General features: G+C 56.4%; 53 protein-coding genes and 3 tRNA genes (1 of these 56 running past the window's edge). 30 read left to right on the top strand and 26 right to left on the bottom strand.

Going from position 1 to position 57,671, the window contains the following annotated elements; genetic code table 11:
- Positions 1–132 precede the first annotated feature (132 nt).
- The 7 genes from RUM8411_RS05155 to RUM8411_RS05125 all read right to left on the bottom strand — a co-directional run bounded on the left by RUM8411_RS05155 (position 133) and on the right by RUM8411_RS05125 (position 7,822).
- Positions 133–209: transfer RNA gene (locus tag RUM8411_RS05155), tRNA-Met, on the bottom strand.
- A 105-nt stretch (positions 210–314) separates the two neighbouring features.
- Positions 315–1,268 (bottom strand): alpha/beta fold hydrolase, encoded by a 954-nt coding sequence (locus tag RUM8411_RS05150; protein ID WP_085821566.1) that lies wholly within the window; start codon positions 1,266–1,268, stop codon positions 315–317.
- Between the two features lies 1 nt (position 1,269).
- A complete protein-coding gene (locus RUM8411_RS05145; RefSeq protein ID WP_085821564.1) occupies positions 1,270–2,742 on the bottom strand; it encodes a flavin-containing monooxygenase in 1,473 nt (490 codons plus the stop codon).
- Positions 2,743–2,845: 103 nt separating this feature from the next.
- Complete coding sequence (locus tag RUM8411_RS05140) at positions 2,846–5,266, bottom strand: GcvT family protein (RefSeq protein ID WP_085821562.1); 2,421 nt, start codon at positions 5,264–5,266, stop codon at positions 2,846–2,848.
- A 104-nt stretch (positions 5,267–5,370) separates the two neighbouring features.
- Positions 5,371–5,616, bottom strand: coding sequence for a hypothetical protein (locus RUM8411_RS05135; RefSeq protein ID WP_085821561.1), 246 nt, complete (start codon positions 5,614–5,616; stop codon positions 5,371–5,373).
- A 46-nt stretch (positions 5,617–5,662) separates the two neighbouring features.
- A complete protein-coding gene (locus RUM8411_RS05130; RefSeq protein ID WP_085821560.1) occupies positions 5,663–6,817 on the bottom strand; it encodes an aromatic ring-hydroxylating oxygenase subunit alpha in 1,155 nt (384 codons plus the stop codon).
- 99 nt (positions 6,818–6,916) lie between these two features.
- Positions 6,917–7,822 carry a LysR substrate-binding domain-containing protein gene (locus tag RUM8411_RS05125; RefSeq protein WP_085821558.1) on the bottom strand — a complete coding sequence of 302 codons (906 nt, stop codon included), beginning with the start codon at positions 7,820–7,822 and terminating at the stop codon, positions 6,917–6,919.
- 716 nt (positions 7,823–8,538) lie between these two features.
- Here RUM8411_RS05125 and RUM8411_RS05120 point away from each other — a divergent pair.
- The 4 genes from RUM8411_RS05120 (at position 8,539) to RUM8411_RS05105 (ending at position 13,600) form a co-directional block, all read left to right on the top strand.
- On the top strand, positions 8,539–10,362 hold the full coding sequence (locus RUM8411_RS05120) for a BCCT family transporter (protein WP_085821556.1): 1,824 nt from the start codon (positions 8,539–8,541) through the stop codon (positions 10,360–10,362).
- Between the two features lie 157 nt (positions 10,363–10,519).
- Positions 10,520–12,067: a trimethylamine methyltransferase family protein gene (locus tag RUM8411_RS05115; RefSeq protein ID WP_085821554.1), complete on the top strand. Its 1,548-nt coding sequence runs from the start codon at positions 10,520–10,522 to the stop codon at positions 12,065–12,067.
- A gap of 70 nt (positions 12,068–12,137) precedes the next feature.
- Complete coding sequence (locus RUM8411_RS05110; RefSeq protein ID WP_085821553.1) at positions 12,138–12,869, top strand: SDR family NAD(P)-dependent oxidoreductase; 732 nt, start codon at positions 12,138–12,140, stop codon at positions 12,867–12,869.
- Complete coding sequence (locus RUM8411_RS05105; RefSeq protein ID WP_085821552.1) at positions 12,866–13,600, top strand: SDR family NAD(P)-dependent oxidoreductase; 735 nt, start codon at positions 12,866–12,868, stop codon at positions 13,598–13,600. Before RUM8411_RS05110 ends, RUM8411_RS05105 begins: the two co-directional genes overlap by 4 nt.
- On the opposite strand, the gene RUM8411_RS05100 is transcribed toward RUM8411_RS05105, so the two are convergent.
- Genes RUM8411_RS05100 through RUM8411_RS05085 form a run of 4 tightly spaced genes read right to left on the bottom strand, consistent with a single transcriptional unit; the run spans position 13,601 to position 18,087 of the window.
- Complete coding sequence (locus tag RUM8411_RS05100; RefSeq protein WP_085821551.1) at positions 13,601–14,941, bottom strand: NAD(P)/FAD-dependent oxidoreductase; 1,341 nt, start codon at positions 14,939–14,941, stop codon at positions 13,601–13,603. It lies immediately after the preceding gene.
- Complete coding sequence (locus RUM8411_RS05095; protein ID WP_085821550.1) at positions 14,938–16,434, bottom strand: aldehyde dehydrogenase; 1,497 nt, start codon at positions 16,432–16,434, stop codon at positions 14,938–14,940. Before RUM8411_RS05095 ends, RUM8411_RS05100 begins: the two co-directional genes overlap by 4 nt.
- A 17-nt stretch (positions 16,435–16,451) precedes the next feature.
- A complete protein-coding gene (locus RUM8411_RS05090; RefSeq protein WP_085821549.1) occupies positions 16,452–17,369 on the bottom strand; it encodes a dihydrodipicolinate synthase family protein in 918 nt (305 codons plus the stop codon).
- 7 nt (positions 17,370–17,376) lie between these two features.
- Positions 17,377–18,087 (bottom strand): GntR family transcriptional regulator, encoded by a 711-nt coding sequence (locus RUM8411_RS05085; RefSeq protein WP_085821548.1) that lies wholly within the window; start codon positions 18,085–18,087, stop codon positions 17,377–17,379.
- 154 nt (positions 18,088–18,241) lie between these two features.
- Between RUM8411_RS05085 and RUM8411_RS05080 the strand changes: the two genes are divergently transcribed.
- From RUM8411_RS05080 to RUM8411_RS05065, 4 genes are all read left to right on the top strand, one after another.
- On the top strand, positions 18,242–19,192 hold the full coding sequence (locus tag RUM8411_RS05080) for a GlxA family transcriptional regulator (protein ID WP_085821547.1): 951 nt from the start codon (positions 18,242–18,244) through the stop codon (positions 19,190–19,192).
- A gap of 410 nt (positions 19,193–19,602) precedes the next feature.
- The gene (locus tag RUM8411_RS05075) at positions 19,603–20,109 is read left to right on the top strand and encodes a hypothetical protein (protein WP_085821546.1); all 507 of its coding nucleotides are present in this window, start codon (positions 19,603–19,605) and stop codon (positions 20,107–20,109) included.
- Between the two features lie 107 nt (positions 20,110–20,216).
- Positions 20,217–21,848 (top strand): bifunctional aspartate transaminase/aspartate 4-decarboxylase, encoded by a 1,632-nt coding sequence (locus RUM8411_RS05070; protein WP_085821545.1) that lies wholly within the window; start codon positions 20,217–20,219, stop codon positions 21,846–21,848.
- A 33-nt stretch (positions 21,849–21,881) separates the two neighbouring features.
- A complete protein-coding gene (locus tag RUM8411_RS05065; protein WP_085821544.1) occupies positions 21,882–23,555 on the top strand; it encodes an aspartate:alanine exchanger family transporter in 1,674 nt (557 codons plus the stop codon).
- 1 nt (position 23,556) lies between these two features.
- On the opposite strand, the gene aspT is transcribed toward RUM8411_RS05065, so the two are convergent.
- The gene (aspT, locus tag RUM8411_RS05060) at positions 23,557–25,260 is read right to left on the bottom strand and encodes an aspartate-alanine antiporter (protein ID WP_200818532.1); all 1,704 of its coding nucleotides are present in this window, start codon (positions 25,258–25,260) and stop codon (positions 23,557–23,559) included.
- 216 nt (positions 25,261–25,476) lie between these two features.
- Positions 25,477–25,551: transfer RNA gene (locus RUM8411_RS05055), tRNA-Thr, on the bottom strand.
- An 83-nt stretch (positions 25,552–25,634) separates the two neighbouring features.
- Here RUM8411_RS05055 and RUM8411_RS22810 point away from each other — a divergent pair.
- The 16 genes from RUM8411_RS22810 (at position 25,635) to RUM8411_RS04980 (ending at position 35,083) form a co-directional block, all read left to right on the top strand.
- A complete protein-coding gene (locus tag RUM8411_RS22810; protein ID WP_200818531.1) occupies positions 25,635–25,790 on the top strand; it encodes a hypothetical protein in 156 nt (51 codons plus the stop codon).
- A gap of 6 nt (positions 25,791–25,796) precedes the next feature.
- Positions 25,797–27,065, top strand: coding sequence for a UDP-N-acetylglucosamine 1-carboxyvinyltransferase (gene murA / locus RUM8411_RS05050; RefSeq protein ID WP_085821543.1), 1,269 nt, complete (start codon positions 25,797–25,799; stop codon positions 27,063–27,065).
- Complete coding sequence (locus tag RUM8411_RS05045; RefSeq protein ID WP_085821542.1) at positions 27,062–27,538, top strand: DUF2948 family protein; 477 nt, start codon at positions 27,062–27,064, stop codon at positions 27,536–27,538. The genes murA and RUM8411_RS05045 overlap by 4 nt, the downstream gene beginning before the upstream one ends.
- Positions 27,539–27,599: 61 nt before the next feature.
- Positions 27,600–28,049 (top strand): GNAT family N-acetyltransferase, encoded by a 450-nt coding sequence (locus RUM8411_RS05040; RefSeq protein ID WP_234995133.1) that lies wholly within the window; start codon positions 27,600–27,602, stop codon positions 28,047–28,049.
- A 60-nt stretch (positions 28,050–28,109) separates the two neighbouring features.
- Entirely contained in the window at positions 28,110–29,411 is a 1,302-nt protein-coding gene (gene hisD / locus RUM8411_RS05035; RefSeq protein WP_085821540.1) for a histidinol dehydrogenase, read from the top strand.
- 85 nt (positions 29,412–29,496) lie between these two features.
- Complete coding sequence (locus RUM8411_RS05030; RefSeq protein ID WP_085821539.1) at positions 29,497–29,976, top strand: UPF0262 family protein; 480 nt, start codon at positions 29,497–29,499, stop codon at positions 29,974–29,976.
- 3 nt (positions 29,977–29,979) lie between these two features.
- Positions 29,980–30,432 (top strand): arsenate-mycothiol transferase ArsC, encoded by a 453-nt coding sequence (locus RUM8411_RS05025; RefSeq protein WP_085821538.1) that lies wholly within the window; start codon positions 29,980–29,982, stop codon positions 30,430–30,432.
- A gap of 2 nt (positions 30,433–30,434) precedes the next feature.
- Entirely contained in the window at positions 30,435–30,833 is a 399-nt protein-coding gene (locus RUM8411_RS05020; RefSeq protein ID WP_085821537.1) for a ketosteroid isomerase-related protein, read from the top strand.
- Complete coding sequence (locus tag RUM8411_RS05015; protein WP_085821536.1) at positions 30,826–31,419, top strand: GNAT family N-acetyltransferase; 594 nt, start codon at positions 30,826–30,828, stop codon at positions 31,417–31,419. The genes RUM8411_RS05020 and RUM8411_RS05015 overlap by 8 nt, the downstream gene beginning before the upstream one ends.
- A gap of 169 nt (positions 31,420–31,588) precedes the next feature.
- A complete protein-coding gene (locus RUM8411_RS05010) occupies positions 31,589–31,852 on the top strand; it encodes a hypothetical protein (RefSeq protein ID WP_085821535.1) in 264 nt (87 codons plus the stop codon).
- A 104-nt stretch (positions 31,853–31,956) separates the two neighbouring features.
- A complete protein-coding gene (locus RUM8411_RS05005; protein WP_085821534.1) occupies positions 31,957–32,835 on the top strand; it encodes a carbon-nitrogen hydrolase family protein in 879 nt (292 codons plus the stop codon).
- 87 nt (positions 32,836–32,922) lie between these two features.
- On the top strand, positions 32,923–33,141 hold the full coding sequence (gene infA, locus RUM8411_RS05000) for a translation initiation factor IF-1 (protein ID WP_005978431.1): 219 nt from the start codon (positions 32,923–32,925) through the stop codon (positions 33,139–33,141).
- 11 nt (positions 33,142–33,152) lie between these two features.
- Positions 33,153–33,731 (top strand): Maf family protein, encoded by a 579-nt coding sequence (locus RUM8411_RS04995; RefSeq protein ID WP_085821533.1) that lies wholly within the window; start codon positions 33,153–33,155, stop codon positions 33,729–33,731.
- Positions 33,728–34,750 carry a ribonuclease E/G gene (locus tag RUM8411_RS04990; protein ID WP_085821532.1) on the top strand — a complete coding sequence of 341 codons (1,023 nt, stop codon included), beginning with the start codon at positions 33,728–33,730 and terminating at the stop codon, positions 34,748–34,750. Before RUM8411_RS04995 ends, RUM8411_RS04990 begins: the two co-directional genes overlap by 4 nt.
- Entirely contained in the window at positions 34,747–34,929 is a 183-nt protein-coding gene (locus tag RUM8411_RS04985; protein ID WP_085821531.1) for a DNA gyrase inhibitor YacG, read from the top strand. Before RUM8411_RS04990 ends, RUM8411_RS04985 begins: the two co-directional genes overlap by 4 nt.
- 79 nt (positions 34,930–35,008) lie before the next feature.
- Positions 35,009–35,083: transfer RNA gene (locus tag RUM8411_RS04980), tRNA-Phe, on the top strand.
- Between the two features lie 635 nt (positions 35,084–35,718).
- Here RUM8411_RS04980 and RUM8411_RS04975 read toward each other — a convergent pair.
- Entirely contained in the window at positions 35,719–36,426 is a 708-nt protein-coding gene (locus tag RUM8411_RS04975; protein ID WP_085821530.1) for a hypothetical protein, read from the bottom strand.
- 80 nt (positions 36,427–36,506) lie between these two features.
- Here RUM8411_RS04975 and RUM8411_RS04970 point away from each other — a divergent pair, with 80 nt between their 5' ends.
- The 6 genes from RUM8411_RS04970 (at position 36,507) to RUM8411_RS04945 (ending at position 45,386) form a co-directional block, all read left to right on the top strand.
- Complete coding sequence (locus tag RUM8411_RS04970; protein WP_085821529.1) at positions 36,507–38,906, top strand: ATP-binding protein; 2,400 nt, start codon at positions 36,507–36,509, stop codon at positions 38,904–38,906.
- A complete protein-coding gene (locus tag RUM8411_RS04965; RefSeq protein ID WP_085821528.1) occupies positions 38,903–40,576 on the top strand; it encodes a DEAD/DEAH box helicase family protein in 1,674 nt (557 codons plus the stop codon). The genes RUM8411_RS04970 and RUM8411_RS04965 overlap by 4 nt, the downstream gene beginning before the upstream one ends.
- The gene (locus RUM8411_RS04960) at positions 40,573–41,094 is read left to right on the top strand and encodes a hypothetical protein (RefSeq protein ID WP_085821527.1); all 522 of its coding nucleotides are present in this window, start codon (positions 40,573–40,575) and stop codon (positions 41,092–41,094) included. Before RUM8411_RS04965 ends, RUM8411_RS04960 begins: the two co-directional genes overlap by 4 nt.
- 77 nt (positions 41,095–41,171) lie before the next feature.
- A complete protein-coding gene (locus RUM8411_RS04955; protein ID WP_085821526.1) occupies positions 41,172–41,582 on the top strand; it encodes a very short patch repair endonuclease in 411 nt (136 codons plus the stop codon).
- Complete coding sequence (locus tag RUM8411_RS04950) at positions 41,582–42,745, top strand: DNA cytosine methyltransferase (RefSeq protein ID WP_085821525.1); 1,164 nt, start codon at positions 41,582–41,584, stop codon at positions 42,743–42,745. The genes RUM8411_RS04955 and RUM8411_RS04950 overlap by 1 nt, the downstream gene beginning before the upstream one ends.
- Positions 42,746–42,830: 85 nt before the next feature.
- Complete coding sequence (locus RUM8411_RS04945) at positions 42,831–45,386, top strand: RNA-binding domain-containing protein (RefSeq protein ID WP_085821524.1); 2,556 nt, start codon at positions 42,831–42,833, stop codon at positions 45,384–45,386.
- 193 nt (positions 45,387–45,579) lie between these two features.
- On the opposite strand, the gene RUM8411_RS23185 is transcribed toward RUM8411_RS04945, so the two are convergent.
- The 12 genes from RUM8411_RS23185 to RUM8411_RS04885 form a co-directional block, all read right to left on the bottom strand.
- The gene (locus tag RUM8411_RS23185) at positions 45,580–45,783 is read right to left on the bottom strand and encodes an HGGxSTG domain-containing protein (RefSeq protein WP_085821523.1); all 204 of its coding nucleotides are present in this window, start codon (positions 45,781–45,783) and stop codon (positions 45,580–45,582) included.
- A gap of 280 nt (positions 45,784–46,063) precedes the next feature.
- Positions 46,064–46,684 (bottom strand): hypothetical protein, encoded by a 621-nt coding sequence (locus tag RUM8411_RS04935; RefSeq protein WP_085821522.1) that lies wholly within the window; start codon positions 46,682–46,684, stop codon positions 46,064–46,066.
- Positions 46,681–47,433, bottom strand: a complete 753-nt coding sequence (locus RUM8411_RS04930) for a DUF1376 domain-containing protein (protein WP_085821521.1) — start codon at positions 47,431–47,433, stop codon at positions 46,681–46,683. Before RUM8411_RS04930 ends, RUM8411_RS04935 begins: the two co-directional genes overlap by 4 nt.
- A gap of 117 nt (positions 47,434–47,550) precedes the next feature.
- A complete protein-coding gene (locus tag RUM8411_RS04925) occupies positions 47,551–47,757 on the bottom strand; it encodes a helix-turn-helix transcriptional regulator (RefSeq protein WP_085821520.1) in 207 nt (68 codons plus the stop codon).
- Between the two features lie 213 nt (positions 47,758–47,970).
- The gene (locus RUM8411_RS04920) at positions 47,971–49,164 is read right to left on the bottom strand and encodes a tyrosine-type recombinase/integrase (protein ID WP_085821519.1); all 1,194 of its coding nucleotides are present in this window, start codon (positions 49,162–49,164) and stop codon (positions 47,971–47,973) included.
- A gap of 209 nt (positions 49,165–49,373) precedes the next feature.
- On the bottom strand, positions 49,374–50,375 hold the full coding sequence (locus RUM8411_RS04915; protein WP_085821518.1) for a HupE/UreJ family protein: 1,002 nt from the start codon (positions 50,373–50,375) through the stop codon (positions 49,374–49,376).
- Positions 50,372–51,202, bottom strand: a complete 831-nt coding sequence (locus RUM8411_RS04910) for a peptidylprolyl isomerase (RefSeq protein ID WP_085821517.1) — start codon at positions 51,200–51,202, stop codon at positions 50,372–50,374. Before RUM8411_RS04910 ends, RUM8411_RS04915 begins: the two co-directional genes overlap by 4 nt.
- 164 nt (positions 51,203–51,366) lie before the next feature.
- Entirely contained in the window at positions 51,367–53,289 is a 1,923-nt protein-coding gene (locus tag RUM8411_RS04905) for a DUF3604 domain-containing protein (RefSeq protein ID WP_085821516.1), read from the bottom strand.
- A gap of 234 nt (positions 53,290–53,523) precedes the next feature.
- Positions 53,524–54,534, bottom strand: coding sequence for an Ldh family oxidoreductase (locus RUM8411_RS04900; protein ID WP_085821515.1), 1,011 nt, complete (start codon positions 54,532–54,534; stop codon positions 53,524–53,526).
- Positions 54,535–54,544: 10 nt separating this feature from the next.
- Complete coding sequence (locus tag RUM8411_RS04895) at positions 54,545–55,174, bottom strand: DUF3726 domain-containing protein (RefSeq protein WP_085821514.1); 630 nt, start codon at positions 55,172–55,174, stop codon at positions 54,545–54,547.
- Entirely contained in the window at positions 55,171–56,856 is a 1,686-nt protein-coding gene (locus tag RUM8411_RS04890; RefSeq protein WP_085821513.1) for a hypothetical protein, read from the bottom strand. The genes RUM8411_RS04895 and RUM8411_RS04890 overlap by 4 nt, the downstream gene beginning before the upstream one ends.
- Positions 56,853–57,671, bottom strand: partial view of a membrane dipeptidase gene (locus RUM8411_RS04885; protein WP_085821512.1) — the 3' portion only. It continues 159 nt past the right edge of the window; 819 of the gene's 978 nt are visible here — the last part of the coding sequence; the start codon falls outside the window, past its right edge — the gene reads right to left on this strand; it ends in the stop codon at positions 56,853–56,855. The genes RUM8411_RS04890 and RUM8411_RS04885 overlap by 4 nt, the downstream gene beginning before the upstream one ends.

The raw sequence follows: 57,671 nt of genomic DNA, 5'->3' as shown, positions 1-57,671 counted from the left end.
GCTGACCATTTCTTAATGATGCAAAATGGAGCGCTGAGCGGCGAAATCAGTACTCATGTCCCCCATATGTCCCCCAGAATGAGCAGGACTAGGGCGGGTAGGGCGCGAAACTACGGTAAGTGATTGATTTAATGGTAGCGGAGGAGGGACTTGAACCCCCGACACGCGGATTATGATTCCGCTGCTCTAACCAACTGAGCTACTCCGCCATGAGTGAAAGGCGATTTAAGGGAGGGGCCGGTGAGGGTCAAGAGGGAAAAGGCGCTCTCAGCGGGATTCTTTTTGACCGTCGATCCACCCTTTTCCTTCTTCGCTCAGGCCTTGATGCGTGCGCGATCAGAGATCCCGCGGATGAACGCGGCGCAGGTGTCCGGCGCGGTGATCGGGATCATGTGACCCATCCCTTCAAGCTGTTCGTAGCTGAACCCGAATTGGATCATTGGTGCCCCATGTGCGGCAGGCGACAGGATTACGTCCCCGGCGCCGAACAAGACGCCACCGGGCAGGTTCAGCTCGCCATAGCGTTGCGATTGCGCCCCTATGCTGGCATCGACACCGATTACATCCTGCGACGCCGAGATAAACGCCGAAGGGCGCAGACCCAGTGCACCACCGGCCCGGTCAAGAAAATCCGCAGGCGCGGGTTCGGGATCAAACACAGCCCCAATGGTCTTGGGCGCTGTTTTGGCTGCTACGGGCACAGCAACTGTATTTCCGATCAGCGTCCGCAACCACTCGGCCCGGATTTCAAGCGGTTTGAATACCGGCGGAGTGCTTGGCATTTCGTGCGTCAAAGGGGCCAATAGAGCCAGACCTGCAACCTTGTCAGGATAATCCAGCGCCATGGCCAGAGACACCGCGCCCCCCATCGAATGGCCGACCAAAACGGGGTCAGAAACGCCTTTCTTGTCCAGAAACTCCATGATCATGCGGGCCTGTTCCGGCAAGCGGGCAAGATCGGCTGTGTCGCGTGTGGAATACCCGCTTCCGGGCCGATCCACCGCGATGACGTGGAAATCGTCGGTCAGCCTGTCCATCAACGCATAAGTGTAGTGCTGCAGTTGCCCGGCCAGCCCGTGGATCATGATCAGGGTCGGGTTCGCGGGATCCCCTTTTTCGACATAGTGAATGCTGCCGCCGCGCACGGAGACAACCTCACCTGGTTGCGGAACCTTCTCTGTGCCCTCTCGGGTCAACTTGCGGGTCCACAGATGCATGCTGGCAAGGAACACCGTGATTACGAGGAGGATTAATAGGATTGTGGTCATTTCAGTGGGCTCCGCCTTGGGGTGTGACAGGGGTGTATTGCTCTAGCCCGGATTGGGCCATGCGTTTTTCGAACTCTGCGACAATGCCCGGCCAAAGCGTTGTGTTTCGGCCATCTGCGTCCTGATACCAGGACGTGCAGCCGCCGGTCTGCCAAATGCTGTCAACGTGCCGGTCCTGCATCTCTTGTGTAAAAGCGGCCTGCTTCGCCGCGTCTGGCGCTATGACCCGCAGCTTGTCACGGCTCTTCTGTTCCAGCGCCCGGCCGATATGGCTCACCTGGGCTTCAATCATCAAAACGACCGAGTTGCGGCCCAGACCCGTATGTGGGTCCAACAGGATGAAGAAGTTCGGGAACCCGGCTATTGCGGTACCCAGATTGGCCTGCATCCCATCGGCCCAGGCATCCCGCAATGCCAGGCCGTCGGCCCCGGTGATGTCCAGCCGCTGAACTGCGTCGGTGACGTGAAATCCGGCGCCCCAGATCAAAACATCGACCTGCCTCTGGCTGCCGTCGCTGGCAGTAATCTGATCCCCGTCAATTGAGGCGACCCCATTTGGAACCACCGTCACATTGTCCCGTGCCAGCGTGGAGCACCAATCGTTCGAGCTTAGGATGCGTTTGCAGCCGATCCGGTAGTCCGGCGTCAGGGTTTGGCGATCCTGCGGGTCGGTGATTTCTTTCTCAAGCGCATCGCGCCACATTTTCATGGCAAATGCTACCATCCGCTTTTGTCCGCGAAACACGCGGTGGCGGTATTCGAAGAACATGTAGTTCAGCTTGCGCCGTAGCCGAGCCATTGGCGGGACCCTGCGGTAGAGCTTGCGCAGCCAAGGGGCAATGGGACCGTCCGGTCGCGGTAAAACATACGGGGCCGCGCGTTGGAAAATCGTGACCTGAGCGGCGGTTTTCGCGATCTCAGGGACAAACTGGACGACAGATGCCCCAGTTCCGACAGCTGCGATGCGTTTACCCGCAAGGTCTACGTCATGGTCCCATTGCGCTGAATGAAAGCAAGGGCCGGGAAAGCCGTTTGCGCCGGGAACGTCGGGAATACTTGGCAAGTGCAGAGCGCCGATTGCCGAAACAAGAAAACGTGCGGTCCAACGCTGTCCTTCGTCGGTTTCAATATGCCAACGGCCCCCGTCCCATCGCGCGGATTTCAGCTGTTGGTGGAAATGGCACAGGTCATACAAACCCTCTTCGCGGCAGATCTTTTGCAGATAGGCCTGAATTTCATCTCCGCCCGCATAGGCGCGGGGCCAGTCCGGGTTTGGGTGTGAGGCCATCGAGTACAGGTGCGAGGGAATATCGCAAGCGACGCCGGGATAGGTGTTTTCGCGCCATGTGCCACTGATGCCCCCTGTCTTTTCAAGGATGGTGATATCGCTGATGCCCCGCTTGCGCGCTTCAATCGACATGGTCAGCCCCGTGAACCCGGCGCCGACGATCAGCATGTCCGTGCTGTGTTCCATGCGTCCTGCCCTCCCGAAGCGACCGTGATGGTCGGTTCGGACTATAAACCGAGAGGAGCGCGTGAACAGCTTCCCGTTGAGTCAGGGGCTGATCACGGTTCGATCAGCCGCGCAGGATTTCGCCTTTGGGATCAAAGGGCGGTTCCCGCAGAATGACGGCCTTGTGAGGTCGTCCCAGCACCATCACTTCGACTTCGTCACCAGGCTGAGCGTTCTTTACGAAGCCCAGAGCCAGCGACATGTCGACCGAATAGCCATAGGCACCCGACGTCACGCGGCCGATGCCGATCCCGTCCTTGAAGATCGGCTCGCCTCCTGTCGCATCAGCGTCAGAGGCGGTCACGTCGCCCTCATCAAGATGCAACAGAACAAGATTTTCACGCGGCGGTGATTTCAAAACCTCCATCGCGGCGTCCTTGTTCAGGAAATCCTTGTTGAATTTGCACAACCGATCCAGCGCCACCTCATGCGGCCAGTATTCGGGGCTGTATTCGCGGCTCCAAGAGCCATAGCCTTTCTCAACCCGCAAGGACATCAGGGCGCGGCTGCCTACGGGGCCAGCTCCAAAGGCTTTGCCCGCCTCGATCAGCGCATCATACAGGCGGGGCTGATCCTTGGTGGCACAGTGAACCTCCCACCCCAGATCGCCGGTGAAGGACACGCGCAGGGCCAGAACCTCGATCCCTGCCAGTTCGATCCTGGCTGAGCGCATGAAGGGAAAGTCTTCGGTGGCAAGCGACACATTGGTCAGGCGCTGCAGAATTTCGCGCGATTTCGGACCGGCGATGTTGAAGCCGCACATTGCCTCTGTCCGGCTTTCAAATGTGGTGCCATCAGGCAGGGGCATCTGTTTGAAGAACCGTTTGTGATAGCGTTCCGCCATGCCGGAACCGATAATCCAGAATTCCTCGGCCCCCAAGCGCGTCACGGTGAAGTCCCCGGCGATCCCGCCACGTTTTGAGATCAACGGCGTCAGGCAGGACCGCCCAACCGTCTTGGGCATCCGGTTGGTAAAGACCGCGTTCAGCCAGTCTTCGGCCCCCGGGCCTGTGCAGACATATTTGGCAAAGTTCGAAATATCGATGATACCGGCGCGTTCACGCAGCATCTTGCATTCCTCGCCCACCGGACCCCACCAGTTCTGGCGGGTAAAGCCGTTGGTATCACTGGCACCGGGCGTGTCGGCAAACCACAGGGGATGCTCCCATCCGGCGTTCAGGCCAAACACCCCACCCATATGTGCTTGTTTGTCATAGATGGGCCGTGTGCGGGCCGGGCGACCTGCGCTGCGTTCTTCGTTGGGGAAATGGATGGCAAAGCGGTGGGCGTATTGATCCTGCACCCGCGCTTTGGTGAACGCTTTCGTGGCCCAGCTGTCAAAGCGGGCCATGTCCCAGGCGAACATGTCATACTGGGTCTCGCCTTCGACGATCCATTGCGCGGCCATCAGGCCCATGCCGCCGGATTGCGAAAATCCGGGGATGATGCCGTTACAGCAGAAATAGCCGTCCATCTCGGGCACTGGTCCCATCAGCACGTTCGCATCCGGTGACCAGATCATCGGCCCGTTGATGACCCGTTTGATCCCGGCCTCGCCCACGGCGGGCAGGCGTTCTATGGCGTTCATCATGTTCTCTTCGATCCGCTCCAGATCGTCAGGGAACAGATCATGGGCAAAGTCCAGCGGCGTGCCATCTTCGGCCCAGAACTTCATGTCTTTTTCGTAGGCCCCAACCAGAAGGCCCTGACCTTCCTGTCGCAGGTAGTACTCACCATCCCGGTCGCTGACCGAGGGCAGACGGGTGCCGTGCCCGGCCACATCAGTCATGGTCTCTGTAACGAAATACTGATGCTCGGTTGGTTGCAGAGGCAATTCAATCCCGGCCATTTTCGCCACCTCGCGGCCCCACAGGCCGGCAGCGTTGATCACCCACGGGGTTGCGGTATCCCCTTTAGGTGTCCGAACGATCCAGGTGCCGTCGTCCTGCTGGTCTGTCGCGGTGACAGGGGTAAAGCGATGAATTTCAGCCCCGCGCTGGCGTGCACCGACCGCATAGGCGTTGGTCACGCCTGAGGGGTCCACATTACCGCCATCAGGCTCAAACATCACGCAGCGGATGCCGTCATAATTGACCAGCGGGTTCAGGCGCTGGGCCTCTTCGATGCTGACCTCATAGAAGTTCATGCCATAAAGCTTGGCCTTGGCCGCCTGCAGCCTGAGTTGATGTTCGCGTTCTTCGGTCTGCGCCAGATACAGCGAACCGGGTTGAAACACGCCGCAGCTCTGGCCGGTTTCGGCCTCAAGCTCTTTGTAGAGGGTCATCGTATAATGCTGAATGCGGCTGATATTTGTGCTGTCATGCAGCCCATGGATGTTTGCCGCCGCGTGCCAGGTCGACCCGGAAGTCAACTCATCCCGTTCCAGCAGAACAACATCCGTCCATCCCAGTTTGGTTAGATGATAGAGGATCGAACACCCGATCACCCCGCCGCCAATCACCACCGCCTGTGCCTTCGTTTTCATGAGCCTGCCATATCCAAGTTGGGTTCGCTGCCATGTGTCACCATCGCAATCGCACGGGCAATGGGCATAAATTTCATGTTGGGGTGAATGAATTTAACCCAAGACTAATCCGAGAAATTCAACCGATGCCCGCGACCATGGGCAACAAGCCTTTGGTTCAATGCGTCCGCCTCTGCCGCGCCACATTCCAAAGCAAAAACAAAGGCATGGGTTAGGTAGAAACAGGCCGCGTCGATGTCCTGCGCCTGCTCGCAGGTGTCGGCGGCCAGAGTGTAATAGCGGATCAACGCGGCATGATCATTGCGATCATGCGCGTCCAACAACAGGCGATCCAGTTCGGTTTTGTCCATCGGGTCCCCGTCTGAGCCAGTCGAAAGAGACGACCAGCCGATCGCGTTACTCGGCGCGGCCGTTTTCGATTTGTGTCGCGACCCAATGGTGGAAATTGTGCGTCGGCCCGTCCATCGCAGGCGAGAACCGCCCACCATCGAACAGCATCCCGTGGCGCCCCTTTTGCATGCCTTCGACCACGAACACATCCTCTTCGAAAACCGTCTTCCACAGCTGCGCGTTCGAGGCGCGCAGCCCGTCATATTCGGGCGTGTCTTCGATGCTTTTCGCATAGTAGAGCTCAATATGTTCAACCGTGTTTCCTTGATCCACAGGTTCCAGCACGATGGCAAAGCTATGGTCGCGCTGCACGCCGAACAGGACATTTGGATAAAGCGCCACATATTCCGCGCCCTCATCCCATTTGTCGCTGAGCCCTTCGAAATCCGGGAAGGTCGCGCCGTCTTGATCGGTCAGTTGCCGGTAGACCAGCGTGCCTTGCCCAGAATACTGACCACGCACTTCGATATTGTAGTGATCTTCCAACCGGGAATAGCTGTTCAGGCCCGGATGGACCCACGGCAGGTGGTAGCTTTCGCAATAGTTCTCGACCGCGAGTTTCCAGTTGGTCTTGACTTCCAGCTTGAACGAGGACGTTTCGCCGCCGTGAAAGATCGGTTTGTCAAAATCGCCCCAGCGTTCCATCAACGCACCGTGGACTTGTTCAAATGCGGGCGCGTTGCCGTCGACATTCACAAAGATCACGTCACGCCAGACAAAGGATCGTACCCGTATCAGGCCCAGTTCATCGCGATTGACGTCTTCGTGTTTGTTCTGACCCGGACCGCCCACATGGGGGGTTGCGCGCAACTCGCCCTTCAGGCTGTAGCACCAGCTGTGATAGGGGCAGCGAATGGCGCCTCCAATTTTTCGCGGCGTGTCCACAAGGATCATACCCCGGTGCCGACAGGTGTTTTGGAATACTCCAACTTCGCCATCCCGGTCGCGAACGATCAGCAGCGGCATGCCCAGAAAATCGACCGGCTTGGCGTCACCTTCCTCGGGGACATCCTTGCCAAATCCGATCCCGGACCAGTTGGCAAAAAGCACAGATCTTTTCTCCTCGGCAAAAATGGCCGGGTCGACATAATGCTCGTTCGGCAGACCGTTGGCGACGGTTACATCGGCCAGAACGGAAGACAGCGCGCTATGCTTGTTCATCGGGCTCTCCTGAGGTTTCGCTGGATGCGTCCCCTCAGTATTGACGGATGGGGTGGCTGTTTCTCAATATCAGAAAAGCTCATCAGTGGGTGATTTCACCTAAACCGAAACGTTCTCAACCTCTTGCAGGATCCATGTTTTCAAAGCGCGGGCACTGTCCGAGAGTTCTTCATCCGGACGGCCAACAAGGTAGAATTGCTTGGGCGCTGTCAGGTGATGCGGGCTGACGGCCACCAGTTTGCCGGATTGCAGCATAGGTTGAATCAGGCGTTGCCAGCCCAATGCCAGACCGGCCCCTTTGCGCGCCAGTTGCAGGGCGACAGAGTAACTGTTGACGCGGGATTCGATCGGGATGGTGTCATTGCAGCCCAATTGCCGGAACCATTCCGGCCATGTGGTCCAGCTGCGATCTTCCGAGTCTAGATGGATCAGCCGCTCAGCCGCCAACGTCTCCAGACTTGCCCCAATCAGCCTTTCTGCCACCTCTGGGCTGGCGACGGGGACCAGGTGGTCTCGAAACAGTGGTGTGTGGGACAGATTCGGGTCGCTGTCCTGCCCGTAGCGGATAAAGAAATCCACATCAGGTCGATCACGGAACGGGCGATCTTGCGACAGCTGATCCACGTTGACCTCGGGCCTGTCACGCCAAAACCGGATCACCGCCGGGGATAACCACAGGGCTGCCACTGCGGTGGTTGAACCGACAGTGACCTTGCCGCCGGAGGTGCGGTCGCGGATTGTGGCTAGCACTTTTGAGATACGCCCGAAGGAAGAAGACAGTGCCTCGTACAGCGCTTTGCCATCCTCGGTCAGGTCAACACCGCGATGCTTGCGTTGAAACAAAACGGTATCAAGATCACCTTCCAGCGCCTTAATCTGGTGGCTGACAGCACCTGGAGTAACCGACAACTCTTCGGCGGCGTTTTTGAAGCTTAGATGACGGGCTGCTGCCTCAAAAGCCGACAATGTGGTAAGCGGCGGCAAATTATAATGGCGTCGGGACATGAATTAGGGCGTCTTGCTGGCATACAGGTTAGCTGATTTCAACTGAGTATTAGATTTTTTCGTGTTGTGCACCAGAGGAAACTTTTCAAAAGGTGATTTTGAATGACATGTTTCCAGTAAGGGTCGTCGGCTTGTGGAAATGTGTCGGTTTTGGTTGGATCGACGTGCGGTGAAGCCTGTAGGCAATTAGATCAAGAAACGTTGGGTATCGCAAGATTTTGCTGCCGCCGAGTAAATCCGTCGGTTTTCGACCTGAGATCGCCAATGACGGTTACGCGACCGAATATGCGGAAAGGAAAGGAGAAAGGGCAGTCGGGAAAGTAACAAGGTTGGTCCGTTTGCATCGCACTGACGCCAGCGTCGGTTGAATTCCAGCAGGTTGGTTCGCAACTTCATATTTTCTGAAGCAAACTAAAGTTAATTGAGTTTGACTGATATCGCCCTGTAGCTGCATTCTGCCTTAAATCGAAATTGGCGAATTTGGAGCCTGACGTAACCACTTCTGAACCTGATCGCGCCGTATCAGTTAGTGGGCAATGCGTGCCCGCCGGGCATGAGTCGCCAGAATTCCGCTAGAGCAGCCGTAGCGCTAACCGCCACGCTGCTAGAGAAGATCAGCGCGACGGTCTGAACCAATAACAAACCGGGAGCATCATGCAAATGCCAGCTTACCGGCGCAGACCCAAAAAGTGAATGTGACAACTGGGAGGAACCTTATGTCATTACCTGAGCCATTTACGGACCTAGAGATAGAAACGGCGGATGCCGGTTTCTATGAAAATTACAGCGTTCCCATTGCGCTGATCAGTAAGGCCATCATGGTTGGACTGGTGCTTTGGGCACTTGTTTTCCCGGCCAATGCCAATAGCACGCTGGGAAGCTGGAACAGCAACATTCTGGCAAGCTTCAACGGCTTCTACGTTGTCATAGTCGGGCTGTTTTTCTTCTTCCTCGCAGTTGTTGCGATCATCCCTGCCACCGGGCGGCGCGTTATGGGTACTCCAGGTGAAAAGCCCGAGTTCTCGAACTTCTCATGGTTTTCGATGATGTTCGGTGCTGGTCTGGGCGTGGGTCTGATGGTGTTTGCCACCGCAGAGCCGCTGGGCCTGTGGGGATCGAACCCTGTGACTGTGTCGGGCAGCGTGACCCCGAACGAGCCCGAGGCAATCCAGTCGGCTTATCGCTATACGTTCCTGCACTATGGCTTCCACGCTTGGGCGATTTATGTGGTGACCGGCCTGTCGCTGGCCTACTACGCCTATACGCGCGATATGCCACTGACAATTCGTTCGGCGCTGACACCCTTGTTCGGCCGCCTGATGAACGGATTCCTTGGCCATGTGGTTGACGTTCTGGGCGTTGTGGCAACGATCCTGGGTGTATCCGTGACCATCGGTTTCGGCGTCAGCCAGTTCATTGACGGTGTTTACGCGATAACCGGTATGGAATGGGTGATGGATCTGGGCGGCGACGTTCCCACGCCCAGCAAGGTTGGCCTGGTCGCAGGTCTGGTTGTCATCATGACACTGTCGATCATCTCGGCCGTGTCCGGTGTTGGCCGGGGTGTTAAGTATCTGTCGAACCTGAACCTGGTTCTGTCGATCATTCTGCTAGGCACGTTCATCATTTTCGGGTCTTTCGTCTTTGCCTTGACCACCTATGGCTCGGCGATGGTCGATTACATCATCCACTTTGTCTCCATGAGCTTCGGCGCCTATGGCCCGATGTCTGCGGACGCCTTTGCTGCGGGCTTGCCTGAGGCCGCGCAAGCCCATGCAGATGATCTGATGGGTGGCGCAACAAATGCCTGGGGCAGCTTTGATGGCTTCAAAAGCGGTCTGGAAGGCGCAGCCGCTGAGTTGGACGAAGAAACCCTGGCCGCAGCTTATGCCGCGGGCGAGCAAGGCCGTCAGTTCGGTTGGCAGTCGGGTTGGACCACGTTCTACTGGGCCTGGTGGATCGCATTCTCGCCATTTGTGGGCCTGTTCCTGGCGCGCATTTCCAAGGGCCGTTCGGTGCGTGAGTTCATTCTGGGCTGTGTGTTCGCACCGGCGCTGGTGTGCTTTGCATGGATGACGGTTCTGGGTGGTACAGCGATTGATCTGGAACTGGCCGGTGCCGCAGAAGGCGCGATCATTGGTGCATCGAACACCAACAAGCTGTTCGTGACGCTGTCCTACATGATCGACGGTGGGCTGTTGTCCATGCTGAACGTCATGTGCGTGATCCTGATCATGACCTTCCTGGTCACGTCCGCTGACTCGGGCATTCTGGTGATGAACACCATCATGTCCGGCGGCAGCCAAGAGACAGGCATCAAGCACCGCATCATCTGGGGTGTGATCCTGACGGCGGTGATCGGTGCGCTGATCCTTGCGGCGGGGGAAAACAACCCGATGGATGCCTTGCGCAATGCAATGATCATCGGCGCGCTACCCTTCACCATGGTGATGGGCCTGATGATGGTCGCTCTGACAAAGGCATTGTTCCGTGACAGCCAGCGGGACAAGCACAGTGCTTCGGCGCAAGCTGCTGAATAAACGCAAGCCCGCCTGACACACTCAGCGCCGCCCCATCCCCGGGGCGGCGTTTTTCGTTCCGGACCCGGTGTCGCTTCTTGCAAGCAGATATCGCAATCAGTGAGGTCAACGCGCAACGAATCCCCCAATCTGACAGGCAAGACTGGAGGATTGCCCTGTGAACATTCGTACTGCAACCCGCTCGGGTGGGCGCTCGGCCCGCCGCGCCCTGCGATCAGCCCCGAACTTTGAAATGCTGCCCGGCCTGACCCGGGGCATCCCCCTGTGCGAGGTCATGGATGGCGCGCAGGTCGACCAGATCGACGCCGCCTCGATGGAGATTCTGGAGAACGTTGGCGTTCAGTTCCGTGATCCAATTGCGCTGGAAGACTGGAAGAAAGCGGGCGCCAAAGTGGAAGGGGAACTGGTCTATCTGGATCGCGGACTGGTGCGCGAGCTGATCGCCACGATCCCGTCGGATTTCACCTATCACGCCCGTGATCCGAACAAGAACGTTCGGCTGGGGGGCAGGCAATCGATCTTTGTGCCGATGACCGGTGCACCTTTTTTACGTGATCTGGACGATGTGCGCCGCAACCCGACGCTGGACGATCTGGCGATGTTCCACAAGCTCAGCCACATGATGCCCGCGCTGCATTCCAGCGCGCATCACATCGTCGAACCCTATGACCACCCGATAAGCCAGCGCCACCTGCGTATTACCTATTCGTCGATGAAACATTCTGACAAGACGTTCATGGGTATGACCACCAGCCCCAAGAACGCCGAAGACGTGATGGACATGTGCGCGATCCTGTTTGGCGAGGACTTCCTTGAGGATCACCCTGTCACCACAGGTAACTGCAACGGCAATTCACCATTGGTCTGGGACGAAACCATGCTGGGTGCCATGCGGGCGTTCAGCCGCCGCAACCAGCCGGTGCTGTGCTCGCCCTTCGTGCTGGGTGGGGCCAATACACCCGCCTCCGTTCCCGCCACCGTGGCGCAGCTGAATGCCGAGGCGCTAAGCGCGCTGGCCTACACGCAGGTTATTCGCAAGGGCGCGCCTGCGATCTATGGCCATTATCTGTCGACCGTGTCGATGAAATCCGGTGCGCCGATGGCGGGCACGCCCGAGATCAGCCTGATGAACTTTATGATCGGGCAAATGGCGCGGCATTACGGCGTGCCATGGCGCACCTCGAACACGCTGGGCGGGGCCAAGACGTTTGACGCGCAGGCTGGGTATGAATCCGCAACCACGTTGCAGGCGGTGATGCACTCTGGGGCCAATTACATCTGGCACTCGGCCGGGTGGAATGAGGCTGGGATGCATTGCTCTACCGCGAAGTTCATCGTTGATGCCGAACAATGTGCCATGGCCTATCGCATGGCCGAAGGGCCGAAGTGGCACGACTTTGATCAGGCCCTGGCTGCCGTGCGGGACGTTGGCCCCGGTGGGCATTATCTGGGTCATCCGCACACGCAGGACAACTTTCAAGAGGCTTTCTTTATGCCTGAGATGTTCGACAACAACTCGATCGAGCAATGGCAGGCCGAGGGGGGTGTCGAAATTACTGAACGCGCCTTGAACCGCGCGCGGACTCTGCTGGCGGAATACCAGGAACCCAAGCTGGACGAAGCTAGGAACGAGGCGTTGTTGGACTATATTGCTCGGCGCGAACGGGAAATCCCAGCTGCGGATGAACTGAACCAAAGTTACTAAGTGAACATCCACTGAAACTCACCCGCCCGGACCATTGGGCGGGCTTTTTCCAGCCAGAACTCAAGGGGCAATGTATATGAACGGAAAGACAGCCCTCGTCACAGGCGCTGCAGGCGGGATCGGAGCGGCCATCGTGCAGTGTCTGCGTCAGGCAGGCGCACGCGTCGCTGTTGCAGATCGTTCAGTGGCGGGGATCGACGCCGATGCGCATCTGCCCGGCGATCTGCTGGACGCCGACTATGCGAACACCTTGCCACAGCAGGCAGCGGACCGGCTGGGCGGGTTGGATATCGTTATCAACAACGCTGGTGTCATCACACGCGGGTCCGTTGTCGACTCCTCGGATCAGGACTGGTCGCTCTCTTTGGGCGTGAATGTCGAGGCTCCTTTCCGCATCTGCCGCGCAGCAATTCCGATCATGGCCGCGCGTGGCGGCGGTGCGATTGTCAACACGGCCTCGTGCTGGGGGCTGCGGCCCGGACCCAATCACGCGGTCTATTGCATGACCAAGGCTGCGATTGCTTCGTTGACCCAGTGCATGGGGCTGGACCATGCCCATCAGGGGATCCGTATCAACGCTGTCTGCCCGAATGAGGTAAACACTCCGATGCTACGTTCGGGCTTTGAAAAACGAGGGTTTAACGCAGATAGCGCCGTGGCCGAACTGGGCCAGACCGTGCCGCTGGGCCGGGTCGCGGAACCCGAAGATATCGCGGATGTGGTGATGTTTCTAGCCTCGGACGCGGCGCGATACATGTGCGGAACCTTGGTCGAAGTGAACGGAGGCAAGCCAGTCCGATGACCCGTTTCCAAGGCAAAACCGCCCTTGTCACCGGCGGGCGCAGTGGCATCGGGCGCGCCATCGCGCAGCGCTTGCAACAAGATGGTGCACGCGTGTTTACGGCGCAGCGCGGGTCCGATCCTGATTTCGAAGGGATTGAGGCAGACTTCAGCACAGCAGACAGTCCGCAATCCGTGGTGTCTCAGGTCGTTGAACGGGCAGGGCGTCTGGATATCCTGATCAACAACGCAGGCATGATGCAGGAAGCCTCGGTTGAGGATATGAGCCTGGACGACTGGCAGCGCACCCTGACCGTCAACCTGACCGCACCATTCCTGATGATCAAAGCCGCGCTACCCTATCTGCGGCAGGCGCAAGGGGCTATTGTCAATGTCGGCTCGATTGAGGGGCTGGGCAGCAATCCCGGTCACGCCGCCTATGGCACATCAAAGGCCGGGTTGCACGGGTTGACCCGCGCGGTGGCCGTGGATCACGGAGGTGAGGGGATCAGGTGCAATGCGGTTGCCCCGGGCTGGATCGACACAGAACTGAACGTGGATTTCATAGCCTCGATGCCCGACCCGGATACGTTTCACGAAGAGATCAAACGCATCCACCCTGTTGCCCGCACTGGCGCGCCCGAAGAGGTTGCTGCGCTGGTGGCGTTCCTCGCCTCGGACGAGGCCAGTTTCATCACCGGTCAAGTTTACACGATTGATGGCGGCCGCATGGCGCAGCTTAGCCTGCCCTGATCATTCATCCCGCGCGCACCATTCCTTCCAGCGCAGCACAGCGTTTGCTCCGATCTCGCGGAAGGGTCGTGGCGGCAGGCGTTTGGGCTGATCCTCGGCGTCGAAATGCCGGGCGATGTCAGAGCTGTGGCCGCAAGCGCGTTCGGCCGCGGCAATACCCGTCAAGGTGCCGCGCGCGGTGCCCAACCCGTTCTGAACACAGCCGGAATAGACGCCCGGTTCAACTTCACCCGTGACAGAGACGCCGTTCAGGCTCAGGCACAGATGTCCGGCCCAGTGGTGCTCCATCTGCAGGCCGGCAAGCTGAGAGAACCGCTGATCGAACTTGCGCTGCATGACCCGAGCGGCACGTGCCAGATCACGCTGAGTTGCTGCCATACCAGGGCGCAGGGCTGCGCAGGTGCGGGTGATGACGCGATTGCCGCCCTGACCGCTATCAATGCGCCGCATGGTGGTGCCCATCGGGTCAGATGGCGTTACGCCCCAGCGAGGCTGCCCGCCCAGCTGGGCCATAGCATCCGTGTCCAACTCAGGCGTCATGGCTGCGAACAGAAACAGTTGCATCAGGCGATCCCGTTTGATGCCAAAGCTTTCAAGATGCCCGTTCACAGTCAGGATAACTGTGCCAGTGCTGACGCGCCCTCGCGCAGTTTCGACCTGCCACGCGCTGCCTTGTTTTTCGAAAGTAGTCACGGCGGAGTTCTCAAAAATGCGGACTCCAGAACTGGCCAAGCCGATGGCCAGCCCGCGAATATATCCAGCCGGTTGCAGCATCACCGTCCCCGATGTGTACAAGCCAGACCGATAATGCCACGAGCCGGTCAGGTCGTGCATCTGCTGTGGGTCCAGCATCTCGCTGGTCTCGCCCAGTGTGGCCAAGTGCCTGGCATAGCTTTGGTTGTGGGTGTGCCCCGCAGCGCTGACCGCCCCGTTCACCTTCCCAACCGGGTCAAAGAAATTCGGGTCGATCTGGTATTGCTCGACCGCTGTTCGGGCAAAGGCAATCGCCTGACGGTTCAGCGCGATCATCGCGGCGTCGTTCCCTGCACCGGCATAATCTGAGGACGACAGATCATGCGGCAGGTCGATCATAAACCCCGAGTTCCGCCCCGCCGCACCCTCGGCCACACGTCCGGCTTCAAGCACGGCCACCGTGGCACCCGGTTGCAATTGCGCCAGACGCCGCGCCGCAGACAACCCGGCGAAACCGGCACCTACCACCACGAAATCTGCCGTCAGATCACCGTCCAGCTGTTGCGGTGGCGACGAGTCGCCCAAAATAATACTCCACGCCGCCGGGCCGCGATGAACCGGCAGGGTTCGGGCCGTGTAGCTGCTCAATCCACGGCCTCATCTGCGTCATCGGCCAGATCGATCCAGATGGTTTTCAACTGGGTGTACTGATCATGGGCATGAACCGAGTTGTCCCGCCCGCCAAAACCGGATTGCTTGTATCCGCCAAAAGGCGTGGTGATATCCCCCTCACCAAAGCTGTTGATGGTCACGGTGCCCGCCCGGATCATCCGCGCGCCGCGAATGGCCCGTTTTGCGTTGGCCGTGAAGATCGAGGCGCAGAGGCCGTATTCCGTGTCATTGGCGATCTTGATGGCCTCGTCAAAGCCCGACACGGTGATCACGGACAGGACGGGGCCAAAGATCTCTTCGCGCGCCAGCGGGGCATCATTGCCTGGCACTTCGATCACCGTGGCCTCGACGAACCCCTTGTCCGCTTTGCCCCCGATCAAGACGTTTTCCGCCTGACCCAAATAGCCGCAAACCTTGGTGTAGTGCCCTTCGCTGACCAGCGCACCCATGCGGGTCTTGGGGTCCAGCGGGTCGCCGATGTTCCACTGTTTGGCGTGATGAGCGATGCGCTTCAGCAGCTCGGGTTTCACGGCCTTATGCACGATCAGACGGGAAGAGGCCGAGCAGTTCTCGCCCATGTTCCAGAACGCGCCATTGACTACATGCGCAGCCACACGGTCGAGGTTTTCGGCATCCTCCAACACGATGGCCGGGTTCTTGCCGCCCATCTCAAGCACGACCTCTTTGGCGTTGCTTTCTGCCGAATAAGTCAGGAACCGTTTTCCGGTCACGGTTGACCCGGTGAAGGACACCATGTCGATATCCATATGCCGCCCGATGGGCTCGCCCACCTCTGCGCCCCCACCGGGCACGACGTTAAGCACCCCACGCGGCACCCCGGCCTCAATCGCCAGTTCGGCCAGACGCAGCGCAGTCAGTGAAGTTTCCGTCGCCGGTTTCACCACCACCGAACAGCCAGCTGCCAGAGCCGGCCCGATTTTCCACGCCAGCATCAGCAGGGGGAAGTTCCACGGCAGCACCAGACCCACAACGCCAATCGGTTCGCGCACAATCATGGCAATGTGATCATCGCTGGCAGCGGACACCTGATCATAGATCTTGTCGATCGCTTCGGCATGCCACTTCAGGCAATGGATCGTCTCGGGCACGTCCACAGTTTCGCAGTCATAGATGGTCTTGCCGCTGTCAATGCTTTCCATCACCGCCAGTTCGCGGGCATTACGCGTGATCAGTTTGCACATCCGGATCAGCACATCCTTGCGATCCGACGGGTGCAGCTTGGACCACCGGCCGTCGTCGAAAGCCTCGCGCGCTTTTTCAACGGCGAAGTGCACATCCGCCACGCCGCAGGCGGCAATATCGGCCAGTTTCTCACCGGTTGCCGGGTTCACCGTGCCAAATGTCTGGCCGGAGATCGCCGGGCGATAAGCGCCGTCGATGAAGGCTCCGGTTGGCAGGTCCAGACCGGTGGCGATGGATTTGTATTCGTCCTGTGTCAGCAGATCCATATCTCTTACCCCCAATCCTATTCTTCAGCCACAATGTCAGCGATTGTCTGTTTCAGCACGCGCGTCACCTGTTCCAACGCGCGCTTGTCATCCTTGTTCAGACCCTTCAGCGGGGGCCGCATCACACCCGCCTCGATCCCGTTCATGGTGACGCCATGTTTGATGGTCTGGATGAACTTGCCGCCCTGTTCCAGCACGCGCATCAGCGGCATCATCGCCGACATGATGCGGCGACCCTTGGAAAAATTGCCCTCGACCACACAGGCGTTGTAAAGCGCGACATGTTCGGCAGGCAAAAAGTTCGATCCTCCACAAACCCAGAACGGCGCACCCCAGGCAAAGAACTCCAGCGCCTGATCGTCCATGCCACAGCCCAGTTGGATATGCGGATAGTCCCGCGCCAGCAGGTGCACCCGGTTGATATCACCCGAGCTTTCCTTGATGCCGCAAAAGTTCCGGCTGCGGCCGACGCGGTCCAGGAACTCTTCTCCCATCATGGTGCCGGTGCGATGCGGATAATTGTACAGCATCACCGGCAGATCAGCCGCCTTGTCAATGGCCAGCGCATTCAGCGCGTTTTCCCGGTCGGTCGGTACGGAATAAGGCGGGCTGGCCAGCAGGATGGCATCCGCTCCGATCTCACGCGCGCCCGAGGCCAGTGCCAGAGAATCCGGTGTCAGCATCGCACCAGTTCCCACAACCAGCGGTAAGCGGCCCTGCACCTGCTTATGCGTAAATCGCGCCAGTTCCAGCCGCTCGTCGACCGTCTGGGCATAATTCTCACCGGTCGACCCACCGGTGATCAGACCATGCACGCCATGCGCTATAAGGTATTCGATCACCTGCGCCAGGGCGTCCCAATTCACGCGGCCATCGTCGTGATAGGGCGTGACCACCGGGGTATAGATCCCCTCAAATCTGAAGATTGGGTTCATTCCGTCCTCATGCAGGTTTAGAAAGCGGCGCGATGCCCATTGGGGCGTCCAGCGCGTCAGGCATCACAAACAGCTCGATCTGATCGCGTGACAGGTTCCAGTGGTCTTCGGCAAGCTGCGCAGCGGCCGCCTCATCGCCCGCCTCGATGGCGGCGATGATGGCGTCATGTTGTTGGCTGGCCATGGACAGGTTGTCGGATATGCTGGTCGTTTGCGGGCGGTAAAAGGTCATCCCGATCCGCGCGTGATCGATCAGCAACCGATTGAATGACGGCAGCAGATAGACGTTGCCGGACATCTCTCCGGTCACATCGTGAAAGCGGTTGTTTGCCAGCGCGCGATCCTCGCCCGAACCAGACCGAAGCGCAGCCTTGAAGGCTTGCTGGGCTTCCTTCAGTTCATCAATCTGCGTGCGTGTGGCATTCTGCGCCGCCAGCTGCAAGATCGCTCCATAGACCATCGGCGCGGCCAGAAAGAAATCGCGCAGCGTAGTATAAGACATTTCGGTCACCCGCGCACTGCGGTTGGTCCGCAAGTCCAGGTAACCTTCGCCCGCCAGTTGGCGGAATACCTCACGCAGAGGGGTGCGTGACAGGCCGAAGGCATCAGACAGGTGCGCCTCATCCAGATCCGAGCCGGGTTGCAGGCGCAGGGTCAGAATCGACGCTTTCAGATGCTCTGTCAGCGCTGTTTTTCGGGATTTCGCATCGTCTTTCATTCAGTTCCCCTGCGTCTTCCGGCGCGAATCGCGTCGGTGCGGCCCTGCATTTCTTGTATCCGAAGAAAATACAACTTGTATACATTAAAAAATCGTGCAGCATGACCCATCATTTGAGCCACCGGCCCAAGACGCAGTTAAAATGGAAACACATATGCGCCAGACGCGGCACATCACCTTCATTCTGATCGAGGAGTTTTCGCACCTCGCTTTTTCCTGCGCCGTCGAACCGTTGCGAATTGCCAACCTGGTCAGCGAGGAAAAGCTATATGACTGGGCTCTGGTATCGGAAGAGGGTGCGCGGGCCGTCTGTTCAAATGAGGTGGTGACGTTGGTACACGGGGGATTGGAGACCCTGCCCAAGACCGATCAGCTGTTTGTGCTGTCGGGCATCCACATGCGCAATCATGTCACCCGACCGCTGCTGGCGACCTTGCGGCGGGAACGGGCGCGGGGAACACCCATTGGAGCGCTATGTTCCGGGGCTTGGCTTTTGGCCGAGGCGGGTTTTTTGGACGGGATGCAGGCGGCGATCCATTGGGAGTATCACGACGCCTTCATGGAAGCCTTCCCAGAGGTGAACCTTGTGCGCAGCGTATTTGTAGCCGACGAAAAACACATCACAGCCTCGGGCGGCACCGCCACCGCTGACTTGATGCTGCACCTGATTGAACGAGATCATGGTAAGGAACTGGCAATCGCAGTCGCCGACCAGATGGTCTATAACGCGGTGCGCAACGCCACAGCGAAACAACGGGTATCGCTGCAATCACGCAACGGGATGCGCAACGCTCACCTGGCCCGGGCGATCCAGATCATGCAAAACTGTATCGAGGCGCCAGTCTCTCCGTCGCAGATAGCTGAGGATCTTGGGATCTCCACCCGGCAGCTTGAGCGGTTGTTTGGCAAATACCTCAATACGTCACCCAAGAAATACTTCATGGAGCTGCGCCTGGAACGCGCGCAGAAACTTCTGTTGCAAACCGAAGCGTCGGTGACCGAGGTCGCCATGGCCTGCGGTTTCGAAAACCCCGGCCACTTTTCGCGCGTTTTTCGGTCGAGTTTTGGCGTCACGCCGCATGCGCAGAAAAACAAGATTGACTGATGGACTGCGGGCGGGGGGAGCATCTCTGCCTTTTGGCATACCCGAAAGTGCAGGCGCTCACCCCCTGGTCCCGCTCGTACCCCCTCGTTAAAGAAAAACTAGTAAACTGAGCAGCAGGATTGAGTATTCATAGATGCAGAAATTGGCATAACTATTGCCAGAACGTGTCAGTTCTATGTGCGCGGCAACTGGAATCGTGATGTCCGCCGCAATTCATGTGCTGTCAGGAATCCACAGTTTTTCCGTCTAGTGCGTTGAGGCGACTGCTTTTGTTTGCGTAAAATGTCCGTTTGTGGCATTTTTGTTCAGTCAGCAATCAGGCAGTTTCTGCAAAAAATGGCGGCAAATCACAACAAAATCTCTGCAAAGGTCTCCATGTCCTCAACAAGTGTTAGCGTTGGAGGACAACCATGAATTTGGAAACCCACGAAGTCGCAATGGAATTCGCCCCGCGCGTAATCTCGATTGCAAGACGCGAAAGTCAGATTTGCAAGGCGTCCCGGGCAGCCGAGGCTGCATTTGAACGTATTGCTGAAACAGCCTCTGTCGATGTCAGCCCACATGGGGAAATGCAGGACCGCGTTTTTTCAATCTTTCGCTGGTATTTCTTGTCCGCGTTTTGCACCCGAATGTTGACGGATGCTGCGCATCGGCTTGAGACCCAAACGCTGCAGGTCTCGGTGGACATCTTCAGCGCGGTAAAAATGGTTCTCAGCGAGAATGAAATCGAACGCTCAATGGCATTGGTCAATATTGAAAGAACGTCGCCGACCCTGGTGCGCGCAAACGATCTTGGGGCCCGCGGCCATATGGTGGGCTGGGTTGCTGCAAGTCTGTACGAAAAGGGCCGGGAACTGCCGGGTGAGATTGAAAATTCACTGGTTGGCGCGTTGGCTGCGTCCGGACGGTTGAACTGATCGCCCCTTGAAACCGGCACTCATGACTAAGCCGTTTACACAGGCATAAATCCTTTCGTACCATCGGTTTGATTGCTTCCGATGATTTACACGAAGGGATTACTGCCATGCCGGACACGCTGAATCTTCACAAGTTCGAACACCTGAGCCCGTTTCAGATCAAGGACGAGCTTATCAAGCTGGCCCAGAAAGAGGCGCACAAGTCGACCTTGCCCTATCTGAACGCGGGACGCGGCAATCCCAACTGGATCGCCACCAAAGCGCGCGAGGCGTTCTTCCTGCTGGGTCAGTTTGCGATGACCGAGGCCCAGCGGCACCGCAATGAACCACAGGTTGGTCTGGCGGGTACACCGCAAGGGCCGGGCAGTTACGGTCGGCTCAAGGCCTATTGCGCGACGTCCCAGGGGCAAAGCGGTCCTCCGGGCGCTGATACGCTGGCTGCTATGGTGGATTTTGCGGTACAGAAATTCGGTTTTACTCCGGACGACTTTGTACTGGAGCTGACCGACGGGATTGTGGGCGACCATTATCCGATGCCGGATCGGTGTCTCGAACATAATGAGATCATCGTCCATGAATACCTGATGTGGGCAATGTGCGCGGGGCACCGGCCCGACACCAAGTTCGACATCTACGCGGTTGAAGGCGGAACGGCCGCAATGTGCTATATTTTCAAGGCGCTTAAAAATCAGCGTTTGCTGAATGCAGGCGACACTATCGCTCTAGGGACGCCTATCTTTACACCCTATTTGGAAATGCCCGAGCTTGAGGATTACGCGCTGAACGTGGTGGATGTGTCATCGGAAGAGGAGGACAATTTCCAGCTGACTGATGCGGACTTGGAACAGTTGGCCGATCCAAAGGTCAAAGCGCTGTTTCTGGTCAATCCAGGCAATCCTTCGGCCGTCGCGATGAGCCCCGAGGTTTTGGCCCGGCTGGTCGAGTTTGTCAAAACACGCCGCCCGGATCTGATCATTTTGACCGACGACGTTTATGGCACTTTTGTTCCTAACTTCCAGTCGGTCATGGGGCACCTTCCAGAGAACACGATCGGGGTCTATTCCTATTCCAAGTATTTCGGGTGTACGGGTTGGCGATTGGGCACCATTTTGGTCGCCGAGAACAACATTTTCGACAAGATGATTGCCGAAGCTCCCGCCGAGGTCAAAGCAAAGGTCGAGGCGCGGTATACGACCCTGACGCCCGATCCATCCTCGTTCAAGTTCATCGACCGGATTGTTGCTGACAGCCGCGATGTGGCGCTCAACCACACTGCCGGTCTGTCACTACCGCAACAGGTGATGATGACCCTGTTTTCGCTGGTGGAAATGATGGATGAAGACAAAAGCTATCAGGCTTTCTGTCAGGGCATTCTGGAACACCGTTTTACCGAACTGGTCGAAGGCATGGGCATCGAGGTGCCCGAAAATCCTTTGTTCGACCGGTATTACGGCATACTCGACTTTGAATTTTGGCTGCGGAAATACGTCGGAGAAGAGGTGGTTGGCTGGATCAAGGAAAATGTCCATCCGCTGGATATCTCTTTCAAGCTGGCGCAGGATCATGGGATTGTGTTGTTGAACGGGTCGGGCTTTGACGCCCCAAACTGGTCAGCGCGCGTGTCTTTTGCCAATCTCGATGACAGCGCCTATCGCCAGATCGGCCGGGCCGTGCGTGCGGTTGCCATTGGGTATGTGCAGGCCTATCGCGCCTCGAAGGGATTGTCGCTGCATGGGTAAGGGGACGGTGCAAGGACACAGGGGTAGACCTGGATGGAATTGATTGGTGCGATCTTTGGCACCCACCCTGAGCTAGCCTTGTTCTGCAGTCTCGCCATGGGTTATGCGCTGGGCAAAATCACCATCGGCTCGTTTACGGTCGGGTCGGTGGCGGGCTGTTTGCTGGGCGGCGTTCTGGTTGGTCAGACCGGGGTGGTCGTCTCGGACGATCTGAAACAGGCGTTCTTTTTACTGTTTTTATTTTCCATCGGATATCGAACAGGGCCGCAGTTCTTTCGATCCTTGAACTTTGGGGCGTTGCCGCAGATTGCGATCACTGCACTGTTATGCGTCGTGGCCTTGGTGGTTGCTGCGCTACTGGCACCTTTGATGGGGTTGTCGGTGGGGATCGCGGCGGGGCTTTTGGCTGGTGGTGTCACCGAAAGCGCGACACTGGGCGTGGCCATTGACACATTTGCCAAAACCGGTGCCGACCCTGCCGCACAACAAATATTTGACGGAGAAATCGCCACCGGCTTTGCGGTGGCTTACTTTGTTGGAGTAGTCGCCACTATCTTTTTCCACACCCAACTGGCTCCCCGCTTTTATGGGCGGTCCCTGAAAGAAGCCTGCGCAGAGCATGAGGCTGAGTTGGACAACAATGATGCCCCGATGGTGTCCGAACACCGCGACTTTGAGGCCCGCGCCTATCGCATCAACCCCGAGTTTGCGGGCCGGACAATTGCCGAGATCGAAGCCCGCGTTCCTCCCCATGTGCGCGCTTTTTTTGACCGGGTGCGCCGGGGGAAAAAGATCTTGCCCACGACCCGCGATATGGTTCTGGAAACGGGTGATATCGCTGCTATTGCCGGGCTGCGATCCTATTTGATCGATCACACAAGTATGCTGGGTGAAGAGGTCGAAGATCCGGAATTGCTCGATCTGCCAGTAGAAACCAGCGATATCGTCGTGACCAACAAGGCCGTGGTGAACCAGACACTGGCCGAGCTGTCCGCCCGCCCTGAGGCGCGCACCATATTCTTGCGGGGCATCATGCGCAGTGGCGAGCGGCTGCCGGTTTTTCGCCGCGTGACCCTGCATATGGGGGATGTTCTGACAGTGTCGGGCACCCGCAGCCATATCGAGGACGCTGCTGCCAAACTGGGCTACCTGGATCGCGAAACAAATAAGACCGATATGGTCTTTGTGGCGTTCTTTATTCTGCTAGGCGGGCTCATTGGTATTCCTGCGCTGAAATACGGCGCGATTGAACTGGGGCTTGGCACATCGGTTGGGGTGCTGCTGGGCGGGTTGATGGCAGGATGGCTGCGCTCGGTCCACAGGACGTTTGGGTTTGTTCCCGAGGCGACCCTGTGGATTTTCGATTCCCTGGGCCTGTGTGTCTTTGTGGCCTGTGTCGGCATCACCTCGGGACCCAGCTTTGTAACCGGAGTTGTCGAAAGCGGGCCGTCCTTGATCCTGGGGTCGGTGGCCATCGTGTTGCTGGCGCATGGATCAGCCGTGTTTGTCGGCCGCAAGGTCTTTGGCATCAATGAGGGCGTTCTGGCCGGGACCTGTTGTGGGGCCGGAACCTCGGCCCCAGGTCTTGCTGCCGTGCAGGAAGCCGCTCAGAGCCAGGTGCCCACGCTGGGCTATGGTCTGGGATATGCGGTCGGCAACGTGTTGCTGGCGCTTTGGGGCTCGGTCATCGTGATCCTGCTGATGTAGCCTAGGGCACAAAAGCCACGACCAGCGGCCCCCAAAGCGTCAGGAAGATATTCGCCACCGCGTAGGTCATGGTAAAGGCCGGTGTCGGGGTTGAGTTGCCTGCCTTTTCCAACAAGGTCGCAAATCCTGGATTGCCCGAGCGTGATCCGGTCACCACTGCGCAGGCTTCAACCGGGTTGCGAATGCGCAGCGCGAAATAGTTGATCGGGAACTGCACGATCATCGGCATCATTGTGACCAGGATGCCCAGCAGCAGCAGGGTAATTCCGTATTGCTGAATTGCCTCCAGCGCAGGTTTGCCCGCGTTCAGTCCAACGACACCGACAAACACCGCCAGCCCGAAGCTTTGCAAAAAGTTGGCAGCCCCTCGATTGATCCCGCCAATCTTGGGTCGACGGATACGCAGGTATCCGATGATCAGCCCTGTTATGAGACATCCAAGACCCGACCCCAATGCAACCTTGGTTCCGGCAATGACAAAGCTGATCTCGCCAATCAGATAGCCGACGGCCACACCGATCCCCAATGCGATGAAATTCGTAACCGAGGCCGCAGGCGGAACATAACCTGCCTGTTTGGCCACGCGATTCAGGTCGTTCTTGTGGCCAACAATGCTGATCTCATCGCCTGCGTGGATCTCGGTATTGAGCAGAACAGGGACGTCATGCCCCATCCGTGTGATCTTTGAGATATGGACACCGCGCCGCTGATCCGGTGTCAACGCTTTGTTCAGCTGTTCAAGGGTTTTACCAGCCAGTTTACGATTGGTGACCACGACATTGCGCCTTTCCTCGACGACGGTCAGTTCCGGCGGGTATTCTCCGATTTCACCGCTTGCCGTGCCTTCGAATTGAACCAACGTTACAACAAGGCCCGAAACCACGATTACGTCGCCCACGCCGACCACGGTATCCGGTGCTGGATCCACCGGCACGCCATTCTGCAGCAGCCGTTCGACCAAAAGGTCACCGTCATACTCCGCCTCGATGGATTTGACGGTTTGGCCGGCAATGGCGGCGTCATCATTGACCTGATAGGCGCGGGCCTCAAAGCGGTTCATTGGCAGGAACTCACCATCTGCCAGCTTACGACCGCCACCGCTGAGCTTTTGGGCCAGCTTGATCGCTTCTTGCCGTAGATCGCAGCGCATGATGATTGGAATGATGCTGACCGCCAGAATGGGACCGATCGATCCAAAGATGTAGGTGACAGAGTAACCAACCGCGATGTTGGTTTTCAGCTTTTCAGCTTCATCCGCTGCAAGGCCAAGCAAGTCGATGGCGTTGCCTGCGGTGCCGATGATGGCCGATTGCGTCAATCCTCCGGCCGCAAGACCTGCTGCCAGCCCTTTGTCGAGCCCGGCCAGTCGCGCCACAACGATCACGAAAAACAATCCCCAGAGGGTCATCATGAAGGCTGCCAACAGTTTTGTAAGTGCGGTTCGGTTCAAAGCCGCAAAGAACTGGGGCCCACCATTGTAGCCGACCATAAAAATAAACAATGAGAAAAAGACGTTCTGAACATCTGTACTTAAGGTGATCCCGCCAATCTGACCTACAAAAACTGCCACCAGCAAGGTTCCGGCAATTCCGCCCAGTTCGAATTTTCCAACTCTGAATTTTCCGACGCCGTACCCCAGGCCTAGGCATAGAAAAAGCGCCATGATCGGAAAGGCGCGCAGCTGTTCAGCGATTAGTTCCATCATCAAATCTCCAGACTTGCATTCTGGTGGGGGATGCCGATCCCGGCACCTCAGCGTGCTGATAACAATCGAAAATTCAGGCAATTATCCTGCGTTTTAAGTAAGCACCGACTAAGGATTCTGTCAAATCTGGAGGCATAGGCGTACGAGAAAGCAATGCGCGCTCACGATACACTTATCCGGGACCTGCCTGGTGGAATATGCGGTTGTCTGGAAAGATGGTGCTGCTGGAGAGAATTGAACTCTCGACCTCTCCCTTACCAAGGGAGTGCTCTACCTCTGAGCTACAGCAGCGCTGTGGGCGGGTGATTAGACTCAAACGAAACGCGGCGCAAGGGTGTCTGGACGGTTTTTTTTCCCTCCTGTAGAGAAAGACCATGGCAGACAAAAATGCACCAAAAAAGCCTGGCAAATCCGGGGATGCGCGCGAAGAGCGGCTGAAAGCGGCGCTGAAAGCGAATATGGCGCGGCGTAAGGCGCAGGCCAAGGCGCGTGCGACCCCGAACGACAAAGCCGGCAAGGACGAGGGATAAGAGCAAATGGATTCGATTCTGGTAACAGGCAACGGGCCGCTTAACGGTCAGATACCAATTGCGGGGGCTAAAAATGCGTGCCTGACGCTGATGCCCGCAACGCTTCTCAGCGAAGAACCGCTGACGCTGACAAACGCGCCACGTCTCAGCGACATCAAGACCATGACGGCCCTGCTGCAGTCGTTGGGGGCCGAGGTGTCGTCACTGCAGGATGGCCAAGTGCAAGCGATGTCCAGCCACGACCTAACCAGCCAGACAGCGGATTATGAGATCGTGCGCAAGATGCGGGCCTCAAATCTGGTGCTGGGCCCGCTGCTGGCGCGTTTTGGGCATGCGGTTGTGTCGCTGCCCGGTGGCTGTGCGATCGGCGCGCGGCCGATGGACCTGCACGTCGAAGGGCTTGAGGCTTTGGGGGCTGAGATTGAACTCAAAGACGGGTATCTCCACGCCAAGGCTCCGGGCGGGCTGAAAGGCGGGGTACATGAAATGCGTTTCGCCTCGGTTGGTGCGACGGAAAACATCGTCATGGCGGCCACGCTGGCCAAAGGCACCACTGTCTTAAAGAACGCCGCGCGAGAGCCCGAGATTGTCGATCTGGTTGAATGTCTACGCAAGATGGGCGCGCAAATCTCGGGCGAGGGGACCTCGACCATCGAAATCCAAGGCGTCGACCGGTTGCATGGCGCAACCCATCAGGTGGTGACCGACCGGATCGAGCTGGGCACGTACATGCTGGCCCCGGCCATTTGCGGTGGCGAGGTCGAGCTTTTGGGCGGTCGCATGCGTCTTGTTGAATCCTTCGCGGCCAAACTGGACGCGGCCGGCGTCAGCGTTGAAGAAACCGACAAGGGTCTGAAAGTCGCCCGCAAGAATGGCCGGGTCCGAGCGGTGGATGTGGTCACCGAACCGTTCCCGGGATTCCCAACCGATTTGCAGGCCCAGATGATGGCGCTGATGTGCACCGCCGAGGGCACCTCGGTGCTGGAAGAGCGGATTTTTGAGAACCGGTTCATGCACGCGCCAGAGCTGGTGCGGATGGGCGCGGATATAGAGGTACATGGCGGGACTGCCACGGTAACAGGTGTTGAGCGCCTGAAGGGGGCCCCGGTGATGGCGACGGATTTGCGGGCCTCGGTGTCACTGATCCTTGCCGGTCTGGCAGCTGAAGGGGAAACAGTGGTCAGTCGGGTCTATCATCTGGACCGTGGATATGAGCATGTGGTGCGCAAGCTGGAAGGCGTAGGCGCAAAAATTGAACGGATAAAAGGCCAATGACAGACGCAAGTTTCCATGACGGGCGCGAGGCCCCGCTGAATCTGGGTGCGCAGGATGATGATGACCTTCAGGTGATCTCAACCCTGACGCAGGACGCGGTGTTTCCGATCACCGAGATGACATGGCGCCCGTCCGAGCGTCGTTTCGGCCTGTTGCTGAACCGTTTTCGATGGGAAGACAAAGACGCGGCCACCAGCCGCAACCGTCCGTTTGAACGCGTACAGTCGGTTTTGGTGTTTGATTCGGTTCTGTCTGTCTCAAGCCAGGGCGTTGATCGCAGCGACAAGGATATGGTTATGTCGCTGCTGTCCGTCGATTTCGAAGCGGCAGAAGACGGGGCCGGACAGATCTTGCTGACCTTGGCGGGTGATGGCGCGATCCGCCTGTCGGTCGAGGCGCTGGACGCCACGCTCAAGGACGTAACTCGCCCGTATCAGGCACCGTCGGGTCAGGCCCCGCACCATCCGGAATAAGCGCGGCATATCACAGGCGTTCTCCGGACCCCCGGCAGGTCTGGTACATCGTCGTGCCACTGTGTTTGACGTCTTTGACCTCAGCCGGGTTCTGATCCGGTCGATCACTGAACTGTGCCGGGCAGATCACCAGGACGACCCGCAGGTCATTGCGCAATGGACGGCGAACAAGGATCCCGAAACCATCCGTGGATGGATCAGGGACGGATTGCAGATCTGGCTGACCGAACAGGCCGGGCAGGTTACTGCCGTGGGTGGCCTGATCGAAACCGGTGAAATCACGCTGCTGTACATCGACCCCGACCATATCGGCTGCGGTATCGGGGCGGCCCTGTTGGACCGTCTTGAACGGGAACTCATTGCCGCCGGATGCACCGAGGCCCGGCTTGAGGCGACGGTGACCGCGCAGGCGTTTTATCTGCGGCAGGGTTGGCAGGCCACCGGTCAGCGTTGTGACCGCCAGGATTTGTCCTGCCGCGAGATGCGCAAATCGCTGCACCCCGCGCACTGAGGGTTGAGGCCCGCCCATCCCGGCGATATGTCCCGATCAAACGCTCCGGAGTGCAAGACCATGCCCGTTTTCCTGAACACCACATCGCCCGAGTTTGAAACCGCCTTTCAGACCCTGCTGTCCGCCAAGCGCGAAGACAGCCCGGATGTGGATGCGGTTGTGGCCCAGATCATTGCCGATGTGCGGGCCCGGGGCGACGCGGCGGTGATCGAACTGACCGCCAAGTTCGACCGGCTTGAGCTTACATCCGATACGCTGGCCTTCTCGGCTGCCGAGATTGCCGAGGCCGTCGCGAAAGTTTCTGATGTAGACCGCCACGCACTGGAGCTGGCGGCAGATCGTATCCGGTCTTATCACGAAAAGCAGATGCCTGATGATCTCCAATGGACGGATGAGGCTGGGGCAACCCTTGGTTGGCGTTGGTCGGCGGTGTCGGCGGCTGGTCTGTACGTGCCCGGCGGTTTGGCATCCTATCCATCTTCGGTGCTGATGAACGCGATCCCGGCAAAGGTGGCAGGGGTTGAACGGCTGGCCATTGCCGTGCCAACGCCGGACGGGGTGGTAAACCCGGTGGTCCTGTTGGCGGCGCAATTGTCGGGCGTGGACACGATCTATCGCATCGGTGGCGCACAGGCGATTGCAGCTTTGGCCTATGGCACCGAAAGCATCACGCCCGTCGACAAGATTACCGGCCCCGGTAATGCCTTTGTGGCAGCTGCGAAACGCCGGGTTTTTGGCAAGGTCGGGATCGACATGATCGCAGGCCCTTCGGAAATTTTGGTGATTGCCGACAGCGACAACGACCCAAACTGGATCGCACTGGACCTGCTCAGCCAGGCTGAACATGACGAAAGTGCGCAATCGATCCTGATCACCGATGACGCGGCCTTTGGACAGGCTGTGGCTCAGGCGGTTGAAAAACGCCTTAAAACCCTGCAGCGGCGCGCGATTGCAGGGGCCAGTTGGCGCGATTTCGGAGCGATCATCACTGTCCGCGATCTGGACGAAGCGACCACCCTGTCAAACCGCATCGCCCCGGAACACCTAGAGCTTTGCGTGGCGGACCCCGTGGCGCTTAGCGCGAAAACCATTCATGCCGGTGCCATTTTTTTGGGCCAGTACACGCCCGAAGCGATCGGCGATTACGTTGGCGGCCCGAACCATGTTCTGCCCACAGCGCGGTCGGCCCGGTTTTCGTCTGGCCTCAGCGTGATGGATTTCCTCAAACGTACAACGCTCAGCCAAATGACGCCCGAGGCGTTGCGCGCAATTGGACCTGCGGCGGAACAACTGGCCCGGTCCGAAAGCCTGGAGGCGCATGGGTTGTCGGTGACCGCGCGTCTGAAACGCCTCAACGGATGAATTCCCGCAATGTCTGCCCGCGCGGGCGTTGCCGATCCAATTCGCTTGTTATAGGTCTGTGCTGATCTGAATGGACCAGACACACATGACACGTATTTCGCATATCCAACTGGACGACCGAAACCTGCCCCCGCCGACCCCCGAGATCGAGCAGGAGCGCAAGGTCGCGATCTTTGATCTGCTCGAGGAAAACAGCTTTGCGTTGCCTCGGCGCGATGACCGTGTAGTGCCCGATGGTCCCTATCATGTGCAGCTGTCGATCCGGGATAAGCGGCTGGTCTTTGATATCGCCACCGAGGCCGAGGAAAAAGCCGCCGAGTTTCACCTGTCGCTGGGACCATTCAAGCAGGTGGTCAAAGATTATTTTCAGATCTGCGAAAGCTATTTCGACGCGGTAAAATCCCTGCCACCCAGCCAGATCGAAACCATCGACATGGCCCGGCGCGGCATCCACAACGAAGGCAGCCGCGTGTTGCAGGAACGGCTGGAGGGAAAAGCGGATATCGACACTGACACCGCCCGCCGCCTGTTCACGCTGATCTGCGTGCTGCATTTTGGGGGGTGACGGGTGACGTCTCTGCCGCAGTCCATTCTGTTCTGTTGCGACCATAATTCGGTTCGGTCACCGATGGCCGAAGGCATCATGAAGAAATTTTATGGCACCGGCACTTATGTGCAATCCGCTGGTGTCCATAACGACCTTGAGATCGATGGCTTTTGCATTGCGGCCTGTCACGAGATCGGGGTCGAACTGTCCCGCCACCGCTCGCGCTCGTTTGACGAGATGCAGGAATGGGGCGACGATCTCAGCTCTTTCGACCTGATCGTGGCGCTGTCACCCGCAAGCCAGCGCAGGGCGCTGGAACTGACCCGGATATTTCATCTGGATGTCGATTATTGGCCAATAATGGACCCTACCGGGATGGGCGAAACCCGCGAACAGAAGTTACATCACTACCGACAGACCCGCGATCAGATCATCCAGCATCTGAAAGACCGCTGGGGCGAACCTACGGAGTGATCATGAACCAGACCGTCAAAACCTATTTCGAAGCCTTCAATGCCGGGGATGTGGACGGCATGTTGGACTGCCTGTCCGACGACGTGGCCCATCACGTGAACGAAGGCCAGATCCGTGTCGGTAAAGAGAAATTCGCGGCCTTCTGCGCCCATATGAACCGTAGTTACCGCGAAAACCTGACCGATATTGTGGTGTTCGACGCCGAAGGCGGCACCCGCGCGGCTGCCGAATTCATCGTCAACGGCACTTATCTTGAAACCGATGAGCGTCTGCCCGAGGCGCACGGTCAGACCTATCGCCTGCCTGCCGGCTCATTCTTTGACTTACACGATGGCAAGATCACCCGCGTGACCACGTTCTACAACCTCGCCGACTGGACCAAACAGGTATCCAATGGCTAAGGTCACCGACGTCCGCCCCCTGACCGGGGTGGCACTGGCTGACGCTCTGGACCACGTTGCCCGCCTGCGGATCGAAGTTTTTCACGCCTGGCCCTATCTCTATGATGGTGATCTGGAGTACGAGCGTAAGTACCTGCAATCCTATCGTGACAGCGACAGGGCCATCGTGCTTGGCGCCTTCGACAAGGACCGTCTGATCGGCGCATCCGCAGGCGCGCCGTTGACTGACCACGCCGAGGATTTCGCCGCCGCATTTGAAGGCATTGGTCTGAATCTGGGCGGCATCTTCTACTGCGCCGAATCCGTTTTGTTGCCCGAATATCGCGGGCAGGGGATCGGGCACAGGTTCTTTGACCTGCGCGAGGCACATGCCCGTAGGTTTGGCTTCTCCAAATGCGCATTTTGCAGCGCCCAGCGCGCGGCGGATCACCCGCAACGCCCCGAAGGATATCGCCCACTGGATACGTTCTGGCGCGCGCGGGGTTATGTGCCACTGCCCGGAGTTGTCGCGCAATTCTCGTGGAAAGACATCGGGGAAGTCGATGAGACACCAAAGCCGTTGCAGTTCTGGATCAGGGATCTGTAAACGGGAACCAGCGGCTTGGCCAAAACACGACAGCAACGGAAGGTTCTGACTAAAGCCCCATCCGCGATAACTTATTTCCCGACCTGCCAAGTTCTTGTGACTTCCTGCCAGTGATCTTGTCCATGTGGATTCCGGTCCCACCTGTGCCTCAACTTAATGAGGTCGCCTGATGATTGATGATGAACCCCACTCAGCCAGTTACTATGACGAACACAACTATTGGACCCTGGATCCCACCGCGGTGGACAAGCAAATCTACGACGCGTTTTCTTCGGGCGTGGTCGATCTTTTGCAGTTGCTGGACGATAACAAGCCGATGTTGTCGCGGGATGTTTACGCGCGGCTGTTTGCGTCTTTGCTGCATCTGTCCAGAGTATTGGGCGAGTACGAAGATGGCTGGGACCCGCGCCCGTCCAAACCGGATGACCCTTAGAGACGCTGTTGCGTCGGTCCTTCGAGCAAACGAACAGATTTGACTATACAGCCTGTGATGTCTGCTTCTAATCTCGCGCGAAAATGGACCCAAGGGTAACCGATATGAAAGTCGCCACCGCTGCATACAACCTTGATTGGCTCGACAGTTGGGCACAGTACGAGGACAAGCTGGACCGCTGGGTTTCGGAGGCCGCGGGGCAGGGGGCTGAGTTGCTGGTCTTTCCGGAATACGGCGCGATGGAGCTGTCGACGCTGGACGGGGCAGATGTCGCTGGCGATCTAGAGCGGTCGATCCGGGCGGTCTCGGACCGGATGGAGGATGTGCATAACCTGCACACTCGTCTGGCCCAAGCGCACAAGATCTATATTCTGGGTGCCTCAGCCCCGGTAAATGATGGCTTCAGGCGTCCTGTGAATCGCGCGGCGTTTTATGCGCCGGGCGGTGGCTGCGACCATCAGGACAAACAGATCATGACCCGGTTCGAGCGCGAGGAGTGGGACATCGCGCCGGGCGGCCCGCTCAAGCTGTTCGACACCGAGCTGGGCAAGATTGGGGTGCTGATCTGTTATGACGGCGAATTTCCCTTATTGGGCCGTGCCCTGCAGGAGGCCGACCTGATCCTGGTGCCTTCCTGCACCGAGGCGCTGTCGGGGTATTGGCGGGTCCGCATCGGGGCGATGTCACGCGCGTTGGAAAATCAATGCGTTACGGTCATGGCCTCGCTGGTTGGCAACAATGACTGGTCCGAGGCCGTGGACAAGAACACTGGCACGGGCGGCGTGTTTGGCCCGCCTGACAAAGGGTTTCCTCAAACCGGCGTATTGGCCGAAGGGACCTTGAACCAACCCGGATGGGTTTTCGCCGATGTCGACCTTTCGGCGATCGCCAATGTCCGCGCTGACGGTCATGTGCTGAACCGGACCCATTGGCACGAGCAACTTCCCCGGGCCGAAACAGTCATAATATCCCCGCTTTCGTGATTGAGGCCTTGAAATAAGCCCGAAATAGGCTCATTTAGGCGCACATCCCCGCAGATTCTGCGGGTGCAACGTAATGATGGAGACAACATGGCCAAGGAAGATACGCTCGAATTTCCCGGTGTCGTGAAGGAACTCCTGCCTAATGCGACGTTTCGGGTCGAGCTGGAAAACGGCCATGAGATCATCGCACATACGGCAGGCAAGATGCGCAAGAACCGCATCCGTGTTCTGGCCGGCGACAAAGTACAGGTCGAAATGACCCCCTATGATCTGACCAAGGGTCGGATCAACTACCGCTTCAAGTAACGCTTGCCGCAATGGCGTTTATCTTAGGATCGGGCAGCCCAAGGCGGCTGGACCTGTTGGCCCAGCTTGGCGTGCAACCTGATGCCATCCGCGCCCCTGACATTGACGAAACGCCGCTCAGGGGCGAGCTGCCAGTACCATATTGCAACCGTATCACGCGCGCAAAAGTGCAGGCGGTTCAGGCGGATAGCGGCGATTTCACCCTATGCGCGGACACCACTGTTGCGTTGGGCCGTCGAATTCTTGGCAAACCAGATGATGCCGGGCAGGCGGCAGAGTTTCTGCACGCTCTGTCCGGTCGACGCCACCGTGTGATCACCTCGGTCGCGGTGCGGCGGGGGGATCGGGTGCTGCAACGCGACGTCGTATCCCAAGTTAAGGTCAAGCGCCTGTCGGATGTGGAAATCAACGCATATCTGGCGACGGGGGATTGGCAGGGCAAAGCGGGTGCCTACGCCATTCAGGGGCCCGCTGGGGCCTTCATTCCCTGGATTTCCGGCTCTTTCACCGGCATTGTCGGCTTGCCACTATCCGAAACTGCCGCCCTTTTGCAGGGCATCGGCTATCCTTTGTATCGTGAGGTCCCATGAAGGGTCGTACAATCGTTCTGGATCATATCGAAAACCGGGAAGCCGCAGCTTTGATGGTGGACGGCAAGCTTGAGGATTTTCTGATTGCCGCAGACGCGCCTGCGCCCGGCACGATCTATCGCGCCCGCACTGACCGCCCAGTCAAAGGGCAAGGGGGCATGTTCCTGACAACTCCCGATGGTCCGGCGTTCCTACGGCAGGCCAAAGGTCTGGCCCCCGGAACCCTGATGCTGGTTCAGGTGACAGGGTATGCGGAACCGGGCAAGGCGCTGCCGGTTACCGAACGTGTCCTGTTCAAAAGCCGATTTGCGATTGTAACGCCCGATGCGCCCGGTCTGAATATCTCGCGCAGTATCCGGGACGAGGATGAACGCGACCGCCTTCTTGAAATTGCGCATGACAGTATGGATGGCAGCGACTACGGCCTTATCCTGCGGTCGTGCTGTCAGGGCGAAGACGTTGCTGAGATTGCCGAAGACATCGGCGCGATGCTGGCCCATGCCGAGCAAGTTCTGAACGACGCGGGAACCGAACCCGAATTGTTGCTGGGTGGCGACGGACCTCACGTTCTTGCCTGGCGTGACTGGACCGATCCGGCCGAAGTCGTCACCCAAGCCGGAGGGTTTGAAACGCACGGCGTCCTTGACGCGCTGGATACCGCCCGCGGAATATCTGAGCCGCTGTCCGGAGGTGGCCATTTGTTTATCCAACCGACCCGAGCGCTGGTGGCCGTGGACGTCAATACTGGTGCTGATACCTCGCTGGCGGCCGGTACCAAGGCCAACTTTGCCTGCGCCAAGGCCTTGCCCCGCGCGCTGCGTGTCAGGGGCTTGGGCGGGCAGATCACCCTAGATCTGGCTCCCATGCCTAAAAAGGATCGCAGAGGCTTTGAATCAGCCCTGCGCGCGGCGCTCAAGGCTGATGGAATCGAGACGAATCTGGCTGGCTGGACCCCATTGGGTCACTACGAATTGCAGCGCAAACGCGGTCGCATTCCGCTGTCGGAGATGCTGAAATGAGCTGCCCCATCTGCGCCGAGGACACGGTCGCTAGGTTTCGCCCTTTCTGCTCTAAACGCTGCGCCGACGTTGATCTGGCCAAATGGCTGAACGGGTCCTACGCGGTCCCGTCGCAGCGGGAAGAGGATATGGAAACGGAAGTGCCCGACAGCGAAATAGACCAACTGCGCCCGCATTGAAAAAATGTCAAAAAGCCTCTGGACACCGCCTGTAGCAAGTCATAGAAGGCCTCCACCCAACGATAGATATCGTTCCCGTGCCCGGGTAGCTCAGGGGTAGAGCAGTGGATTGAAAATCCTCGTGTCGGTGGTTCGATTCCGCCCCCGGGCACCACTAATATTTACCATCTGTATGATTTTTATACAAAATCCAGATAGAAGGTGGGTTTTATCCACCTCAATATCCACCCATTCGGCCCGGGTGCTCACAATTCTTCGTTCGGTTCCACAGTCGATCCCCTGCTGAGGGAGGCCTGCGCCAGATGGTTGCAGTGAAGCCCTCAAACACACCGGTCTAGCTGACGCTGCCGTCGAAGCGTGGACCACCACAGGATAAATTCTACGTCAGGAGCGGAAATTCGTCTCCTGAATTGCCGCTCAGTGAGGTGCAATCATACATTTCTGATCGGTTTGTATAGGCGGTTACTGGCGGCGCAGCATTATCGAATGACGTCCCGTCTCGCCACATAAGGTGCAAGACGACTGCATTGCGCCGAGTCAGGGCAACATTTGCTTCCTTTCGTCCTCGTTGCTTCGCATCATGGTATACCCAAGTTCGTAGCCAGAAGAGGCATGCGCGAAGCATCATGAACGTCACCGCCTGGCACAAGGTTCGACGCGGGTTGGCATCCCCTGCCTTTGTGATGTCCCACCAAGACATCGCGTTCTCCGAATTGGCTGCGGGAGTAATTTACCAATATACCTTGCCGTCCTTGATGACGGCAGCTGACCATCTATTTTTAGCCAGGTCTATTCTTCGATTAGATTTCTAAGCATTGTCGCGAAGTAGTCATTCACCAACTCTATGGCCTCTCGCACTGGGAAACTGAAGTGCTTATCAAGATCACCGCCGTCTATCGCAAACGGGGGCGTCAAGGACATCACGCCATAGTAGAATATGATGTGCGCGTTGACACAAACTGGATCAATATCGAGGCTGTTTGCATAGCTTTTCAGGAGCATTTGGGTTCTGATTAGTTCAGTAAGTATAGATCGTCGTTTGCCGCCGTCATATGAGCCATTTCCTCTTTTTATGCTGTATGCATTGAGCGAATTGCGATGCTCGTCCAAAACAAACATGTCCACTCGAATTGATCGCTGCCGATCGCCGTATGGCAAATGTGTATTCACTAGTGCCTCAATTCGTTCGACGACGCGCGTTTTTTCGAGAGACTCGTGCGAAAGTTTGAAATCGTCCTCTGTCCACACGCGAAGATGAGCGCAGTCCCTCAGTCTCTCAAGCAACGCTTGGACCAGCAGAGTGCCGTGCCGTTTGTAAGCTGAGCTGACAATTGAAGTCGCACGCGAGTATTTTCGACCCGCAATGGGGTCTTCACGAAATTTGGCCTTGCTGAGTTTTAGAATTGTGTTGTCCACGATCGGACGCATACGCTCGAAGTAATCCTCGAGCCCAGTAGGTGGCTTTCGAAAGAGTTCCTGCGAAGTAAATTCTTCCATCGGTTGTGTCTGGTTTGAGACCTCGGTAACGTCCTGATTAAGCGTCAAAAGTGCCGCTATTTAGTCGGAGATAAAGAGAAATGGCAATTGCTGAACCAAGTATTGGTCAAGTAGCTGGGGAGTTTAATTTAGAACCGGATCCTCGTGTTTTGCCGATGCTTGGCGAAATAAGCATCGATCAGTGGCGCTGCGTGGCAGAACTTGTGGACAATGCTATCGATGGCTTTCTAAAGGAGAGTCGAGCAGGTACCGCTATCGCCGGAACACGGGTCGATGTGCATTTGCCCCAAGCAAATGTTGATGGGGCCACGCTGAGGGTCATTGATAATGGCTCCGGGATGGCGCCGGATGTTCTAGAACGGGCTGTGCGGGCGGGTTGGTCTGGAAACAATCCGATTGATAGTTTGGGTCTCTTTGGGATGGGTTTTAACATTGCCACCGCCCGGCTTGGATCGCTGACCGAAGTGTGGACAACACGTAAGGGAGAAAGAGAATGGCATGGGCTGCTGATTGATTTCGAAAAGTTGCGCCGCCAAAGGCACTACAAGACACCACATTTTACAAGACCAAAGGCTGATCCGGAACAACATGGTACCGAAATTACGATCAAGCAACTGAAGCCAGAACAACGAAAGTGGCTTGCGAAAAATGCAAACCAAACCACAACTCGAAAACGTCTCGCGCAGGCATATTCCTCGATGCTGCGAAAAAATGGTGTACCAATAAGCTTTGAGCTGTACGTCAACCACAAACGCGTTGAAGCCCGCAGGCATTGTCTTTGGAATGAAGACAGGGTCGTGCCTGGGCCGGGCGGCACTACCGTAAATGCCGTTACCTCAATTAACAGCGAACTTGCCGAAAGACTATATTGCACCAGCTGCATGAGTTGGTTGCGCGGTGCAGAGGAAGGTAAACCTTGTCCCAATTGCGAGATGGCAAACTCTGTGGTCAGCCGAAAACGAAGAGTGACTGGTTGGCTGGGAATACAAAGATACTTACATCAGTCTGAGTTCGGCATAGACTTTATTCGCAACGGTAGAAAAATTGAAATTGGTAGTAAGGATTTGTTTTCTTGGAGCGATGGCGAAAACGAACTGAGGGAGTATCCCATTGACGACCAACGCAACCGCGGAAGAATAGTCGGCGAGATTCACATAGATCATTGCCGTGTTAGCTACGCAAAAGACCGTTTTGATCGCGCTGATCCAACATGGGATGAAATGGTTCGTATCGTAAGGGGAGATGGACCACTTCTACCTGAGAAAGCAAAGGACCTTGGATACGGAGCCAACGATTCGCCGTTGTTTCGACTTTTTAAAGCATTTAGGCGCACTAGCCCGCACTCTAAAACCGCCGGCGCCTATGGCAGAATATTGATTGTCAAAGACAATGCACGTGCTTTGGAGATGTCGAACCAATACCATGATGGTGCTCCTGAATATCAAGACGACGCAAAGTGGTGGGAGCTTGTCGAGGCAGCAGACAGGGAATTGTTGCTCGGTAACAGGCGTACAACTAGTGCTGGGAGTTCGGACAGTCATTCCAGTGGTGGCGTAGACCTGCCGCCGGGATTGATTGGTGATCCTCCTCCAAGTGACAACCCTCCCGACGATGGGAAAAAAAAATCTCCGACTAAAGAGGCAAAACCAAAGCTTCCTCCGCGTCGGGAAGCACCTTTGCTTAGTAGAAGGTACAATCACGCTTCATCCGGTCTGAAATGGAATATTTTGGCCTTCGAGGTAGAGCCGGCGGACCCGGATTTGCCCACGGGTGTCCCATGGGCACTTGTAATGGGAGATGTGACGACCAAAACGCACCATTTTCTATATGATCCGAGTCATCCAGTTTTTCGGTCTGTAACAGTAACGCCGCGCGATGCGTTGCTTTCTCATCTGGCTCACGAGACAGCTGATCAAACGCGCAATTTGTTGGAAAAGCCGGATTATGCAAGCATTCTATCTGAGTACCGCCAAACCTACGGAGAGGAAAACAATCTAGATTTTAAGACGCTACCGAACGACGCTACTCTGGTTCTTACTGATATCGCCAGGTCATTGGTTGCTCAATGTCCGGAAGAAGAGCGTGGTACACTGTTCGATGATTTGAATCTTGAAGAGCAAACTACCGTTATGAGAGCGTTGGCAACAAAAAAGATCAAGCCAACGGATGTCACGCCCAATGGCGAGTTTCTCGTTTCTGCGCCTTTCAAGATTTTGCTTGGAATTGTGAAGAAACGCCCGGAGCTCTGTTTTGATGGCGCAATTTGGGATGCCCCCTACGAGCACCTCGACTACGGCGACCCAAGCATAACAGACGAAGCTCGCGCTAGCGTGTTGGGCCGCTATACATCCTTGCTGTCTGATGCGATTTGGTTGTCCGAGCAAGCGAGCGATGACTTGATAGAGAAACCGAGAAGCGAAGTAGTAAGAGCCGTGCTTGCGCTTGAGTTGATTAAACCGGATTCCGAGATGATCGAATGACGGCATTTCTTGATGACCGGCGGCTGCTAAGAGGACCATGGCAAGCCTTTGAACGCGACGTGGCAAGGCTATTAATGCACGCAGGTTTTGAAGACGTACGCGTTGTCGGTGGTTCTGGTGACAAAGGCGCGGATGTGCTCGGTGTGAAGAATGGGGAGACTTGGGTTGTTCAGTGTAAGCACACGACGTCCGCGCCTGCGCCAAAGACGGCCGTTCAAGAAGTTGTAGATGCTGGAACTTTCTATAAAGCGAATAGAATGATCGTCGCTACATCCCGTGCCATAGGTGGGGGAATTGAAGCCGAGGTAGATCGCTTACGCAGAATAGGGATAACCGTCGAACTTCTCGATCCAGCGCGCCTGTTGCGCTTGTCGAAAGAAGTAGATGAGTACACAGGAACTCGCCGAGATTTGAGGCCTTATCAAACCGAAGCTGTCAATCGATTCAGGGAAGGACTTACAGACACAGGCAAAGCGCAAGCGGTACTCGCTACAGGACTGGGGAAAACCGTCGTAATGGCGGAAGTCGTCGCAGACCTGTATCGCGATCAGCTGATTCCGCACAATCGAGTTCTGGTTCTGGCTGACAAGGTTGAGCTCGTAAGACAACTCCAATTTGGATTTTGGCAACAGCTTCCCAAGTGGATTCCAACACATCTACTCTCAAGCAGTGAAACACCTTCGTTTTTTGAGGGGGTAACATTCGCAACTGTACAAAGCGTTATTGGGAGGCTGGACGACCTTCCCGACTTTGGATTGGTTTTAGTTGACGAGGCGCATCATATAGGTTCTCGGACATTTCGAAGCGCCATTGATGCTCTCGAACCGCCTATGGTTGGTGGAGTAACAGCGACGCCTTGGCGGGGAGATGGATTTGACATTGATGAGCTGATTGGCAAGCCACTGATCCAGCTGGGCATTTCTGATGGTTTGCAGCACGGTTTTCTGTGCGAAGTCGATTACCGACTGCTTGCGGACAACATAGATTGGAAATTTGTTCAGGATATTTCGGCGCATAATTACTCGTTGAACCAATTGAATAAGAGGCTTCTAATGCCTACCCGCGATGAAGAGGCGGCTCGTCTCATAGCGGAAGCTTTCATTAGCGAGAAAAGACGTGGTGGAATTGTGTTCTCGCCAACAGTCGATCACGCCGAGGCATTTTCTGGTGTGTTACGCGGCTATGGCTTGCGTGCGGAAGCCATTTCCTCGCGACATGAGCCGCGCGAACGTGATCAGTTAATGGCAATGTTCCGTAGAGGTGATATTGACCTTCTTGCAAGCGTGGACCTCTTTAATGAGGGGGTCGATGTGCCAGATGTAGATTTAATCGCCTTTATGCGAGCGACACATAGCAGGCGAATATTCGTGCAGCAGTTAGGCCGTGGACTCCGCATAAGTGATGGAAAGGACAAGGTGATTGTCTTGGATTTTGTTACTGATCTGCGCCGCATGGCGGAAGTTGTGGAGCTAGAAAAGTCTGCTTCGGGCCCTATCGAGCGACTTCCACTAGGCCAAAATCTAATTAGTTTTCGGGATGCGTCCGCAGGGAGTTTTATGCTTGAGTGGCTCAAGGATCAGGCTGACCTCATGCTTCGAGAAGGCGACCCACAACTTGAAATCCCTCGATTTGAATTTCCGGCGCCTACTCAATCAGGAAATGTGCAATGAGAGTTCCTGCCGAAGTTCGAGAAGAAATTCGGAAGATCTTATGGGAGGAAGCTGATCGTTTGAACTGGTCGGCTTTGGCATCGACCGATAAGTCAAGGTACTACACAAATTGGACTGAAGCTGAGGCAATTGGGGGCAGATTGGGCCGGTATATGGATCCGCGAAAGGTCCGTGTTTACATAAAGGATACTTTGCTAAAATCATACATGCGCGAGGCGTCTGCCGATCCAACTCGCATAATGAGAGTCCTTGGAATAGCGCAAGACGAAGCGATAGCCGAAACTTATATAAAACCTCACGGTTGTTTGTTGTCCGACGGTCGACAGATTGCGTGGAGTAAATCGAGCGAATGGAAAGCTACGCTTATGGCTATCTTTGAGCGTTCGTTTGAGATTGGCAAGCCATTTGCGGTCGTGCTGACGGAGTCAGCGGCAAAGTTTGATTTAGCGTCAGAGCGTGACGTAGTTGAAATTGCGTCCCAGCGGCTCGGCATCCAAAAGATCGTCTGGTTGGATTGACTTAAGATCACGCCCAGTCTGGCTGGCGTAGAAGCTCTAAGCAACAATAGGCTCGGCTAGCGGGGTAGATACAAAAATTGGATACACTGACGGAGCAACAGCGAAGCGAACGTATGAAGCGTATTCGCGGGAGAGACTCAAAGCCCGAATTGTTGGTGCGCCGTTTGGTTCACGGTATGGGCTATCGTTACCGTCTCCATTGTAGGGATTTGCCTGGGAAGCCTGATTTGGTTTTTAGGCCTAAAAGGAAGGTAATCTTCGTTCACGGTTGTTTCTGGCATCGGCATGATGATACGAATTGCCGTCTCGCACGCCTGCCCAAATCTAGGTTGGACTTTTGGTACCCGAAATTGGAACAGAACAAGCAGAGGGACCAACGAAACTCGAAGTTGCTTGTGAAAATGGGCTGGAGTTCGTTAGTGATTTGGGAATGTCAGGTTAAAGATGAAGATTGGCTTGAAAGGGAAATCAAGGAGTATTTGAACTAATGCGCTCGGTGGAACTCTTCGTTGGTGCGGGCGGGTTAGGCATGGGAGCCAGCTTGGCTGGATTTGAGCCTGTTGCGGTTATGGACTGGGATCGCTGGGCTTGTGATACTCTGCGAGAGAACAAAGCCAGAGGCTTGCATCCGATTGCCCATTGGCCAATTCATCAGGGTGATGTAAAAGACTTTGATTTCACATCCATTTCAGACGACGTGTCGTTGGTTACAGGAGGTCCACCTTGTCAACCGTTCTCAATGGGTGGACAGCATAGAGCGTTTCTCGACGAGAGAGATATGTTTCCTCAAGCGATACGTGCTGTGAGAGAATTAAAGCCTTCCGTGTTTCTTTTCGAGAACGTCAAGGGGCTGACGCGTAGTAGTTTTGCCAACTACTTAGAGTATATTCACTTGCAACTGTCGTATCCTGACGTTGTCGCGCGGGAAAACGAAGAGTGGCTCGAACACCTCGCTCGGCTGGAAGAGCATCACACCTTTGGTTCTAAGGATGGCTTACACTACCGCGTGATAAAACAGGTTCTCAATGCTGCGGACTACGGCGTTCCCCAACGGCGTGAACGGGTGTTTTTTGTTGGTTTTCGAGGAGATACGGAAATCCGCTGGCATTTTCCTAACCAAACGCACTCGAAAGACGCATTACTTTGGTCGCAATGGCGTTCCGGAGAATATTGGGACCTACTTGAAGTTGCAAAGAAGAATCGACCTGAGGGTGGCAGGGGCCAAGCGCGCGCTGAAAAACTGAAGGACAAACCGGACAGTTTGCCTTGGATTACGGTTCGACAGGCTATTAGCGATCTCCCAGACCCGGAGATTCAGCCTGATTTGGCAGCACACTTCCATGATCATCACTTTCAGCCCGGTGCGCGTTCTTATCCGGGTCATACCGGCAGCCCACTAGACGAACCAGCGAAAACACTAAAAGCCGGAGTGCATGGCGTACCGGGCGGAGAAAATATGCTTCGACGCCCAGATGGCTCAATTCGCTACTTTACTGTTCGCGAAAGCGCGCGACTGCAAACTTTTCCAGATGACATGGTATTTCACGGTTCTTGGACTGAAACTATGCGACAGCTGGGCAATGCGGTGCCCGTGCAGCTTGCCCGCATAGTAGCCGAAGATATCCACGAAACTCTCAGATTAGGAAGTTAAATTATCCTATCAATCGCGATATCAGGTTTAGCTTTCCCAAAGTTCGTCTCCTCTAACATAAAACAAGACTACAAAGGTTGGTGTAATGAAGGCCGAAATTACGAAATTGCATGAGGCGGTTTGTGCAGGGAGTCTTTCAGAAGATTTTTTTGATCTTTTTGATGATCTATATGACACTAAAAACGATCAGTTCGTAATTCAAGAGAATGTTCTGCTCGACTTCAAGGAGGATTTCCCGGCTCCAAAGGACGAGAATTATCGATCAGGTTTGCTAAAACTGTTTCTAGCGTTTCACAATACATTCGGTGGGATCGTTGTATTTGGCGTTCGTGACAAGGACTTTAAACCGGTCGGTGTAAATGGATCGTTCGATGTTGAAAAATTCAATTCCCTAGTAACTGAAATTTTTGGTACGCGCTTCGAATTGATTCGGCGAAATTACGAATTGACGGTCGGAGGCGACAGCAAAACGATATCTGTTGTGTTAGTTCCAAAGCGCACAACTACGGAACCAGTCATTTCTCAAAGAACCTACCATCAAATTGACAAGGGCAAGCTGTACATACGGGAACGCCATGAAGCAAAAACCGCAAGCAGCCATCACCTCCCTTTAGTGTTTTCGCGCCGCGAAAATCCTTTCGACGAAGCAGATGAAAATATTTCGGGTATTCAATACTCAGCACCTCCATCGCCGTCTACACTACCTAACTTTATTGGTCGTACAGAATTGACGACTGAGCTTTGGAAATGGCTTTTGCTGAGCCGGATGCCAAGAATTTATCTTTCGGGACCTGGTGGTTCTGGAAAAAGCACGTTGGCATATGAGTTTTTGGACCAAGTCGCGTACAACTGGAAAGCTGCAAGTCTGCAAAATGGGGAGAAGCTGGACTTTGCGTTATTTGTTTCTTCGAAGGAGACCGAACTGAACGTTCGCATCGGCGCAGAGCAATTGTTTGGCAGTAGGCAGTTTTCTACAGCTGAGGAATTGTATCGTTTGATACTGAAAGATGTCGGTGGATTTTCGGAAGCCGAAACAGAGCTGCTGAGTGGAGAAGGTTTGCTCAATGAAATAAGAGGTCTCTTTGATACCTATAACGGGTTGATCGTGATCGACGACATCGACGCGCTCAGTAGGAGTGGTCAGGATACAGGTGAAGAAGACTTGTTCCTACTTTGTAGCCAAGCGCGCAAGGTCATAAAGCTGATCTATACCCTTAGAAATGACGCTTCTTATGCTAAAAACTCAGCAATTTCTGTTCCGGGATTAGATAAAGAAGCGGAACTTCCCGCGTTTTTAGAAGAGTGTTGCGAGTTGTTTGGACCCCAGATGCCAAACAGCGACGCAATAGAGCGTATCGCGGAAGAAACTTCTTGTTTGCCACTGCTTATAGAAACCGTTGTTGGTCTCCGAACAAACTGTAGTTCTTATCACGAGGCTCTAAGAGACTTCAAAGACAAGGGGGGCGAGGCCGCTAGAAAATACCTCTATCAACGAGAATACGACAAGCTGGACCTTAACGGTAAAAGCCGCCAAGTCCTTGCAGCTCTTATGGAGTATGGTGGCCCGCTGGGGTTCGACGCGATTTGCGCGATAACAAACGCTTCTAACGACCAAGTGCGATCTGCAATCAACGAAACCGCAAACATTTTCTTGAAGATTTCGACCCAGGATGACGAAACTACTGGGTACAGTCTCTCTCCATCTGCGCAGGGCTTTGTTCGATCAGTATCAAAGAGACTTCCTTACTACGAGGCAGTCAAGCGTGCAGTTGAACACTTCCGTCGGGACACAGCTAAATCCACTCCGCAAGAAGCCACGACGATTATCAAATTCGAACGGCTTGTGCGTGAAGGAAAGTACGGTCAAGTGGTCTTGGAGGCCAAGCAAATCGACGAGAACGATGCTGTAAAAGTAAATCCAAAGTTCCTATCAGTTCTAGGGCAAGCTTACGTGCAATCAGAGCCGCCTGATCTGTCGAAAGCGCGTGGTTTGTTTGAGAAAGCTGATAGCTTTGGCTACAAAGATATTTTTATGCTTCGTGCGTGGTTTTACGCGGAGCGCAAAACAGGGTATCGTTTTCTAGAAGCGGTTTCACTTTGTGAGCGTGTTGCTACTGACGAAAACTTTTCTGACAGACACAGATCCGAATTTTACTCGAAGATCGGTGAGTGCAGGTCAACGCAAGCTCGGTCGATATCTGGAAGCGGCAATCCTGATAAATTGACGTTTTTCACACAATCAATAATAGCTTACCTTTGGGCCATGCATTTTGCTGCTTCGGCTAAGAAGATTGATCGTTCAAAAACAGCAGACTGGCTAAACAGGGCGATGACAGGCTATATTGGGGCAGCAGAAGGAGATTTAGGCTATTTATTCAAGTCTATTTCGGAACCAATTAAACGAGGATTATCTTTCGACCAATACACAGCTACGTTCGTTGCAGACCAAATTGCTGGTCTATCTAAGTCCAGAGATATGACGATGCTAAGAAGGGCGCAAGGAACCCTCCAAGATGGAATATTGGCCATCGAAAAGGCCGCTGGAAAACGGAACCGTGAAAGGGTCGATATTTTGACCGCACAATTGGGGATTGCAAAAAAGATACTGGAAGTTCGTATTATGCAACTCAGTGCGAACTAGTTTGAGCTTTCGGGTTTTTGCGTGAACCGGATGGTATCAGTTCTACAGGCGGCTATTTTTCAGAACGATGTGTCGGACAGCGACGTCGTTGAGACAGGGTAGATAACGGACGAAATCGTAACACTATATAGACCCACTACTAACGGATTGCGTGCTCTACCGGCAGTACTACGGAGGCGTCGCCCGCCTCCCTTCAGTCGCCCTCTTGCTCAAGATTGGCCTTGCTTCTTCGTTTCCCTTTGGGGCCGGTACTGAGACCACCATGCAACCTGCATCGCCGCTTGCCAGGTACTACACGTGCCTGACATTGGCCTCCTGCACGGGTCTTAGCGTTGCATGTTGGGCGCTCTGACTTAGGCAGTCGTTCACCGGAATCATTCAAGCCCAGCTCCGCCATCTGTTTGCAGTTTGCACCGCGACACTGTGAGCAATCCCTCCGATAGTTTGGGTGCTTGTGCGCCTCTGCTGGGCACGGCCGCCAACGTGACTGTAGTGCCTGCCAATCAATGGGGTCACACTGAAAGCGCGCACGGAATTTCTTCTCAAAATTGGTCGGTCGCCCCATCAGAAAACACCAACATTTGTTAACATAGTTGGCAAACCCCATGATGGGCGCGAGGCGAAGGGGGTGGCGCCGGTCCCCTTGCTTTCCATAGAGGCTAGTTTTGACATTGCGTTCATGCTGCACCATCCCATTCGTGTCTGGGTACTATCTTGGGTTGCGGCTTGGGCAAGGCGCGCGGCTCTAAGGGTTCATGCGCAGCGGCCTCCGCAGCGGCATGGCGGGCTTCGAACTCGGCAACTTTCGCCAACGCAATTGGTTCGTCGTAGGTGTCTTTGAGCCAAAAGATAAACGCCGCGCGATAGCGGCGCATCTGGGCTTCACTGACTTTCCCACTTGCCACCAATTCGACAGAAAGACGCCCATAGAGATAGCCATCAGACACCCGCTCACCGGCATGCATTCGCTTTGCGTTCACATCCAGAGGGTCAAACTCGTTGCCCTCGGCAATGCGCCGGGAGGACGGGCCGGTGATTGCCATTGCCGCCGCCTTAATTTCTCCGGCGGTGGGCCATGCGCGGGTCTTGGCGTCCTCGTCAAGCCGATCCTCGAAGTTCGGCCACCAATCCTCGTAACCGTCTTTCGGGGCAAAACGCATGAAGCAACGAACCAGTGAGGCCATCTCGTTGGCCTGAGCTTGAGCCCCGAGGCTGCGAGGCGGGGCCTTGCGGTCGAGATAGCCGGTGATCTTGTCGGTCAAGAAGGTTTCCCGCCGCTTGCGGTCGAACATGGTCATCGTTTTGCATTTACCTCCTTCGCCATCGCCATGAGTTCAGCCGTGGTAGGCTGTGCAGGCTTGCCGAGAATTGCGGTGATGTAGGGGATCGGGTCTCCGGTTTTGGCGTGGTAGGCGTCAATGAAGGCCGCCCGAACCTCGCTAACTGAACTCCTCTTCAGCCACTTGCCAATGACACTGCGGGCCTGGCGGTCATCGACACCTTTCGAAACCAGCCAACCCTTGCACTTCGACCAAACGACATCTGTCGCATCGACGGCGTTGCCGTCCATTCCGTCAGGAATGGTAATATTTGGGTTGTTGGGTAGTTGGGTAGGTTTGTCCGTGGGGGTATCCACGGTTGCAACCGCGGATTTTCCCTCGGTTGATAGTGTTCCTGTATTTCCCAATGGGTTACCCGTTTTTTTCCCCGATTTCCGGTCGGATTGAGTCTTGCAATGGCGTTCGACGTAAGCAGCTTCTTTTCGCAACCGGCGGGAAATTAGGACGCCATTTTCGGTTTCAAGGAACTCCCTGATGGCAGGCCCGATGCGTGACCTCCAGAGGCGGAAAGATACCCTGGAGACCGCCGCTAGACGGCGGTCATCATCAGGGAAATCACATGTTTCGCGCACCCACATCGCCATGAGAATAAGCATGTAGGCGCCAACTTCATCGGCTGCGAGGGGTTGAGTATCACGCTGGAATGCGTCTACCCAAAGTGGGCAGGGACGTTTTGTGCGGGCACGTTTGGCGTTGAAATTACTCATCGTGAGTAACCTGCCGCAGCTTTCCAAGTTCCCTTGGGCTTACAGCGTCACAAGTGATGTTAGCTATTGTCGATGTATCGAAGCGATCGACCATAATGGATCCTCCACTGCGCGCGATTAGCATATGTCGCCATCGCGCAGAGCGCGGAGGTGGGAATCGATTTCCTCTTCGATCCACAGCAAACGACCACCCAGTTTGACGGGTTTGGGAAGCCGCTCTGCAGCCAGGTCGGCATAAATGGATGAACGAGAACGGTTCCCGAGCTTCTCGCGAAGTTCCATTAGGGTCAGGTATTTTGCGGAAGTCGCCGTGGATGTGCTCATTGTGACAGTCGTCCTTTCTTACTCGGGACGAAAGCCAGAATGATCGCAAACGGCCGCTCGTCCCACCAATGGGTGCCCCCGTGTCGGGGAAGACGAGCTGCACATCTTGCGCAGCAACAATTCCAGTGTTAGCGGACTAATTGGTGCAATTCAATATGTAGCTGTTTAGATTTGCTCAGCCACTGTATTTAGAGTGGTCCCGGCTAGCGTTAATTACCGTGTTGAGACGCAAGACACGACTTCCCTAGTTCCACCGCACACGTAGCTCGCCCATTGCTCGCTCAACACCCTACGCTGCTCAAGAAAATCTGTGCGTCTGTAAGCTCGAACGACACCAGAGTCAGTTACGTGTCCCAGCATTGCTTCCGCTACTTCGTGAGGTGCGTCGGTGGCTTCAGCCAGCCAGTCGCGAAGACTGCTGCGGAAGCCATGCGGGCGGGCGTCCAATTTGCGACGCTCCATCATCCTTGAGAGCGTCATATCAGAGATCACGCCCTGCCGTGTATTCGGAAAAAGGAAACCATTTCTGAAATGCGGTAGGGCAAGGTCGATAACGCGTTGCGCTTCCTGCGAAAGCGGCACACGGAAATCACTTGTTGCCCCTTTTCGACCTTTCATGGCCTCACCGGGTATAGTCCAGACGTCTCCTTCAATCTGTTCGAGCCGGATAAAGCGCAAAGGTTTAGAGCGAACACCGGTTAGGATGAGCAACCTCATAGCGAGGTTCGTGAGCGAGGGTTCCTCTAAGCTTGAGTAGAAGGCAGGGACATCGCTCCACAGCATCGCTGGGATGTGTTTCGGCTTGTGACGTGACTTTCCCAACAACGCTTTGGCTTTTTCGGTTGCCTGAAGATCAACGTCCAATCCAAGCGCGGCCGCGTGGCGAAAGACAATGTTTAGCCGGTTCATTGCTTTGCGCGCTGTGTCGGCTTTTGTGTGCCAGATTGGGGCCAGGGTGTCGCGAATGTCGCGCTGGTCAATGTCTGTTATTGGCACCTTTCCAAGCTTGGGCAGTACATGCCCATTTAGCGGTGAGAGCCAACGCCCTGCTTTTCCATCGCCTTTGAGTTCAGCCTTTCGCGCTTCGAATGCATCTGCAGTCAGAACCGCAAGTGAAACATCTTCCCGCCGCGCCGCACGTGCCTCTGCTTCACGCTCCTTGACCGGATCACGGCCTTCCGCAGCAACCGTGCGCCATCGCTGTGCAACACTTCGAGCACTTGCAAGAGAAAGAGTTGGATAGCCGCCTAAGCCCATTTCGCGCCTTCGGCCATGCACAGTCACACGAAGCATCCACTGCGCGCCACCGTCGTCTCGTTTAATAAACCAAAGCCCAGCTCCATCGCAGTGTTTACCGACCGGTGCAGATTTTACAAAGGAAGCTGAAAGTCTGTTCGTTGCCCGCATTTATATCCACCCCAATATCCACCTTATCTTATTGGATAGCGCCAAACACGGCAAGACAAGTCCGGACAGTTTATTCAGCTAGAAGGTTGTATATGAATGCGAACCTGAACAAGAATGAACAACCTCAAACAGGTTGCTTGTGCCGCCCCCGGGCACCATTTAGACATCGTATTAGGCCAGTCAGAATCAGGCGACCCTTGCCGGGAACGTCAAAAGCCGCTGATACGCTCAACAAGCCAGTAAACAGACACACAACCAATGGCGTAACCAGCAACGAGTGCGGCGATTGAGTGAAACTGTGCAGCGATTGGCGGCGCTACGGTGCGCCACGTAAGGATTAGCAGGGACAAGGTTCCGATAAATGCAAGCTGGCCACCCTCGACACCAACGTTGAAGGCAAGAAGCGCCGTGGGGATATCTTGCGGCGGCAACCCGATTTCAGACAAGGCACCCGCAAAACCAAGCCCGTGCAGCAGGCCGAAGCAAAAGCAAACGATCCACGGGTATTGCTCTGATAACCTGAGCTTTCCCTTTTTGTGTTTAAGTATTTCCAGCGCCAGAAACACGATCGACAGTGCGATTATGGCCTCGACCGGTGCGGCCGGCACGTTCAGAATCCCCAATGTGGCCATGGCCAAAGTAATCGAGTGTGCAACTGTGAAAGCCGTAACTGCCCCAACAAGGCGCCAAGGGTCACGCACCAGGACAAACAGAGCGACGACAAACAATAGGTGATCCCACCCGGCCAGAATATGTTCGAAGCCCAATTGGAAATAGCTGACAAGCACGGTCCAGGTTGACGGATTAACAGGGATTGTCAGAACCGGTGATTTGGGTGTGAATCGCAGCGTTACCGTTTCAGAATTCAGGGGCTGCAGGCGCAGTAGAACTTCGTTTTTCTGTCTTTCCAGGCCATCAATGGTCACTGTTTGGCCCGCAATCTCTGCGTCGCATTCGGCGACCCAAGTGGAAACCCAGGCCGCACCTTCTGAGGTTGGTTCCGGGCTGCGGCCGGGCTTGCAATGCTCGGGCAGTACCGCCCCAATATTCATGGGCTGGCCTTTTACATCAGGAACACGCCACAGAACTTGCCAGGTGCCGTGTGCCAACTGGCGCAGATCCAGGTACCCCGGATCCAGCGCGTGGGCCTTTCCGGCCTGTGGCGCACAGATCAGACTGAGTGCCAGAAATACAAAGACCGCGGCTCTCACTGTTCGTCCTCTTGAGGCGTCGGCGTCTCGATTTTGTAACGGGCGGCAAAACTTTCGTATTGGGCCTGTGCCAGATCGTCACCGGCCTCACGACGCCACTCTGACACAACCGCATCGCGGATGTCGTCAAGCGGAGGCAACTGCTCGGGTTGCATCTGCGTGACCCGGACAAGGTGCTGCCCGTACCCGGATTGGACCGGGCCGGACCAGAGTGAGGGCCCCAGGTTTTCAAGGTTGGCTGAAAACCCGCGGCCAAAGGTCGAATCCACAACACTTGTCACCGACAAAGGCATGGACCGCAGCAAAAGAGACGGCACTCCTAGGTTGGACCAGTCTTCCCCGGCTTCCAGTGCCAATAGCGCTTGTGCGATGTCGTCCGGCTCGGGCGCGTCGCCCAGATAAACTTGATCAAAGGCAATCAGAGAGGGGGTTGTAAACCGCGCCGCGTTCTCGTCGAGGAACGTTTGCAAAACAGCATCTTCCGGGGTCACGGACAAGGCGATGGCGCTGGTCAGGAAGTCCATCTTTTGGGCCAGTCGCGCGCGGACAACCTGATCGCCGCGATCCAGGCCGAGGTTTCGGGCCTCGCGAACAAGAACCTCTTCGCGGATCAAAGCATCTATCAACGCCTGAAACTCTGCTTCGTTAGGCGTGCGCTTCCAGCTTGTTTCGAACCGGCTGGTCAGCAGGGCGATGTCATCTGCGTCAATGGTGATCTTTTGGATGTCTGCAGGCACATCGTTTTCGGAAGAAACCAGATGGAACCAGCCAAAGATGGCGAATCCGATCAGAATGAAATGAAAAAGTGGTTCTTTGAGAATGCGCATAGGCAACCCTGGCTCAGGAAGTGTTAGACATCAAATCGTTGGCTTGATCCGTTGGATCTGCCATGCGGAAACCCCGTGTATTTATTGGAACTATCAAGGGGCAGAAGACCTTCCCAGAAGGAAGGCTTTCGCCCCCGGAATAGCGGTTTTCCCCGCTGGATCAATCACGCGCCCGGTGTGTACCAGATTGGGGACGAGTAAGCCCTTTCCTGATGGGTCAGCTGTGCCTCTTCCGGCAGGTCAATTCCGAACCGAAGTTTATCATACAGCACCCAACGCGGTGTCGGAATTTCAAGAACCCGCACGTAATAGAAGGCCCGCGCATCCGGATCGAAATCAGGGTCTGTCCAGATCGTCAGCAGCTCTGAGGCGCCGATTGTGTTGCTCCAGCTTGCGGCCTCAAGATCAACAGTATTGCCTACATCGGGCAGATTTCCATCAGCGTCCAGCGCGCGATTATCCGACCAGGCGACATTATAGACTTGCTCCTGTAATTCTCCGTTGGCATCCAGCCAGCCTTTGACGACCTGAACCCGATCCAGGTTTGCTCCGATCGGGTCGCGCAGGGCACCGATCAGAAACTTGGGCGCGCCATCTCCTTCACGCGGGCGCAGGTCGCTGCCCATTGGCACGCCTTTGGTATAGCCGACATCGGCCACCAGCCGGGTCAGCAGGTCTTCGTCAGCAAAGTCCCATCCCCCGAAGAACCGCAAACCGATTCTAGGGCCGGTCGTGGCGTAGGTTTCCCGGCGCTTGAACGCGTCGAAAATGGCAGTGCGGGTGTTTTCGGACGCCCAAACGGCGGTGTATCCCGACGCGACGAGTGTATGGCCCTCAAACGCCCCTAGCTCGCTTTCAACAAACGGATGCAGGACTCTCGTGGCGGACGGTTCAGCACTGACGGATTTGCCGAAATAGTTTTCCTCTTCGGCGGTTGCCAGCGACGTATGACTGTCCGTTGCACCACCCATACCGAACTTATAGGGGTTCACACCAAATTTCTCTTCCAGCGCCAGACCGCGCTTGAGAGCTTCTCGGGCGTATTCCCCGGCCAGCATGTCTTCGGTTTTCAGTTCGGTGATATCGAGGTTGCCGACATCCCAGTTCTCATAGTCGGCAAACGGATCATCCGGGCTTAGGTAAGGATGAGCTTCGCCATCCCCCTTGATCTGTGTGACCTCGTAATGGGGCTCCCACTTGGCGCGGTTTTGTACGTATTCTTCGTCCACCTTGCCGCCGTGATAGGTGTCTTCTGTTGGGAACATCCACCCGTTGGACAGGTTTCCGTTATGGGCAAAGGCAACGGCCCGACCGCCCGTGTTGGCCTGGTATTCCTCTAGCCATGCGTACAGCGCTTTTGGGTCGGTGTCGCCATAGGGCGGCTGCGTGACCGGCGGCACCATCTGCAACGCCCGGATCGGGCCATCGCGCAACATAACGTTCCGATGCAGGTTGAACCCTTTGGGGACCGAGGTCCACTCAAAGCCAATAAACGCGGTAAAGGTTCCGGGGTCGTTGTGGCGTTCTGCGGCCAGCACGATCTGTTCCCAGGTAAACGCAAAGGCGTCAGCACCGGGGCTGTAGGATTCCAGCAATACCTCGGGCAATGTCATTTGAGAGAAGTTGGTGATGATATCAAAGGCTGCCTTGGCTGCGTCTTCACCGCCGGCCATATAGCCCTCATACCATTGCAAACCCTTCGGATCGGCAAGAACCCCGGGTTTTCCCGCCTGCAAATCCGGAGCAAATCCCATCAGATCCGTGTGATCGGTAAGCACCATCCAATCCAGGGGTCGCGCCAACCTGACCGGTTGGCCAGTCGACGAAATGACTTGTTCACCCTTAGCAAATCGCCATGCCTCATCGGGCAACAAAGTGTTGCCAAAGGCTCCGGCATCCAATGAAAGCCCAGTATGCAGATGTGTGTCCCCCCAAAACGGACGTTCCGGGAACGAGCGGTTGGCATAGGGTGAGAAGGGTCGCTCGGCAAAGGTGCCTTGCACAGCTTCTTTGCTTGGTACGGCGTCTGCCAGAACACTTGCTGGGTTATAGATCAGAACCAACAAACAGGCGTAAAATCGAAGCATAAGAACCTCCCAATTCCATGGCATCATGAATCCGCTGAACGGCTTTGTAGTGTTATATTCTGATTTGATGATATCATGGGGTTGGGAAACCGCGGTAGATTTTTTCTTATTCGTGTTTTGAAACAGTCAGAAAAAATGCCCGACTTCTCTTTTGAGTGAGAAGCCGGGCGTCTGGGGTTTGTCAAATTTACGCCTGACGGGGCGCTGTTGTTGGGACAACATTACGGTGTTTCGTTAACTCAAGATGGCCTGAATTTTGTCCAGAACGGCCGAATTCACTGCGACACCGTCTGTTTCGGCCAGAATTCGTTTGGTGCGTCGCCCGTCCCCTGGCAGGTGCGCGCCGTTTTGTGAGTGGATCGCGCCGACCAGCTCTTCCAGGCCGGACACAAAAGCGTCGCCAGCTGTTGCGGTCGGGTCAATGGCGATAAAGAACTGACCTGTACGCGGCGGCCCACCGGCAGTGCCGGAGAACGGCGAGGCGTTCAGACCCAGGGTCGCGCCAGTCAGTGCAGCGGCCATCACCTCAGTCAGCAAGGCAACGCCAACGCCTTTGTATCCGCCAGACGGCGCCATTGAGCCCTTGAGCCCGACATTGGGATCGGTGGTTGGATTGCCATCTGAATCCAGTGCCCAACCAACGGGGATCGGTTTGCCTTCGCGGGCGTGTTTCATGACCTCGCTTTTGGCAATAGTGCTGGCGCTTTGGTCGATCAGCAGGGCAGGCTGGCCATCTGTTCCCGGGGCCGCGACCGAGAAAGGATTGGTGCCGACAACCGGCTTTGCGCCACCAGACGGTGCAATAGATGCGGGCGCGTTGGTAAAGCCCAAGCCAACCAACCCGGCCTGTGCCAGCCGGAAGGTGTGATATCCCAGAACGCCGCAGTTATAGCTGTTGCGCACTGCCAATGCGGCAATGCCCTGTTCACGTGCTGCGGGCATCAGGGCTTCGAACCCCATGTCAATCGCGGTATGTGCGAACCCGGTTGCAGCGTCCACATTCACTACGCCCGGACGGGGCTGAGACAGAACCGGTTGAGCAGAGCCGTCGACCTTGCCGCACTGAACATGTTCGCAATAGATCGGGATGTAAGCCAGACCGTGGCTGGCAACACCATCCGCCTCGGTGGCTGCTGTGGCAACGGCCAGCGGGCGGGCATTTGCCTCGGTTGTGCCAGCAGCGACCAGCGCGCGGAAGGCCAGATCTTCGATTTCAGCAAGGGTCAGGGTCCGGGTTTCAACCATGTTCAATCTCTCAGTCATTGTCAGACAGGCCCGCACCGGCCCCGCGCAGGCGGGATTCCTCGGTTGCGGGGGCATAGGTTCGGTGGGCAATACGGTTCAACGTGGTCCAGTCGGCGGGATCCGGCGTTGCCCGCGTCTGCTGTTGGACGGTGCCGGTCAGGGTCCCGCCAACTCTGACGGAAACGGTTTTCGCGTGATCTGGCGTAGTGCTCGGATTGGATATGGCAAAGCCATCGGTCACGATGTCTACCCCATCAAAGGTGACGGTAATGCAGGATTTCAGCAATCGCGCCGCGTTTGCCGCAAAGGGTAGCAACAAGATGGGCATTGCCAGGTTGCTCAGTGAAACAGCGGAGCCGGTGATATGCTGTGCGCGATCGGACACCGCTGGGCCTGCTGTCAACGGGCAGAGCATGCTTTGACTGATCCGGCCGTCTTCGTTCATATCAGGCGCAGGGGCTTCTGGTGGTTTCACCAGATCAAGCTGTAGTAACTGTGCCAAAGCGCCAACTCCGTCTAAACCCTGCGCGCACAGCCAGCGGGTGGCTTTTGCGGCTTCTTCCGCATGACCCCAGCTATAACCAGCGCCCCGGGCAGCCCGCTTTGACGTGGATTCGACTTCGTTAAGGGAAAAGCTCATGCTGCGGGCTCCGGATAGACCCACATATCCGCCGTTTCTGATGTCAGGTCCTCGGGGTATGGGGCGCCGGCATACATGCAGATACGCACCCAGCGGTCCGAGCGCGGGTCAAAATGTGTCGCACCAAAAAAGGAAAGCTTGGCGCGCAGCATGTCGATGGGCATGACACTGGCGCTGATCGTATTGTCACGGATTTCACCGTATGGGGCGACACGCCCGATCTGCGCCCGTCGGATCGTGTGGCGATGTTCGGGATGACGCGTCAGGAACTCTGCAATTGGCACGTCGTCGTGCCAGTCGCTCAATGCAGCAAAGGCGATGGCTGCATCCCGGGCCGGAGCCAGAGGTTGCTCATAGTCGGCAATTGGTTCTTCGAACCGTTCGCCCAGCCGGGGTTCCAGCTTTTCCTCGGATACGTACCAAGCGCGGGCGCGGTTGGCCTCGGCAGCCCAGTCCAGATCAAGTGCCCAGTCAAAGCTGGCCTGGATCAGAGCGCGAACCTCGGCCACTGACATGGCACCGTCGATGACCTGCGCCTGCGTGTTGCTGTCGGCCATGCAACTGGTCAACCCGTCCACCAAATCGCCGTAGGGCTCAAGGATCAGAGAGGCGAGTAGCTCTTGACCCTCTTCGCTCAGCGCGGTCTCGGACCAGCGGATCAACCTGTCCCAGGGGTGATCCTGTGTCAGGTTGTTCTGGTCCAGATATTCGGTGATGGCCAGAAGATCACTGGTCAGATCGGCCAGTTTCTCGATTTGGATCGGATGCTCGGACTGCCACCAGGACATTGACAACCTAGAGCGCGCAAAGGTGTCGCGAAATTGCTTTTCTTCTGTTTCGGACGCGGTCGGCAAGGACCGCACACGCGCGATGGCTTCTTCGCGGACCATGATCCAGTTGTTGAACAGCACCGGATGGTTGACGATGAACGGGGCCATCCCCAGCCCGGTCGAGTTGCCGATCCCCAGCCAGCGGGCGATTGCGGGATCCAGCTGCGCAGTTTGGTCCCCGCCCTTGGCTCGCGCCATGTGCTGCACCAGATCTCGGACAAAGGTTCGGGTCAGATAGACCGACAACATCTCGGTTTGGAAAGGGGCATTCAGCTCGGGCCGCGCTGCGGTTTTCTCACGGTCGGCGGCTCCGAATTTACCCGACCCGTAAACGGCGGTGGTACGCATCAGATAGCCGACCTGATAGATCTGCTGAACGTCCGGTTGCTGTCCGACGGCGAGCTGGTCGACCACATGTGCCCAAAGCCGGACTGAGCGGTTTGCACGCGACAACGACAACTCATTTTCACTGACGCGCCCGGCCTCTTGCAGAGGGACGTTTTTGGACAGGCGGTCGATATCGTCGGCCGTCGGGATGCCGTCGAACAGGGTAAAGGTGGCGTCCCAGGCCTCGGCAATGACCCGGTCCGAGCGTTGCTCGGGCGGCAGGTCATGGGCAAAGGCGACAAGGGAATAAGCATGTGTGAGGCCTTGCGCGGTGTATACGGCATGGCCCACGCCGTTGGCGTCGATGTCAAAGACAGGGCGGCTGAAGGTCCAGTTTTCCTGCGCCATGCGGCGGGTCAGTTGGCGCATGAAGCTGAGCCGACACTGGTGCAACGACCCCAACCGTGACAGGCGCATAACCTGCGCGGGGTCGCGACGCGGGATATGAGCGCCAGCTGAGTTCATGCGGTTTGTGGCCCGAAGTTTTCAGCAAAGAAACGATACCAGTTTCCGCCCATGATACCTGAAACCTCGTCCTGGTTCATGCCCGCGGCGCGCAGCCCTGTTTCGATATTGCCAAAGTCACGGTTGTCCTGGAACCAGCCGGGCATTGGCGGGAAACCAGGGGCCGAAGCTGAGCCTTCGCCATAGTCGATCTCTTTTGTCCAGCGCCCAACGCGCATCCATTCGACGATGCTGTCGGGTTGATCCTGGCACAGGTCTGTGCCGATCCCCAGGTGCTGGGCGCCATATTTGTCCGCAGTGCGCGCGATCATTTCGCAGAAGCTTTCAACAGTGCAGTCGGATTTGTCCTTTAGGTGATGAGGATAGACTGAAAAGCCCAGCATCCCACCCTTTTCCGTCACTGCCCGGATCACCTCTTCCTTTTTGTTGCGTAGTGCGGGCGACCACTCGTGCGGGTTGGCGTGCGTGATGGCTATCGGACGCTCGGACAGATCGGCGGCTTCGATGGTCGACCGGTCAGCCGAATGGCTCATGTCGACCACAAGGCCCACACGGTTCATTTCCCTGATGACCTGTTTGCCCATGCGGGTGATGCCGGTGTCTTCGGCCTCGTAACACCCGGTCGCCAGCAGTGATTGGTTGTTATAGGTCAGCTGCATGAACCGTGCGCCCAGATCGTGCAGGATCTCGACCAGACCGATATCGTCTTCGATGGGCGAGGGGTTTTGAAAGCCAAAAAACACTGCTGTCCGGCCCGTTTCACGTGCGATGTCAATATCGCTGGCCCAGCGGCCTTTCATGATCAGGTCGGGATA

The sequence above is a fragment of the Ruegeria meonggei genome (genome assembly GCF_900172215.1).
Lineage (GTDB): Bacteria > Pseudomonadota > Alphaproteobacteria > Rhodobacterales > Rhodobacteraceae > Ruegeria > Ruegeria meonggei.
The sequence above is the reverse complement of the archived record's forward strand: the minus strand, read 5'-3'. Positions and strand labels throughout refer to the sequence as shown.

Excerpts from the sequence above, each read along its gene's own strand:
- RUM8411_RS05090 (WP_085821549.1), bottom strand. The coding sequence starts at position 17,369 with ATGAACCCAATCTTCAGATTTGAGGGGATCTATACCCCGGTGGTCACG.
- RUM8411_RS22810 (WP_200818531.1), top strand. The coding sequence starts at position 25,635 with ATGGCAGACAAAAATGCACCAAAAAAGCCTGGCAAATCCGGGGATGCG.
- RUM8411_RS04995 (WP_085821533.1), top strand. The coding sequence starts at position 33,153 with ATGGCGTTTATCTTAGGATCGGGCAGCCCAAGGCGGCTGGACCTGTTG.
- RUM8411_RS05080 (WP_085821547.1), top strand. The coding sequence starts at position 18,242 with ATGCGCCAGACGCGGCACATCACCTTCATTCTGATCGAGGAGTTTTCG.
- RUM8411_RS05095 (WP_085821550.1), bottom strand. The coding sequence starts at position 16,434 with ATGGATCTGCTGACACAGGACGAATACAAATCCATCGCCACCGGTCTG.
- RUM8411_RS04950 (WP_085821525.1), top strand. The coding sequence starts at position 41,582 with ATGCGCTCGGTGGAACTCTTCGTTGGTGCGGGCGGGTTAGGCATGGGA.
- RUM8411_RS05110 (WP_085821553.1), top strand. The coding sequence starts at position 12,138 with ATGTATATGAACGGAAAGACAGCCCTCGTCACAGGCGCTGCAGGCGGG.
- murA (WP_085821543.1), top strand. The coding sequence starts at position 25,797 with ATGGATTCGATTCTGGTAACAGGCAACGGGCCGCTTAACGGTCAGATA.
- RUM8411_RS04920 (WP_085821519.1), bottom strand. The coding sequence starts at position 49,164 with ATGCGGGCAACGAACAGACTTTCAGCTTCCTTTGTAAAATCTGCACCG.
- RUM8411_RS04910 (WP_085821517.1), bottom strand. The coding sequence starts at position 51,202 with ATGCGCATTCTCAAAGAACCACTTTTTCATTTCATTCTGATCGGATTC.
- RUM8411_RS05120 (WP_085821556.1), top strand. The coding sequence starts at position 8,539 with ATGTCATTACCTGAGCCATTTACGGACCTAGAGATAGAAACGGCGGAT.
- RUM8411_RS04890 (WP_085821513.1), bottom strand. The coding sequence starts at position 56,856 with ATGAACTCAGCTGGCGCTCATATCCCGCGTCGCGACCCCGCGCAGGTT.
- RUM8411_RS05140 (WP_085821562.1), bottom strand. The coding sequence starts at position 5,266 with ATGAAAACGAAGGCACAGGCGGTGGTGATTGGCGGCGGGGTGATCGGG.
- RUM8411_RS05150 (WP_085821566.1), bottom strand. The coding sequence starts at position 1,268 with ATGACCACAATCCTATTAATCCTCCTCGTAATCACGGTGTTCCTTGCC.
- aspT (WP_200818532.1), bottom strand. The coding sequence starts at position 25,260 with ATGATGGAACTAATCGCTGAACAGCTGCGCGCCTTTCCGATCATGGCG.
- RUM8411_RS04930 (WP_085821521.1), bottom strand. The coding sequence starts at position 47,433 with ATGAGTAATTTCAACGCCAAACGTGCCCGCACAAAACGTCCCTGCCCA.
- RUM8411_RS05125 (WP_085821558.1), bottom strand. The coding sequence starts at position 7,822 with ATGTCCCGACGCCATTATAATTTGCCGCCGCTTACCACATTGTCGGCT.
- RUM8411_RS05030 (WP_085821539.1), top strand. The coding sequence starts at position 29,497 with ATGACACGTATTTCGCATATCCAACTGGACGACCGAAACCTGCCCCCG.
- RUM8411_RS05045 (WP_085821542.1), top strand. The coding sequence starts at position 27,062 with ATGACAGACGCAAGTTTCCATGACGGGCGCGAGGCCCCGCTGAATCTG.
- RUM8411_RS04960 (WP_085821527.1), top strand. The coding sequence starts at position 40,573 with ATGAGAGTTCCTGCCGAAGTTCGAGAAGAAATTCGGAAGATCTTATGG.
- RUM8411_RS04945 (WP_085821524.1), top strand. The coding sequence starts at position 42,831 with ATGAAGGCCGAAATTACGAAATTGCATGAGGCGGTTTGTGCAGGGAGT.
- RUM8411_RS05065 (WP_085821544.1), top strand. The coding sequence starts at position 21,882 with ATGGAATTGATTGGTGCGATCTTTGGCACCCACCCTGAGCTAGCCTTG.
- RUM8411_RS05020 (WP_085821537.1), top strand. The coding sequence starts at position 30,435 with ATGAACCAGACCGTCAAAACCTATTTCGAAGCCTTCAATGCCGGGGAT.
- RUM8411_RS23185 (WP_085821523.1), bottom strand. The coding sequence starts at position 45,783 with ATGGCGGAGCTGGGCTTGAATGATTCCGGTGAACGACTGCCTAAGTCA.
- RUM8411_RS05130 (WP_085821560.1), bottom strand. The coding sequence starts at position 6,817 with ATGAACAAGCATAGCGCGCTGTCTTCCGTTCTGGCCGATGTAACCGTC.
- RUM8411_RS04900 (WP_085821515.1), bottom strand. The coding sequence starts at position 54,534 with ATGGTTGAAACCCGGACCCTGACCCTTGCTGAAATCGAAGATCTGGCC.
- RUM8411_RS04985 (WP_085821531.1), top strand. The coding sequence starts at position 34,747 with ATGAGCTGCCCCATCTGCGCCGAGGACACGGTCGCTAGGTTTCGCCCT.
- RUM8411_RS05015 (WP_085821536.1), top strand. The coding sequence starts at position 30,826 with ATGGCTAAGGTCACCGACGTCCGCCCCCTGACCGGGGTGGCACTGGCT.
- RUM8411_RS05085 (WP_085821548.1), bottom strand. The coding sequence starts at position 18,087 with ATGAAAGACGATGCGAAATCCCGAAAAACAGCGCTGACAGAGCATCTG.
- RUM8411_RS05145 (WP_085821564.1), bottom strand. The coding sequence starts at position 2,742 with ATGGAACACAGCACGGACATGCTGATCGTCGGCGCCGGGTTCACGGGG.
- RUM8411_RS04970 (WP_085821529.1), top strand. The coding sequence starts at position 36,507 with ATGGCAATTGCTGAACCAAGTATTGGTCAAGTAGCTGGGGAGTTTAAT.
- RUM8411_RS05010 (WP_085821535.1), top strand. The coding sequence starts at position 31,589 with ATGATTGATGATGAACCCCACTCAGCCAGTTACTATGACGAACACAAC.
- RUM8411_RS04990 (WP_085821532.1), top strand. The coding sequence starts at position 33,728 with ATGAAGGGTCGTACAATCGTTCTGGATCATATCGAAAACCGGGAAGCC.
- RUM8411_RS05105 (WP_085821552.1), top strand. The coding sequence starts at position 12,866 with ATGACCCGTTTCCAAGGCAAAACCGCCCTTGTCACCGGCGGGCGCAGT.
- RUM8411_RS04935 (WP_085821522.1), bottom strand. The coding sequence starts at position 46,684 with ATGACCATGTTCGACCGCAAGCGGCGGGAAACCTTCTTGACCGACAAG.
- RUM8411_RS05075 (WP_085821546.1), top strand. The coding sequence starts at position 19,603 with ATGAATTTGGAAACCCACGAAGTCGCAATGGAATTCGCCCCGCGCGTA.
- RUM8411_RS04975 (WP_085821530.1), bottom strand. The coding sequence starts at position 36,426 with ATGGAAGAATTTACTTCGCAGGAACTCTTTCGAAAGCCACCTACTGGG.
- RUM8411_RS05135 (WP_085821561.1), bottom strand. The coding sequence starts at position 5,616 with ATGGACAAAACCGAACTGGATCGCCTGTTGTTGGACGCGCATGATCGC.
- hisD (WP_085821540.1), top strand. The coding sequence starts at position 28,110 with ATGCCCGTTTTCCTGAACACCACATCGCCCGAGTTTGAAACCGCCTTT.
- RUM8411_RS04895 (WP_085821514.1), bottom strand. The coding sequence starts at position 55,174 with ATGAGCTTTTCCCTTAACGAAGTCGAATCCACGTCAAAGCGGGCTGCC.
- RUM8411_RS04925 (WP_085821520.1), bottom strand. The coding sequence starts at position 47,757 with ATGAGCACATCCACGGCGACTTCCGCAAAATACCTGACCCTAATGGAA.
- RUM8411_RS04965 (WP_085821528.1), top strand. The coding sequence starts at position 38,903 with ATGACGGCATTTCTTGATGACCGGCGGCTGCTAAGAGGACCATGGCAA.
- RUM8411_RS04905 (WP_085821516.1), bottom strand. The coding sequence starts at position 53,289 with ATGCTTCGATTTTACGCCTGTTTGTTGGTTCTGATCTATAACCCAGCA.
- infA (WP_005978431.1), top strand. The coding sequence starts at position 32,923 with ATGGCCAAGGAAGATACGCTCGAATTTCCCGGTGTCGTGAAGGAACTC.
- RUM8411_RS05070 (WP_085821545.1), top strand. The coding sequence starts at position 20,217 with ATGCCGGACACGCTGAATCTTCACAAGTTCGAACACCTGAGCCCGTTT.
- RUM8411_RS05005 (WP_085821534.1), top strand. The coding sequence starts at position 31,957 with ATGAAAGTCGCCACCGCTGCATACAACCTTGATTGGCTCGACAGTTGG.